Source organism: Saprospiraceae bacterium (assembly GCA_016716185.1).
GTDB lineage: Bacteria > Bacteroidota > Bacteroidia > Chitinophagales > Saprospiraceae > Vicinibacter.
In genome coordinates, this window is the sequence record JADJWV010000002.1 from 2,772,501 (window position 1) to 2,830,171 (window position 57,671).

General features: G+C 38.7%; 35 protein-coding genes (1 of these 35 only partly in view). 16 read left to right on the forward strand and 19 right to left on the reverse strand.

The features are described from left to right. Positions 1-2,338, reverse strand: partial view of a gliding motility-associated C-terminal domain-containing protein gene (locus IPM34_12590; protein ID MBK8956372.1) — the 5' portion only. 8 nt of this gene lie to the left of the window's left edge; the window shows 2,338 of its 2,346 coding nt (coding positions 1-2,338); its start codon is at positions 2,336-2,338; its stop codon lies off the left edge, out of view. A gap of 674 nt (positions 2,339-3,012) precedes the next feature. After that, positions 3,013-4,404, reverse strand: coding sequence for a hypothetical protein (locus IPM34_12595; GenBank protein ID MBK8956373.1), 1,392 nt, complete (start codon positions 4,402-4,404; stop codon positions 3,013-3,015). 426 nt (positions 4,405-4,830) lie between these two features. Here IPM34_12595 and IPM34_12600 point away from each other — a divergent pair, with 426 nt between their 5' ends. From IPM34_12600 to IPM34_12610, 3 genes are all read left to right on the forward strand, one after another. After that, positions 4,831-5,007 (forward strand): hypothetical protein, encoded by a 177-nt coding sequence (locus tag IPM34_12600; protein ID MBK8956374.1) that lies wholly within the window; start codon positions 4,831-4,833, stop codon positions 5,005-5,007. Then, a complete protein-coding gene (gene tnpB, locus IPM34_12605; protein MBK8956375.1) occupies positions 5,004-5,312 on the forward strand; it encodes an IS66 family insertion sequence element accessory protein TnpB in 309 nt (102 codons plus the stop codon). Before IPM34_12600 ends, tnpB begins: the two co-directional genes overlap by 4 nt. 259 nt (positions 5,313-5,571) lie before the next feature. Beyond that, positions 5,572-8,841: a tetratricopeptide repeat protein gene (locus IPM34_12610; GenBank protein MBK8956376.1), complete on the forward strand. Its 3,270-nt coding sequence runs from the start codon at positions 5,572-5,574 to the stop codon at positions 8,839-8,841. A 260-nt stretch (positions 8,842-9,101) separates the two neighbouring features. On the opposite strand, the gene IPM34_12615 is transcribed toward IPM34_12610, so the two are convergent. After that, a complete protein-coding gene (locus IPM34_12615) occupies positions 9,102-11,657 on the reverse strand; it encodes a tail fiber domain-containing protein (GenBank protein ID MBK8956377.1) in 2,556 nt (851 codons plus the stop codon). 4 nt (positions 11,658-11,661) lie between these two features. Next, positions 11,662-12,120 carry a T9SS type A sorting domain-containing protein gene (locus IPM34_12620; GenBank protein MBK8956378.1) on the reverse strand — a complete coding sequence of 153 codons (459 nt, stop codon included), beginning with the start codon at positions 12,118-12,120 and terminating at the stop codon, positions 11,662-11,664. Between the two features lie 271 nt (positions 12,121-12,391). Here IPM34_12620 and IPM34_12625 point away from each other — a divergent pair, with 271 nt between their 5' ends. Both IPM34_12625 and IPM34_12630 read left to right on the forward strand, forming a co-directional pair. Then, the gene (locus tag IPM34_12625; GenBank protein MBK8956379.1) at positions 12,392-15,442 is read left to right on the forward strand and encodes a histidine kinase; all 3,051 of its coding nucleotides are present in this window, start codon (positions 12,392-12,394) and stop codon (positions 15,440-15,442) included. After that, the gene (locus IPM34_12630; GenBank protein ID MBK8956380.1) at positions 15,436-16,194 is read left to right on the forward strand and encodes a response regulator transcription factor; all 759 of its coding nucleotides are present in this window, start codon (positions 15,436-15,438) and stop codon (positions 16,192-16,194) included. Before IPM34_12625 ends, IPM34_12630 begins: the two co-directional genes overlap by 7 nt. A 766-nt stretch (positions 16,195-16,960) precedes the next feature. Here the strand turns inward: IPM34_12630 and IPM34_12635 are convergent. Both IPM34_12635 and IPM34_12640 read right to left on the reverse strand, forming a co-directional pair. Continuing rightward, entirely contained in the window at positions 16,961-17,308 is a 348-nt protein-coding gene (locus tag IPM34_12635) for a type II toxin-antitoxin system PemK/MazF family toxin (protein ID MBK8956381.1), read from the reverse strand. Then, entirely contained in the window at positions 17,289-17,528 is a 240-nt protein-coding gene (locus IPM34_12640) for a hypothetical protein (GenBank protein MBK8956382.1), read from the reverse strand. Before IPM34_12640 ends, IPM34_12635 begins: the two co-directional genes overlap by 20 nt. 410 nt (positions 17,529-17,938) lie before the next feature. Here IPM34_12640 and IPM34_12645 point away from each other — a divergent pair, with 410 nt between their 5' ends. After that, positions 17,939-19,369 carry a T9SS type A sorting domain-containing protein gene (locus IPM34_12645; protein ID MBK8956383.1) on the forward strand — a complete coding sequence of 477 codons (1,431 nt, stop codon included), beginning with the start codon at positions 17,939-17,941 and terminating at the stop codon, positions 19,367-19,369. A 153-nt stretch (positions 19,370-19,522) separates the two neighbouring features. Here IPM34_12645 and IPM34_12650 read toward each other — a convergent pair whose 3' ends face one another. Continuing rightward, on the reverse strand, positions 19,523-24,001 hold the full coding sequence (locus IPM34_12650) for a T9SS type A sorting domain-containing protein (GenBank protein MBK8956384.1): 4,479 nt from the start codon (positions 23,999-24,001) through the stop codon (positions 19,523-19,525). An 835-nt stretch (positions 24,002-24,836) separates the two neighbouring features. Here IPM34_12650 and IPM34_12655 point away from each other — a divergent pair. From IPM34_12655 to IPM34_12690, 8 genes are all read left to right on the forward strand, one after another. Beyond that, on the forward strand, positions 24,837-28,640 hold the full coding sequence (locus IPM34_12655) for a T9SS type A sorting domain-containing protein (GenBank protein MBK8956385.1): 3,804 nt from the start codon (positions 24,837-24,839) through the stop codon (positions 28,638-28,640). 531 nt (positions 28,641-29,171) lie between these two features. Further along, positions 29,172-30,950: a right-handed parallel beta-helix repeat-containing protein gene (locus IPM34_12660; protein ID MBK8956386.1), complete on the forward strand. Its 1,779-nt coding sequence runs from the start codon at positions 29,172-29,174 to the stop codon at positions 30,948-30,950. Positions 30,951-31,148: 198 nt separating this feature from the next. Beyond that, on the forward strand, positions 31,149-31,766 hold the full coding sequence (locus IPM34_12665; protein MBK8956387.1) for a hypothetical protein: 618 nt from the start codon (positions 31,149-31,151) through the stop codon (positions 31,764-31,766). Beyond that, complete coding sequence (locus IPM34_12670; protein MBK8956388.1) at positions 31,727-33,028, forward strand: T9SS type A sorting domain-containing protein; 1,302 nt, start codon at positions 31,727-31,729, stop codon at positions 33,026-33,028. The genes IPM34_12665 and IPM34_12670 overlap by 40 nt, the downstream gene beginning before the upstream one ends. Before the next feature lie 52 nt (positions 33,029-33,080). Next, positions 33,081-33,248 carry a hypothetical protein gene (locus tag IPM34_12675; protein ID MBK8956389.1) on the forward strand — a complete coding sequence of 56 codons (168 nt, stop codon included), beginning with the start codon at positions 33,081-33,083 and terminating at the stop codon, positions 33,246-33,248. A gap of 79 nt (positions 33,249-33,327) precedes the next feature. Next, positions 33,328-34,086, forward strand: a complete 759-nt coding sequence (locus tag IPM34_12680) for a DUF3667 domain-containing protein (protein ID MBK8956390.1) — start codon at positions 33,328-33,330, stop codon at positions 34,084-34,086. Positions 34,087-34,406: 320 nt separating this feature from the next. Further along, entirely contained in the window at positions 34,407-34,769 is a 363-nt protein-coding gene (locus IPM34_12685) for a hypothetical protein (protein ID MBK8956391.1), read from the forward strand. Between the two features lie 8 nt (positions 34,770-34,777). Continuing rightward, the gene (locus tag IPM34_12690) at positions 34,778-35,416 is read left to right on the forward strand and encodes a hypothetical protein (protein ID MBK8956392.1); all 639 of its coding nucleotides are present in this window, start codon (positions 34,778-34,780) and stop codon (positions 35,414-35,416) included. Positions 35,417-35,444: 28 nt separating this feature from the next. Here the strand turns inward: IPM34_12690 and IPM34_12695 are convergent, their stop codons facing one another. From IPM34_12695 to IPM34_12710, 4 genes are all read right to left on the reverse strand, one after another. Then, entirely contained in the window at positions 35,445-36,008 is a 564-nt protein-coding gene (locus IPM34_12695) for a TonB-dependent receptor (protein ID MBK8956393.1), read from the reverse strand. Between the two features lie 14 nt (positions 36,009-36,022). Beyond that, complete coding sequence (locus IPM34_12700; GenBank protein ID MBK8956394.1) at positions 36,023-37,408, reverse strand: TonB-dependent receptor; 1,386 nt, start codon at positions 37,406-37,408, stop codon at positions 36,023-36,025. 608 nt (positions 37,409-38,016) lie between these two features. Next, complete coding sequence (locus IPM34_12705) at positions 38,017-39,411, reverse strand: vanadium-dependent haloperoxidase (protein MBK8956395.1); 1,395 nt, start codon at positions 39,409-39,411, stop codon at positions 38,017-38,019. 362 nt (positions 39,412-39,773) lie between these two features. Beyond that, positions 39,774-40,151 (reverse strand): hypothetical protein, encoded by a 378-nt coding sequence (locus tag IPM34_12710; GenBank protein MBK8956396.1) that lies wholly within the window; start codon positions 40,149-40,151, stop codon positions 39,774-39,776. Positions 40,152-40,560: 409 nt separating this feature from the next. On the opposite strand from IPM34_12710, the gene IPM34_12715 reads away from it, so the two are divergent. After that, complete coding sequence (locus IPM34_12715) at positions 40,561-41,367, forward strand: hypothetical protein (protein MBK8956397.1); 807 nt, start codon at positions 40,561-40,563, stop codon at positions 41,365-41,367. Positions 41,368-41,661: 294 nt separating this feature from the next. Here IPM34_12715 and IPM34_12720 read toward each other — a convergent pair whose 3' ends face one another. Continuing rightward, positions 41,662-43,248, reverse strand: a complete 1,587-nt coding sequence (locus IPM34_12720) for a peptide chain release factor 3 (protein MBK8956398.1) — start codon at positions 43,246-43,248, stop codon at positions 41,662-41,664. A 39-nt stretch (positions 43,249-43,287) separates the two neighbouring features. Continuing rightward, positions 43,288-43,818: a putative metal-dependent hydrolase gene (locus IPM34_12725; GenBank protein MBK8956399.1), complete on the reverse strand. Its 531-nt coding sequence runs from the start codon at positions 43,816-43,818 to the stop codon at positions 43,288-43,290. 186 nt (positions 43,819-44,004) lie between these two features. Between IPM34_12725 and IPM34_12730 the strand changes: the two genes are divergently transcribed. Next, positions 44,005-44,700: an OmpA family protein gene (locus IPM34_12730; GenBank protein MBK8956400.1), complete on the forward strand. Its 696-nt coding sequence runs from the start codon at positions 44,005-44,007 to the stop codon at positions 44,698-44,700. A 204-nt stretch (positions 44,701-44,904) separates the two neighbouring features. On the opposite strand, the gene rny is transcribed toward IPM34_12730, so the two are convergent. The 6 genes from rny to IPM34_12760 form a co-directional block, all read right to left on the reverse strand. After that, a complete protein-coding gene (rny, locus tag IPM34_12735) occupies positions 44,905-46,548 on the reverse strand; it encodes a ribonuclease Y (GenBank protein ID MBK8956401.1) in 1,644 nt (547 codons plus the stop codon). Positions 46,549-47,382: 834 nt separating this feature from the next. Next, complete coding sequence (locus IPM34_12740; GenBank protein ID MBK8956402.1) at positions 47,383-49,824, reverse strand: phenylalanine--tRNA ligase subunit beta; 2,442 nt, start codon at positions 49,822-49,824, stop codon at positions 47,383-47,385. Positions 49,825-50,527: 703 nt separating this feature from the next. Beyond that, positions 50,528-52,654 (reverse strand): Omp28-related outer membrane protein, encoded by a 2,127-nt coding sequence (locus IPM34_12745; protein ID MBK8956403.1) that lies wholly within the window; start codon positions 52,652-52,654, stop codon positions 50,528-50,530. Positions 52,655-52,825: 171 nt separating this feature from the next. After that, positions 52,826-54,007: an ATP-binding protein gene (locus tag IPM34_12750; GenBank protein ID MBK8956404.1), complete on the reverse strand. Its 1,182-nt coding sequence runs from the start codon at positions 54,005-54,007 to the stop codon at positions 52,826-52,828. A 350-nt stretch (positions 54,008-54,357) separates the two neighbouring features. Beyond that, a complete protein-coding gene (gene fdhF, locus IPM34_12755; protein MBK8956405.1) occupies positions 54,358-57,099 on the reverse strand; it encodes a formate dehydrogenase subunit alpha in 2,742 nt (913 codons plus the stop codon). Between the two features lie 124 nt (positions 57,100-57,223). Then, positions 57,224-57,580 carry a four helix bundle protein gene (locus IPM34_12760; GenBank protein ID MBK8956406.1) on the reverse strand — a complete coding sequence of 119 codons (357 nt, stop codon included), beginning with the start codon at positions 57,578-57,580 and terminating at the stop codon, positions 57,224-57,226. Positions 57,581-57,671 lie beyond the last annotated feature (91 nt).

Here is a 57,671-nt window from a genome sequence, read left to right on the forward strand (position 1 = left end):
TCAAACTGAATTCACCCTTCTTTATAATTGTTTCTCCTCCAATTGAAGTGTACTGTATCAAATAAATATACACTCCCGGTTGTGCTTGCAATGATCCATACATACCGTTCCAGCCTTGGGTAGCCTGATTGCTTGTGATGTTTTTTTGTTCCAAAACTTGATTGCCCCAGCGATCATATACTGCAAACAAATCGATGTGTTGGATTTCCTCACTTTGAGGATAGATCCAGTCGTTGATTTGGTCGCCATTGGGGCTGAATGCATTCGCTACAAAGACTTTTTCGGTCTCTTTTACAATCACTTTTAATGTAGTATAGTGCTCACAACCATTTTCATCAATTGCGATAATCTCATATACTACATCCTCAATTCCAGTCAGTATAATTGTGCTGTCACTCAATATCCTTATACCACTCTGAGGAATAATTTTATATTGGACGATATGATGCGGATCCACTGACTTCATCTTTAAGATCCTTGTTTTTCCTTTAATTATTTCGATCTCGATCGGAAGCCCCAATTCCAATTCTTGTGGCTCTTTCAATACGATCCACTCTTCGTATTCACATCCATTTGCATCGATCAGTTTTACACCATATTGACCTGATGAAAGTCCGCTTGCGGACATCATGCTTTGTCGTTGTCCATCGATAGACCAATAATTCAATCCGGGTTTTGTTCCAATCGTCTTGACTTCTATTTGACCAGATGATTCTCCTATACATAGTGGATCTTGGCTCAATAATTTATATTCCATAATAATGCCTGGTATGATGTTGATGTATGCTTCATTTCGGCAACCCTTTACATCGGTGAGTTGAACTTGATATTGCCCTGCTGTATTTATTTCGATCTCCTGATTTTGTTCTCCTGTCGACCATAATATTGATCCACTCCCAAGAACTTTTAATTTTAAGCTTGAGCCAAAACACAAAATACTATCGCCTGCTATTTGGATTTGAGGTTTTGCCAATTCTTTGACAAGGATGACTTCTGTAGTATCACAAGAACCTCCCAAACCCAGTATCAATCGCGTACTGCTATCACCACTATGATAGGTCATACCCTTATACTGCAGGCTATCTCCTCTGCATACTTCCAACAGTGTTTGTTTTTCATGCAATGGAATTCCTATGATCTCTATTTCAAATAAAGTGTCACAGCCAATGGTTGCACTTATTGTATCTATGATCTTTTGACCAGGATAATAGATTTTTGCTTTATAAGTATAAGATTTATTCTCACAAATTTCCTGAATTTGTTTTATGCTCTCAAACTGATTTGATTTCTTGATTTCGATGCTATCTCTATTCTTGCATCCATCTTTAGAAATCAATTCCACCCAATAACTTCCAATTTGATAAATTGTTTTTATACTGTTGGTGTCCCCATCACTCCAGAGTATTTTTTGCATTGACAGAATAGGTACTGTTAATTTTATACTGTCTCCACCACAAATCTCCTGATCCACACCAAGATCTATGGATGGTTTTTGTCCACGGGTGATGTGAATATTTGCTGTATCGACTCCGCAATATTCATCCGATACGATGTATTGATATTCTGTAAACACATCGTTTTGAGAATCAAATGCATTTGTTCCCGACTGCAATGAAGGTATCCATGTCCCTCCCAATTCAGATCCTTGGAGCAATGAACTAAACTGATCCCACTGATAGGCTGCACACAAAACTATACTGGTATCAAGTCCTGCATTTGGACGAGAACTCACAGTAAAATAACTATACACATCTACTCCGTTCTTGACTGCATTGTATCCTTTGATCCGGATTGCTCTTTGACCGGATGTCGGTTTAAGACCATTGTGAGCATACCTTACAGTCCGCAAGGCATGTACAAAAGAGGTATCAGATCTATTTAATCCTGGCAATAATACATAGGAACTGTTTCCACGCTGGATCAATTGATATCCTCCACTCAATCCACTGCCATCCAAAATCTCATAACCCACATCCTGTATCCCTTCTAGTTCAAACTCTATGCTGTCTAAGCTAAATGAAGTGTGGATATAGGTATCTTCATCGCAGATCTCAAAATTCCATTGAGCACACCGAACATCTTGATATTGATAATTGTATGGATACAGTCCACTGCTATTGTTCCGGTCCAGGTCGATCAATAAATCACATTCCGGATCGCTAGATAAAAACTCCAAAGGAGAACTGAGATTGGATACTCCGGTGACGAGTTTTTGTGTACATAAAGTATCTAATGTTATGTTATTTTTCAAATCATAATAGAAAAACAAAAAAGTATCTTTGACAACACTGCCGATTTCATTGAGCTGAATATTATACCCGGAGCATAGGGTAAGCATTGAATCACAATTTATGGGAATCGTTGAAAAATTATGAATAACATTGTTTGCAGGATATTGATCTAATATATTAAAATTTGTGTCGCATCTATTTATATGATTTGAACTTCCATAACCCATAAAATATACTTCATTTTTATTAAATGTCAAATCTGTAATCTTAGAGGTGTTATTTCTTGGAAATTCTATCAGTATTTCTCTATTTGATAAATTGTCTCCAGAAAGTCGATATAAAAAATTTTTACCTTTAGAAGGATTGTATCCTGATATATAATATCTTCCTAGATAATCAATATAATAAAAATGTAGAAACCTATCACCAGGTTCTTGATAAAAACCTACACGATGTCCGAGAGAGCATGAACTAAAATTAAATTCATAAAAACTGATTGAATCTCTTCCATTCCCTGGATAGATATAGGCCCCAATAAATCTACCATCAGGGTGAAAGGCAAACAAGTCAGGATAATTTTTAGGCCGGCAATCAATCAATTGCACACTGCAAGAAGTATCTATCTTAAAAAATTCCGTTCTCCACTTAAAGGATTGAATAAATTCCTGAGATGACACCAATTGCAGGAAGGAAAAAAAATATATAACGGTGGAAATTGCTCTCATTTCTTTAGCATTGAAACAGGGCCGGCTTTTACCGGCCCTGATCATAGAATTAATAATTAAAATGTCTTAATGACTTTGCTGGTTTTTCCATTAGATACCTTGATAAAGCTTAATAAGCCTGTATGATTGTCCTTCAGTTTTATTTCACTAATCCCTTTATCAATATATACTCTGTCTTTAAAAATCAACTGCCCGGCCAAAGTGAATCGTTCAATATCAATGGTTTGGCTACCTTCACTAAACAATTGCAATACCCCGGTAGTATTTTTATAGATAGCCTGAAACTGAACCGGAAAATAATTCAGCAAAGTAGCCCGGATTTCAGCATGGGTGAGAATACCTTCCGGCTCGATAAGTTCTATATTTTGAGTCACCTGTTGCGATAAATAATCCCTCAGATTATCAATGTCCTTTAAAGCTCTTAATCTAATCTTAAATATGGCATTTTCATGATCTGTCTTTTTTATTTTACCATCTAAAGTATACCATAAGGCCATGAAGAAATTTAATTTTTCAGCATGATTCCAGAATATTGAAAAATCAGGGTTGTTTTGAAAAGATATTACTTCAATGTTTTTATCGAGATAAAAAGGTATTTGAAAGCCTAAAAGACTTTCAGATGAAAGTATACTGAATGAAAGCTCTAATTCATCCCCGGCATCAATTCGTCTGGATGGTATTAATTCAAATAATTCAAAGAGAGACTGCCGTGTGTCCATTTTTGGATTCTTCAATGAATAGCTACCACATACCCAGCTATTTGTAGAAGCAGGAGTACCATGACTTCGAATATCGCCAACTTTTGTGGTTCTATAATCAAACCAATCCGGATGATTATTTTCATCTTCCAGATCAGATTTTGATAGTCCTCCAAAGATTATCCCACCTGGCCAGTTTTCATTGATGGTGTAATTCCAAGGATTTGCTTCCCATGTAGCACCCAGATCTTCCAATTCTTCGCGATTCCACCATTCCCAGCTTGTGCGTCCCGGATTGCTTCCATCCATAAATCCGGTGGTATTGCCGAGGATGACATCGCGGATGGAAATGATATCATAGGTATCAATTTGTTTATCACCGGTAGCATCAGCAGATACCATCATGTAGGGATCGGTGATTAAAATAGAATCTCTGATATGGTAACCGATATCAATTAGATCTGCTGTCCCAACTCCATTCACATAGTCTTCATGATCACAAACGGACCATGGATATACCCGCAAAGCATATGTGTAGTTACCGATATCATCCCAACTTCCTTCGTATATTTCGTTAGAACAACTCCCGGTAATGTATGGACTGTCATAACATACCCATTCGGAAGACTGGTTAGTGATCAACAGGCAGACATCAAACTTATGGTTGGTGACCCCAAATCCATTGGCTCTGAACAGGCTTTCCCCGACAAAGTCAATATCTGTCTGGGAATTAACCGAGGATCCGGCCATAAAAATTATAAATGTGATTAGATAGGTAGCAAATTTTATTTGCCCCCCCCTACAAAATTCGAAATTAAATTTCGTGTTCATATAAAAATGTTTAAAGGGTTAAAAAATCAGCCTGCGCTAATCAGTTTTTTGGTCTATACGAACAATTCTAATACAAATTTAATCCCAAATTTGGAAAAATCACATAATCAATAAAATATTTTTTAAAAGCTTTGCTAATTGTTTAGTTATATATTTCCTTGTAATGTATCCGTCCAACGAAGTACATCTTGCCTGGCGTGATTGTACAGACTAGCTTTGCGAAAAATTATTACCATGACAAAGCAGGAATTTAAAGCGGTGCAATCATCATTGGATCTTAGTGGACAATCGGAGAAAGAATTTATGGCAAGCAATGGCCTTGCTCTCCATCAATATTATTAATGGATGAAGAAGTATTCCGATGAGTATATTGAGAAGCAGAGCTCCGGTGTTATACAGTTGAGTGCATCTCATTCCAATGATTCTGGCATCCGTTTGGAATATCCAAATGGAGTTGTGCTGAATTTAAGAACCTATCCCGGCAACAAAGCTTTATTGGAATTGATCAATCTTGCGCAGTGATTCCATTCACAGAAAGCCGACGTTACTTTTTTTACAATGGGATAACGGACATGCGTAAGAGTTATGATGGATTGTATGGATTGATACAGCAAATCATGAGTAGCAATCCTTTGTCGGGTGATGTGTATTTATTTTACAATCGACGACGCAATCAAATCAGGATGATGGTGTATGATCGGGGAAGTCTTGTGCTGCTTAGCAAGCGATTGAGTAAAGGGACATTTGAAAAATTAAATACGGAGATAGTTGATCAAAAATATTTGGTAAGTTATACACATTTAATGTGCATAATGGATGGAATTTAGTTGAAAAGTCTGCGATACAGGATGCGTTTTTCAATTTGAAATGTGGAAAAATAAATTCGAGAAAATGTTTTGAATGCTCCGCAATAAATCAGATCTTGTATGTGTGAATGGAATATATAAATTCGACTGGACGAACACAATCGCTAAAAATCTTCCTTCACTCGATTGGGAATTCCTTGGAATTCTTCTTTTGTATTAGATATTTTGATGCTATCTTGTCAATATATGTTTACCCTGTTTTGCCAAAAAATGATCATCCATGATAAAGTTGAACCTATGTTGGATAATTTATTTTCCGTTGTTTATCAATGCACAAAGTTTCGACACCACAAAAGTTTCCTCTGAACTGGATAGTCTAATCAATGTGTCACGAAGTTTAACAGGGCAGAGTAAATTTGACAGCGCACTGGAAGTTATATTGAATGCAGAGAAGATTTGTCTTGCAACTTTTGGTGCGGAATCTGCAGAGTACGGAAGTGTGTGCTTCAATCATGGTCGTGTATTTGATTTTAAAGGAAATTTTCAGGATGCAGAGAAATGGTATCTGGAGTCCAAAGCAATCAGGGAAAGAATATTGGGGAAGGAACATCCTGACTATGCAACGAGTTTAAATAATCTTGCATATATCTATCAGGAACTTGGGGATTACTCAAAGGCAATAGATTTAAACTTAGAGGCAAAAGACATTCGTGAACGAACGATAGGTAAAAATCATCAGCACTATGCCTCCAGCTTAAACAACCTGGCTATACTTTATTTAAAAATGGGTAAACCTGCCGATGCAGAATCATATTATCTGGAAGCAAAAGACATTATCCAAAAAACCCATGGCAAGGAACATCCGGAATATGCCAATTATCTCAATAACCTTGGTGATTTGTATTCCAAAATGGGAAGGCATGAAAAAGCGGAGGCCTATTTTTTTGAATCTTTGAAAATAAAACAAAATTTATACGGGAAAAATCATCCGGCTTATGCATTTACATTAAAAAACCTATCCAATTTGTATAAACAGATGGGAGATTTCGAGAAGGCCAAACTTTATGCGATTGAATCTGTGGAAATTAACAAGGAAGTTGTCGGTGTTAATCATCCTGAATATGCCAGGAGTGTACAAACTTTAGGTGGAATCTATTTATTGATGGGCAAAATGGAAGAGGCCGAAATATATCTCCAACAGTCTCTGGATTTACATGAAAAATTATATGGCAGTATGCATGCAAAAACAGCTGGAGTGCTGACTGATTTGGCGGTATGTTACAAAGATCTTGGAAATTTCGAAAAAGCGGAGGCCTATTACCTGCAAGCCATTACCATCCTAGAAAAAGCCTTAGGTAAAGAAAACATAAGCTATGTAAATACCTTAAATAATCTGGGAGTATTGTACTGGACGATACTAAACTACAAAAAGGCGGAGCTCTTATTTCTTGAAGTAAAAGCCATTCGCAAAAAATTGTTGGGATCTGAACATCAAGATTATGCCGGTATCGTGAATAATTTGGGCGGATTGTATGCAGACATGGGGCAATTCGATGTGGCTGAACCCTTACTAATCGAATCCATGGAGATTAAAGCCAGAATTTTGGGTGAGGAACACCCATCATATACCGGGAGTATTAACAACCTGGGTGCGTTTTATTTTATGATCAGAGAAGTTGAAAAAGCCGAATCGTTTGCGATTAAAGCCGTAAATATGCGGGAGAAATTATTCGGAAAGCAAAGTCCGGAATATCTTGAGTCTCTGAATCTCCTTGCAAAATTGTATGAATACCAGAAAAAATATTCAGAATCTTCCAAACTTCTGGAAGCGTATTTTGCACTAAAGCAAACCTCTCTATCTCAATCTACTTCATTTTTATCGGAACAGGAACTCGGTTATTATTCCATGATCTATCAAGAGAAATTGGATGAATTATCCGCATACCTCTATCATAGATGGAGTAAGATGCAACAAACAGAAAATTTATCTGCCCTTGTTTACGACCAAATGCTATTTCATAAAGGATTTATCATGACTTCTGCATTGCGCTTGAATACCTTGGCAAATCATCTAGGGAAGTCTTCTCAGAACTACCAACAATACAAAATGTTTCGGCTCCAGCTTGCAAGGGAATACACCAAACCGATAGCAGAACGAAGTCGCATAAACGAACTGGAAGAAAAGGCAAACACTGCAGAAAAACAACTTGCGAAAGAAATAGATGGATATACCAAAATGAAGCAAGCTATACATTGGAATCAGATTCAGGGGATCTTACAAAAAAATGAAGCTGCCATTGAGTTTATTAATTTTCCATATGACGATCAAGATACTAAGGATCATACCCAATATGCTGCAATACTTGTAAAACCTGAATTGAAAACACCCGTTTTTATTCCGCTATTTGAAGAGAAATCATTGGATAGCATACTGAGGAGTAAAAATGTAAGGAGACTGGAATATGTAAATGAACTCTATTCCTTGACACAAAGGGGTGTAAACCCAATCGGTCTTAAACAAAGTAGTCTTACCGAATTGATTTATAAACCTTTGGAAAGTCATTTAGAAAATGTTCAAAAAGTGTATTATTCCTTATCGGGATTATTACATCAAATTAATTTGGATGCCATTCCAATCAGCTCAACGGAATCTTGGGCAGATAGAATGAAATTGGTAAATCTTCTGAGCACTCGTCAGCTGGTGATTAACGATTATCAGGATTTTACCACCAGGACTGCCACTGTGTATGGGGGGATATACTATGATTCGGACACTACAATGCAGGCGGTTAAGGAAATAAAGGGAAGTGAGTTGAAACAAACCCTTTCATTCCACCAGTCTGATGTAAAATCAAGAGGGCTACATTGGAATTATTTACCGGGAACGGAGCAGGAGATTAATTCAATCCAATCCATTTTGTCAAAGGCTGGTTATAAAATGGATGTATATAAAGCCCATCAAGCAACCGAAGAATCTTTTAAGAATATCGGTGTAAAGGAAAAATCTCCCCAAATTATTCATTTAGCCACTCATGGTTATTTTTTTGAAGACCAAAAAGAAAACTTTTCAGAACGATTTTCGAAAGAAGACCTACTGAGACAGGCTAAGCAACCCATGCTACGTTCAGGATTAATACTCTCCGGTGGAAATACCGGCTGGATGGGTAAAGAATTGCCCGATAGCAAAGAGGATGGAATCCTTACTGCCTACGAAATCAGCCAGATGAATTTATCAAATACTGAATTAGTAGTCCTCTCTGCATGTGAAACAGGCCTCGGCAACATACAAGGAAATGAAGGGGTGTATGGATTACAACGTGCATTTAAAATTGCAGGTGCAAAATACCTGATCATGAGTTTATGGCAGGTGCCCGATAAACAAACTTCGATGCTGATGATTACATTCTATAAAAAATGGCTCGAAGCCGAAAGTTCGCCAACCGGCGAAAAGAAGATGAGCATTCCGGATGCTTTTCATGCAGCCCAAAAGGAATTGCGGGATTTAGGATTCGATCCATATCAGTGGGCAGGATTTGTATTAATTGAATAATCACACACTCACACACACACTCACACACACACACTCACACACACACACACACTCACACACACACTCATGCTGGATTCGGGCAGGATTTGTTTTGATAGAATAGACTTCACGTTAGCCAAAAAATCAAACTCGGCGGAGCTCGCTTGCCCCATCAGTACTGATGGGGTCGGTTCGCTGACGATTTACATGAAGATTAATTTAAGACCAATTTTGAGGCTCCTTATTAAATCCGCAGTTGTTAAAAAAGGAATCAAATTCCATTATTTACTTTTCTCAATCATTTTCAACAATTGATCCACTTTTTGTTCAAGTGTCTGAATTCTGTTTTCCTGTTCCTGAATAGCTTTAATCGCAAGAACGCTTAAAGCACTATAATCCAACATATAAATATCTTCACCTGTTTTGTCATTCATTGATTTACTAACAGCCTGCGGAAAAATTTTATACACCTGCTGTGCCAAAAGTCCTATGTTTTCCTTCTCTCTGGATTCATCGTGTATATAATTATAGGATACAGGTTCCAGGTTCATTATTGATGGAAGTACTGTATTCAGAGACTTTACATTCTCTTTTTCGCGCATATCGCTTAATTGAGTATAAGCCCCAGAAGTGTGATCAAATTTGCCAAGATTACTTCCGTTGTAGTACAGATTTAAATCGCCATTTTGGCTGTGGTAAATTTCCCAACTCTCCGTTTGACCTGCACGGTTGATCCCAATGCCAAATGATCCTGGTTGTGATATATAAAGTGGAAATGAATTTGCCTGCGGAGCATTAACATCACCTGCCAATATTTTGTCGCTGTACAATACACCCCATCCTGCATTATTCACTAACATTCCTGCCTGTGCATTGCCGGAATGGTCAAATACAGTTACTGCCCCGGTATTTTCGTTTCCAGTCTCCCAATTAGGGCCAATTTTCACATTAACGTTTTCATTTTGTCCGTAGGTTTCGATAATACCCGTTTTATCATTAAATAAGTCCCTTCCGATGAAACTTATCGGATTGCCATTCAAAGGATTCACAATAAAGTAACCAAACTGGCTTGAATAGCTTACCAGTTCTCCTGTACTCCACCGTACCTGATATTCACCGTCAACAAACATTTCGCCATATCCCAATTCATTTACTTCCATTCCGGCACATGGTAAACTTAAATCATCCAATACTCCAATACCCCCATAATCAACATTGCTATGATGAACCGGGGTGCCTATATATGTATTGAGTGAGTTTTCTCCATAAGTGTTGATAATTCCATAGTCCTTAAATCCGCCACAAAAGATTCTGTGTTCGTCTCCATAATTCAATTCAAAATATCCCGACCTCAGTTCATCCTGGTGAAAATTTACATAAGGAAATCCCTGGTCAAATAGCTGCAAGGTGCCGGATTTAGCAGGTAAATCACTCTGACCGAGATAGACGGTTTGAAAATTTACCTGATTGTGCATTTGCAATGCATTTCCATTGATTGCCAACCTTTCAATAGCCTGAGGTAAACCAACGTCTTCTTTCTGATACAATCCCTGAGGGCCAAATTCCATTTTTCTGTATCCATCGGTACTCTCCATACCAAACGCATTATTCTTAGAACTGTTTGGACCAAATTCTATTTCGAGTTGGTAATCCTTCAAAGTAGCTTTGCTGTCAAATAACAAACCCACGCCTTTTGAAAATAGTTGAAGGCTGTCAATGGATAATAAACTTGATTTATTCAGATTTTGCTCTTCTCCATCAGCGAAATACAGGATGCCGTTATGCAATGAAGTACTCAAATTTGAAGGGTCATTTAAATGCAATCGCTCCGGAGAAATGAGTATGTTTTTTTGATTTTCCGTCATGTAACTTCCGTTGGAAAACATGTGGTGTTCTGCAGTCTGACTTTTTAATACATGGCTAAAATCACTGATCGTTGTAAAGTAACCGGAATTGGGCTTAGCGATGTGAAGACTATCCAGGCTCAGTTGAGAAAGCACATTTGAACCTGAAGCATTGAATTTTAACCGATTTGAAAACAGCTCAGAAAATGTACCGTTTCCATTGACATTATCAGCAAGAATTCCGGATGGAGTAATATTTACTCTGGATGGCTGATTATGTCCAACATGCAAGGATGTGCCGACGGTTTGTGATTCTGTAAACACCGTTCCTGCCAAATAGCTTAATCCATTATTGACTTCCTTCGTCCATGGCGAAGCCAAAGGTTTCAAATCGACCATATTGCCATCTTCAATACTTAAAATGGAACCGTTGAGTTGCAAAAGTTGGTCATCGCTTCCCAAAGTGCCGTTTCCTTTTAAAACACTCAGATCGACTGAATTCATACCTGAAATACTCAATACTTTGCTGGTCGTATCAAATACCAAAAACTGCATTTCATTGGCAGGATCCGCATCTGCATCATCATTGTTCTCAACGGTTGTTGCATGCAGTGCAAAAGGTACTGAAACCAAAGGACTACTGCCAACCTGAACATATTGACTACCTCCAAGAACATCCATTCCAACCAACAACGAATATTTTTGTTTGCTCCAATCGAGTGTTGTGAGGCTTCCCAAAGATTGGTTGCCTTCTCCGATACGCAAATTAAAAACTCCTGTTGAAGAAGTTTGAACTTGGTGCGTTTCCCTGAACACAACATTGCCGGGATTCCCCCCACTGAATAGTTCAAATTGCAAACCGATCGTCTTGTTGGCAATAATGTTGTTGTTGAGATCTCTTGCCACCCCCTGGTAATTAAATGAGTATGGCGCTTGCGCACTGCTTGTTGAAACAGTGATTAATAGAAATAAAATAAAATTAATGTACCGCATTTTATTAAATTTTAGTGAGTTTACTTGAATATATTAATTTCTGATTGGAATTAATCGCAATGATGTACACCCCTGGTGTAAATTCTGAAACATCAATCTGTCTATTTCCAGAGGTAATGCTTCCGGATAAAACCCGATTTCCCAGCATATCTGTAAAACTGATTTGCATCGCCTCGTTACAATCTTTACATTCCAAAATAATGGAGTTCATAGCTGGATTAGGATATATTTGAATATTAAACTTCCCTTCCGAGTATACCGAAGTGATGATTATATACTGATTATGAAATCCTTGTTGAACGACAGGCGTGGCACCTATCTGTTCAACTGCCAGTTCACCAAGCGTAAAAGCATGTAAATTATTATCGGCCGCATTTCCCAATACATAGGATGAAATACTTTGGGAGGAAAGACATTGTTTATTCGTAAAAAAGATGATCAAGCTCAAATAGATTATTTTCATTTATTAAAATTTTCACAAAGATTGCGGTTATGAAGATTCCATAAAATTCGAATTAGAATTTGGCAGAAATGAATGAGGAATTGATCAAACCGCTTCTAAAAAGGCAGTCATCCAAAATCTGCATAAGTCATAAAGAACTCATTCATATATACTACTTCAAGGAGTTCATACAACTTCTGAAATAAGCTCGTTTTGGCCAAATTCTCACTGAATATGATCCGGCGCTCATTACAGCGCATTTTGATGGCCGCGTATATTTATATTTGTCAGCTTGAAAGCACACTGGTTAATATTATTATACTCCCTGTTTTCCCAGCTTGGGTCGGGGCAAATGCTACCCTATAAGGTTTATACAAAAGAGGATGGGCTGATCAACAACTTTGTTTCTTCAGTTTTAGAGGATCACGATGGCTTCCTTTGGTTGGGCACCGAAGATGGTATAGCCAGATTTGACGGAAACAGATTTGTAAATTATAAAGCAAACGATGGTGTATTTGGTCTGACTAATAAAATATTTCGTGTATTAATGGCAGAAGCTAACGGAAACTTATGGGTCAGCAATTATTACAACAGTCTTTTCCTGATCAACACCCGCAACAAAAAGCTGATCAAACATTACGTTATAGAAACTAGTTTCGGAAATGAAGTTTCCCTGATGTTCCAGGACAAGAACAAAAATTACTGGTTAGGTATTCAGGGGGTAGGTTTGTGTTCTTTTCAACCCGATTCTTCAAAATTTAACTTTATCCCTACATTCACGGATGAAAGTGAATTGGCCGCTGAAAACAGATTCCAATTATACTTTAGCAACAGTTTTTTCCCGGACTCCGACAGTTCAAATATATATTGGATTCCAACTCTTTGTGGCTTACTAAGGCTGGATGCCTCCCGTAAATTTTGCAGTTACACATTTAATAAAAAAGATCAATTGGCATTTTCGGGAAGACATTCAATTTCTTTAAATAACAATATTTATTCGGGTTCCTGGAGTGATGGAGTAATTATGGTCAACTCTTCGCGCGACACGCTATTTAAATTTAAACCGGCCAATGAAAAAATCTTTGCAGTGTCTACTTTAGCTGATCTGGGTGACTCAAAAAATATTATCATGCAAACCCAGAATGGGTTAGCCCTCTTTAATTCATTAGACAAGAAATTTAATTACATTGAAAATCTACAACATTTTAAATATGGACAAAGATTATTCAAATCCTCAAATGGATTAATCTGGATGGCAAGTTGGGGCGAAGGCTTAATAAAAATCCAACCGAAAGCTTTCTTGAAGGGTCAGACCAAAGTAAACAAAGAAATTCGCTTTTTAGAAGTTATTGGGAATCAAATTCACGCAATTACTTCCAGGCAAAATTACCTGGTGCTGGATCATGAATTAAATGCAGTCACCACTTTAAAAATACCTTTGTCCCGCAAGGACGATAAAATAATTAAAATTATAAAAGATCAACAGGGAAGGACTATCCTGTTAAGTTATTACGATATATTCAGGTTAGATCCGTATCATAAAACAATAAAGTCACTCAAAACTAACAACTGGAAACAAGTTATTATTGAATCCAACTATTTTTGGGACATTGAGACAAAGGAGTCTGATGATGAAATTTATTACATAGCTACACAAAACGGTGGGATCCTTGTAATGGATTCGCGCAGCCAACAAACCAGGTGGTTCAGAAATGAACCACAGAATCCTCACTCCATTAAAGTACATTATTCCATAGGCTTTCTATCAAAAGACCAAAAGGGAAATCTGTGGGGAAGCGGTTGGGGAATATTTTGCATGGACAAAAACGAACGCTTTATAAATCTCGATCCGATTTTAAAACAGAACTCAGATCTGGTAAGATTCAGTGCACAACCGCTTTGTGCCTTTGGTGAAGACCAAATGATTACTATTTCTGATGTTGGGGCCTGGTATTCATTAAAGAAAGAAAATGACAACATAATAGTCTCTTCTCTTAATGACAATAATAAAGTTACATCACATACATATCGAAAACTCCGTTACGATCATTTCGCAGAATCTGTTTTTGCATTCGGTGAATCTGGCCTCATGAGGTTAAAGCTGAAAGATTCCAGCATACTTAAATATGACCTTCATAGCGGTTTTATTAAAGTATATGATATGCAACGTATGGACAGTTCAAAATTATTATTGGCAACTGATGCAGGACTGATTCTGTGGGATGAATCTGATCTTGAAAATGAGGCGCCGGAAAGTGGAAAAATATACATTGAAAATTTTCGTGTATTTGACCAACCCATCGAACAAAATATAAATGAAGTTAACAAGATTCTACTTTCATATTCACAAAATTTCTTTTCGGTGGAGTTTGGGATTCAAAATTATTTTAGTGAAGATGCACATGAGTTTGAATATAAACTTGCAGGAGTTGACGATGATTGGGTAGCTGCAGGGCTTCGCAATTATGCTGGTTATACAAATATCGGAGGAGGTAATTTTATTTTTTCCCTCCGGAGTAAAAATGCACCGGGTATCATTAATTTTAATGAAATTGTGGTCTCCACCCCATTTTGGAAACAGCTTTGGTTTTTGTGCTTGATCGTCTTAGTCATTGGCTTTGCTATATATACATGGAATAGAAGCCGGATTCTAAGAATAAAAAAAGAAGCAGCTAAGGACGCTGATTTTCATAAAAAAATTGCGGAAGTTGAGATGAAAGCGCTTCGTTCGCAAATGAATCCACATTTCCTGTTTAATTCACTCAATGCAATTAAATATTATGTTGTAAAAAAGGATCCGGATAAAGCAGCAGATTATCTAACAAGTTTTTCCAAATTGATACGAATGATCCTAAACAATTCAAATCAGAAATTAATTTCCCTCAAAGATGAAATGTCAGCTGTCCAATTATATATCCATATTGAAAATCTGCGATTCGATCATGGATTTGATTATAACATCAGTATAGATCAAAATATTGACACCGAAAAAACTATGGTACCACCCCTGCTTTTCCAGCCTTACATAGAAAATGCGATCTGGCATGGGCTCATGCATAAGACCGATGGACTACCAAGACTTGAAATTGCCCTGGTATCAATACCGAATGGAATTGAATGCACCATTACAGATAATGGGATCGGAAGGCAAAGGGCTGCTGAAGTTAAGAGTAAAACTGCTGATAAAAATAAATCATGGGGTATGACCATAACCAAAAGCCGGATGACCTACAGCGAAATAACATCAGATCTTGCTTATGAAGAAAAAGTCATTGATCTTTACGATAGTAAAAACGTTCCCAATGGGACCAAAGTGATCATTTCAATCCATAAAAAATGGTAACTGGAATAAATGCCATCATCATCGACGACGAAAAATTTTGTTGTGAAATGTTGCAATATGAATTGGACCTAAACTGCCCGGAAGTAAGAATTATAGATATTTGCAACAGCGGGAAAGAAGGCATTCTGTCTATTAGAAAAAATCAACCAGATCTGGTATTTTTAGATATTGAAATGCCATACATGAATGGTTTTGAAATGCTTAAACATCTCGATACTGATTCTTTCCAAACCATTTTCACTACAGCTTATGATCAATTCGCCCTGGATGCTATAAAAGTAAATGCATTGGATTATCTGCTCAAACCGGTAAGTGGAGATGATTTAAGCACTGCCATTGCTAAAATTAAATCAAGAATGATGGCCAATACTACCATGCACGGCTTGAAAAAAATGTTGAATGAAATGGTCGGTAACGTGACTGTGGAAAAGAAAATTGCCTTGCCAACTTCCGAAGGAGTTGAAATGGTGAAACATAATCAAATTCTTTACATTGCTGCAGACAACAACTATACCATCTTCAACTTGGCCGACGGAAGGAAAATAATGCTTTCAAAGCATATGAAATACATCGAGGATTTGTTATCCCCATATATGCAATTCTTCCGTATTCACCAATCATATCTCATCAATATCAATTATATTGAAAAATATCATAAAGGAAGTGGTGGTACCGTAATTATGGCTGATCAATCGGAATTACCCGTGAGTAAAAATAAAAAAGATGATTTATTATTGATGTTAGGGATTTGAATGTTCTTACTCCTTTGCATCCTGCTTTAATCATCGACTAAATACCAATCACATCCACCCCACTCCAGACGTTGTCAGATGAACAAGAGTTTTCAAATAAAACGAACTGTACTGATTTGCTTATTATTTATTGGACGTAGCCTGACTACTTATTTAAAAAGCCAGGAAAACCACAGTTCAAATCCGAAACGCTCAGGTTTACCTCAAAATCAGATGCCACTTTCTACAACATCAGATCCGGGCATTGAAGGGCCACATGACGGGATTTATTTTTATACCAATCATTTATTCGTTAGACTCCAGAACCATAACTTGGCAACACAAAATGCACAATAAAATACAAATCAAACAAATTCAATGCATTATTGAGCTCATGTCAAATTTATATATTATTATAATGAAAAATATAACTACTTAGGTTCCTAACTAAAACGATTGCACAGGCCTTAGCTTCTATTTCTCTTCTTGTACAATTTTCAGAAAAACGTATTAAAAACAAATCCCTGCCATTTGTATGGCATATTGTATTGCTCTATACAATAAAATACACACAGGCAATACCCAAAATATTGATCTGCTACATTTCGGAAATAAGAGATAATTTGGGTGTTCTGATCTCCCCATCAGTGCTGATCGGGCTGATCCTCTATTCCTATAAAAAATCCATGGGTAGAGAAATTCACTTCTATTTATCCTTTTTGAATTTGATTTCAATCATGGTTATTTTTATGGTGTCCAATTTTCCCTGAATTCAACCAGCAATTGTCTAACTGATATCGAAAATAATTTGAATGTTGGCTTTAACTTGATCAGCAAGGTTCGTTGGCAATTCACCCACTTTTCTCAATAATCTTCTGTTATCTATCGCCCTAATCTGATCGATCATAATATCGCAATCTTCCTGAACATTGGCCATTCCTCTTTTTAAATGAACTCTTAATATCAGCGCTCGCTTTTCAACCTGTGCTGTGATCGGACAAATCAGCGTTGAAGGATGTAAAGTCTTGTTGAGTAAATTGGTTTGAACAATCAGGACGGGTCGAATTTTACCAGGCTCCGTTCCGATTTGAGGGCTAAGATCCGCGATCCAAATTTCACATTGCTGAACGCTCATCTTCAATTTGTTCAAAATCATTTAATACGTTCATGGATTCTTTTCTGACGAGCTTTGAATCTATTAATAGCTGTTCTTCTAAAATAGATTTACGTTGGATGCTATTGTAATACGCTAAAGCTAAATTGATGTACCTGTTTCTGGGAATTTTGATTTTATCCAGAATTTTATCGGTCTCCACAAAAACGGTATCATCAATTTTTAAAGAAATCGTTTTCATTCGCTCGTTTTTTAATTAAATAGTATATACTAATATTATACAAATATAGTATACTCTTTGGATATTTTAAAATTTCATTATGATCACCGTAAAATACCCTTTATAAAAAGAAATATTTAGGATTAAATTGTAAAAAAGAAAAATAAAATCGTTGCATTAATATATTTATCATTATATTATATATTTAATTTATTATAATATTTAAGAATTTGAACAAAAATTATGGACATCGACTCCTATATCACTACACAGTGTTTGCTCCTTATAAATTTTGCTAAAAATGAGTCTCTTCATCGTAATATTGCCCCTTCAGGTTTGTTGTCCATATCACCCAGGCCATAGTGAAAAAATAGAGCTATTCATCACAAACACCTTCTCCTATTCGTTGCCTGATAATAGACACAAATCCAATGAAACGAAATGACCTGTTTGTTGTTTTGGCAATCGGACTCATCCTGCCAAGTTTTTTAAGTAGTCAGGAAATTCATCCCATAAATCAGAAGAATGCAAATTTGGCTACAGATCAGATGCTCCGACCGATGACACTGGACCTGGGGATTGATGGCCCAAATGCAGGAATTTATTTTCATGCAGGGACAATTCCAGGCAGTTTTTTAAGACACCCGGAATATTCAACATTTACTCCCGGATTGAAGGTCCGGAATTTTGGGACTGTGTCCGATAGTAATGCAATGGTGGAGTTTACCATCGAACTATCTGGTTCGGGCGGATCTTTGAACAAAATTGAATTCCAATCACATCCATTGGGTTTATTATTACCCGGTGACAGTTTATTATTTATAGGAAACCAGTGTGATTCCTTAGATAAATATTCGATACCAATTGAGGGAAACTTATCATTCCAACATAAAATTATAACGCTGGGCAATGATATTAATCCTATTAATAATAATTCCTCAAACAATGTCAGCTTAACATCCGCTCATCTCTCTAAATCCAGATGGGATTTCAACAATAATCGGCCTGTGGTAAATCTTCACCGCACTTTGCATACTCCTATAGAAAAACAAATTTCAACTGCATTCACGATCCCCGCAAATTCATTTGATAAATTAATCAATCTGACTGGATACGTTGGCATGGCAACAGGCACCCTTGACGACCTCCTTATGGACATAGCTGTTTTTCTCTGGACTGATTGGAATGGCAATGGAAGGACAGACAAAGACGATAAGTATGAGCTTTTATCTTTTGAAAATAAACATTGGAATAACTCCAATCAAACTGAAGAATTCTTTAAGATCCCTTTAACTGACTTCAATAATGGCTCAGGAGGCGTTGAATTGCCTAAAAACAAAGAATTAAACATCATTGCATCTATAAAATTCCTAACGATTCAACCATTGATAATTGGTTTCGATACAGCTGCAGATTATTCCACGAAAATCGAACAACTGGTTTCAACAAACCCTATTAGAATTGTCGATGAACCTTATGTACTGGGCGATTTCTCCATTTCAGATAACAAAGGACATAAAAAATTCGAAAATTTCAATGCCGGACTCTCTTTGGGATTGGAGTTTTGTTGTCTTGGTTCTGTGGATGAAGAAATAAAACAGTTCACCGGATTAGAAATAAAGTCTCAACTATTTGAAAACTCACTTCAACTGCAATACGTACCAGGCAATTACAAGTCACCCGCATACATCCAGATCTTTTCCATAGATGGAAGAAAACTGAATTCAATGTATTTAGATAAACAAGAGCACAGGAATTGGAACTTGCCTCTGAATACAATTCCCGCGGGTATATATTATATTTCTGTAAAAACCAATAGAGAATCAGTTTCCAAACCCATATACATCATGAATCCATACTAAACCTAAGGTTACTAACCTGCTATTTTAATATGCCTTCTACGGGAATGTCTGCAATACCAATGGAAATAATTTCCCATCTAACTTTTTCCGAATATTTCTGATAATGACTTCAATCAATGCCACACCTTTTGGTATTCAATAATATTTCCACAATCATTTTACTACAATAAATTTGGTGACATAGTTCCGCTGATTATATGTAAATCGCAATAAATATACTCCGGCTTCGAGCTCCAGTGGAAATTCATAATTGTAAATCCCAGCAGGTAAATCCTCTTCAATTATATTCTTTACGCAAATTCCGGTCAGGTTCTCCAGATCGATTCGCGTTTTTGAACTGCTTTGTAACTCAAATATTACTTTGAGTAGTTTGTTGGCCGGATTTGGAAAAATGGAAAGTCGATTTTCGTTTCCAAATGATTCGGTATGGGTCAGAATCCTGACTTCAGCATCCGGAACAAAGGGTATAGCCTCCCGGTTGCCAACTCTATCCACTGCGATTGCATAAAATTTGTAATCAGAACCGGCTTGTCCAATAAATGAGGTGGTATCAGAATAGGTTTTGTGTGAGAATGCGAAGGAACTGTCATTTTGGGAGTACCAGATTTCAACATAGCGCACTCCACTTTCGTCGTCGTAATATTGAAGCTCGAACGGAATGATGGTATCCGTCGTGGTGGCGACCGTGCTGCGCATAAAACTAACCGGTGCTTTTAAATCAAAAGTATTCATATGTTCATTGGTAACGATGGGTGTATTTACATCAAATAATATACTCGCTTTATTCGTAATGAAATCTTCATTTTTAATTTGATTAGAAACACCCACACTAAAATTGACAAATCCTTCCCCTTCGGGTGAAGTCATATTTGGCGGCAAGAAACCAGCTAAAGGGTCGAACACGGTGTCAAGAGTCAGAGGATCCAATGTCACTAAATTCCAGCTTACGATTCCGGAAGCTTCATCTAATTTGGCAGATACTCTAACCAAAATATTCTTCTCCGGCCTTAGATCAACATCTTTGCTAAACTCACGACTGTTAGGCAATGGATAAAAAATAAGGTTTCCCCAACCAAATGGACCGAACGAAAAGTGATCTAAATCAAAATGAACCGAACTTAAAGTATCTATGATATTCACTTCGCTGGCCGGTGCTGTGGCATTGCTCTTGTTTTCAAATCTGATTTGATAACTCAAACTGGATTGTCTACTGATAAAACCCTCTTCTCCAACTCCCGGATTTCCATTTTTTTCATTGGGGTCCAAAGACCATAAAGGATTATACAAAATATCCAATAATCCGATTTGCTTAAATCCACTAAAACAGTCGTCACTTTCCTGCTTTGCTTCTACAGCTGAAGTGATAATATTCAAAATTCCGGTAAACACATTAAAACCCGCTAACGATCCTGCACATTCCAATATATTGGTACCTAAAACCCAACCCCAGTTTCTGGTATCCAGATTTTCAAATGAAGATGGCGTAGGTGTCTGATCATTGCTAATATCTGAAATGACTGAAAATGCTCCTGTCAAACATGGCAAACCGGGAATAAATCCTGCTCCTCCTTTCAACATGGCTTTAGCAATGGAAAGTGCAACACAACCCTGCACTTCTTTTGACAAAGGTGAACTATAAAATGGTGGACTTAGCCAAACATTTAAAGGTACTGTGGAGGGGGATTCTCCCAATTTCACCCTTACTGCAATGTCCATGCTTGATTTTGAAGGCAATACGGGAAAGTAGAAAACGTAGACTCTCGATTTCAATCCTTGGTTGAATAGCTCATCAACAAGTGCATATTCTCCAAGACTTTTTACCTGATCCACCCAGCCTTTATCAATTGCTAACTGGGGTGGAAGTATGTTTAAATTAATAAATTCAATATCATTGCCATGTTCTTCCGGTATTGCAACCCACAGCAATACACCATTGGCATCTACATTCGCTCGATTGCCAATGGTAATGGTCTGGGGTGTCCATCGATTGATTAAGACATTTCCGCCACCGCTATAACTCACAAATGGATCTGCTTTCTGACCCTGAACAACACTGAATGCTGCCGGAGCAATGATTTCATTCGCTCCTTCTACAACCACCACATCCCACAAACCCAATGGTTGACCGGTCAAATCGATCATTGCAGTCAGTGTTTTTTTAGCATCGTAAATCGTTTTCAACGCTACAATGTCCGGACTTCCTTGCTTTCTCAAAATGACTTGTTGATTTGCATTGAAACCACCACCATAGATATAAAGGGTCACCCAAGCTGTATTGCCACCTTCCCGCGGATATACCCGGTCTATTCCTTCCACCTCAACTTCCTCACAATAGCTATCGTACATTCCACTACCAAAAACATCCAGGCAAACCTTATATACTCCAGGTTTATCGTAATTGATTTGAGGACGAACTTGTGTTGATTTTCTTCCGTCGCCAAAATCCCAAAAATATTTTTCTCCCCCAATGCTGCTTGGCTGAAATGCAAAATGTGAGACCGTTTGAAAGTAATCAAATCGAACCTGGAGATCCTTAATGCCTGGAGCAATCATTTCTTCCTGATAAGTCAGGTGACCATTATTTCCATGGGCAGTGAGATCAGCAACTTCTCCGAAAGTTGAAATTGCATCAAAATTATAATATGCAAGCAAGCCCTCTTCAGAACCATTCAATGGTAAGAAACGGTTATTTTCAATTTCCATGGGTGTTCTAGCCTCATTCCAGATCCTCAACTCGTCCACTTCGCCATTCATAGCATCCGCAACATAGGTTGAGGCAATACCACCTAACATCCACATCGCATTGGATTTTACCAGTTCGCCTTTTGCAGTGACTGCACCAATCAGCTGACCATTCAGCAACATTTTAAAATTATTTGCTTGTCCGTTGTCATCATAGACGATGGCCAGATGGTTCCAATAACCTGGGATTAAATTCTTATTTCCTGCAACAGTGTATGATCCGGTTTGGGTAAGAATTCCGCAAACCGGTTGATCTTTATCGGTAGCACCTAATTGAAATGACATAGGATCCCATAAACTCCAAACATTGCGATGCAGTTGAGTTAGTATTCGTTTTGTATCCTGCACCGAATCCAAACGCAACCAAAGTTCAATGGTAAAAGACTTCTCAATCCCTGAATTCAATTGCGGACCCAGGATCATCTGATCGAACCGGTGATAACCACTCCCGTCCCCCGCATTTCCAAAAACCTGAAGCTTCAAAGCATGATTGGTATTGCCTTTTTCTCGATAATTCGGGTCAAGTCTGCGATACCAAACATCCATATCAGAAAAAGATCCGGTTTGCAACCATTCCTGTCCGGCTTCGCTTACTACATGCAACATTCCGGTTTCACTAAGTGCCATTTTTGGACGTCGTGTTCCGGAACTCATGGTTCCAATCAACTTTGGTCTGATGACTGAATCACCCGGCAACATTTTCGCGAGTTTCACACCGGTGGATATCAGAAAAGCACCATCATCTTTAGGATCCATCAGTAATTGCAATTCTATTCCACCTTCAACAAATCTGACCATTGCATCAGTCAACTCCTTCAATTTATTAAATGTAAATCCACCATCGGATGAATAATTTGTAAAAATCCTATCCTCCGTGCTATTGAATGCTACATACACATGATTGCCTTTCGCAGCGATAGTCTCAAGCCCGGCATGAATGTTGTTTATCTCATCAGAGATTTTCACCACAGGTCCAAATTGTTGTCCTCCGTCACTAGAATTTCGAACAAAAACGCTGCCTTTATCTTCATCATCCCATCCGGACCAAACTACCCAAACATTAGGTCCATCGGAAGCTATTTTTGAGTGGTATCCATTGTTGCCATCCTGAATTTGAAAAGCATGGTGTTGTCCGCTTTTCGCAGGCATTGAAATAATCTGATCTTTAAAAGTTGAACCCCCATCGTTTGAACATACAAAATGCAAAGCCCAATCGTAATTCCACCAATTCCCGATTGTTTCTTCGTAAAGGAAATATATGTTATTGCCGTTGGTATGCAAGGAAGTAAAATTTTGAAAAGTATTGAAAGTATCAGCAAGCACCAACTTGTCACTAAAAATTCCACCGTTATCTGTTGATCTCAACAAGTACAGCCACTTCTTCTCAGCACAATAATGGCAGTCATTAGAAAGCATAATATAAACATTCGATGCAACGACCTGAATGTTCAAATTATACAAGTAACCATACTGTGTAGTAAATATTTGCTTTGTACTTTCAAAGGTAGTTCCCCCATCGACAGATCTGAAATACCAAAGCTCCTGCCCCCGGTTTGCAACAATATGGACATATTTTCCAGACACCGCCATGCGAACATACCGGCGATCCACATCAAAATCCGAATCTGCCAAAATGATCTTATCGCTCCAGGTAATTCCACCGTCTTTAGAATTCCGGTAATTTAATTGTTTTGTCTGACTTTTATGCGTCAGCCAAAATGTGTGAATTGTGTTGCCCGACACAGCAACTTCCGGACTGAAATCCTCCTCATTAATGACCGGAGCCCCTTGTCCTTCGGAAATATTAAATATCCATTTGCTATTATTTTGAGCAAATAATACTGAACTCTGGAATATCCATACAAGTAAAATAAGGTTCAAATGTTTCATTCTCATGTTTTAAATTATTGCTTTGGTTAAAGGTATACCGGGTTCAGCAATAATGAAATGACTCCGATCAGTGGCCGTCTTGATAAATGTCAAATTGGAGTTCCGGACAGACCTGAATTTTCAGGTATTTTTTAAAAGAATTAAAAATGTTACGACAGAGGGTAACAAATTATACTGAATGTTAGAATATCCGGAAAGTAAACTTCATAACCTCTAGCAAAATTTTATTTTATAAAGATAGATGAAATCAGGATTAAAATAATCCCCATGATCTCAAAAGAGAAGGCATTTGTCCACCTTTAAAGAATTATTCAATAGATAGTTCAGGTCATTTTGCAATAGGATTTTAATTTCCAGGAAATCAGCACACATAATTTTTATTGAAATTTCAAAAACAGAAGTATTAAAGTGATAAAATCAATCATTTTACACCTGATCCTGTACTCGATCATAAAAATCCGGACATTGGTATGTCTTTGATGGGATTTATAATTGTAAGGGTAATTCCTTAAATATAACATCCTTTTAAACATATCTAAATTGGGTTCAATACCCACAATCACCTACTACCGGTATTAAAATATTTATATTATTTCAACATTTCGCAAAATTTCTTCTTACATTTGTTTACGCACCTCGTCAGATACTGTGTTGATTGGCTTACCTCCGGCTGCTAAAACGGTTAGGAAGAGGCCCGGGAACCCATTCATTTTGTCACAATTTTCGGCACACTTATATATACAAGATTTTTTATATATATCAAGGTATCCAGTAAGAAAATAATCTCTGTATGTTGATATCCGATTAAATTGATTTTATTTTAAAACAGATATTTATGAAATACACCTACGCTCACCTATTTCTGCTTACGCTGCTGAAGTTATCGTTCATTACAAACTGCTTTAGCCAATCTCCGCAAATCGTTGCACCGGCAGATGTGGTCATTTCCAGTGCCTATTCATTTGACATAACAGCCCTTACAAACCGCCATGATCCCACTTTCGGAAAAATGTTAACGGATCCACTCGACAGCTCTGAAATCATTACTTATGACATTGTTTGCGAAAACTTTTGCATCGAAAATAAACGAACAGGATATCCCGGATATACAAATCCCAACAACAATCCAGAATTGGCCTCCACCCTCGCCTGCAATTATTACAGTCAGCTGTTTGATACCAGTTCGCCTGCCAAAATATTTCCATTGTTTTGGGGAAAAGATGGATATACCATCCTTACAGATTCCAATTCCATACAAATTGAAGTTCTGGATTTACGGGCAGGAAATGAAGGAAGCATTCTGCGCATATTTAGCGCAGAGGATGTAAACCAGATTGTGTTGAAGGATACCCAATATATTTGGATCGTCGATTGCGATTGTAAATATTTTCCAACCATCACCTGTAAAAATGAAATCCAAACTTTTCTAAATGATGATTGCTATTATACGGTACTCCCTGAATCACTTGTAAATACTCAAGCTTACAATTTATGCAATACCTATTATTCAGTGGATGTACGGGACTGGATCACCGATCGGGTCATCGACAGAGATAGCCTGCAAAATGGAATACAATTAGGCAAAATGGATATCGGTAGGATCCTAAAAGCAACCATTACGAACGACATCAATGGAAACAGTTGCTGGGGACGCATTAGGGTTGAAGATTCAACAGCTCCCAAAATTATCTGTCCCCCCAATATTACAATATCTTGCGATCAGCCTATTACACCTCGATTCACTGGCCAGGCAGGAGTCTTTGAAAATTGTGGTGAATATAACTTAAGCTATAAAGATCAAATCCAACGAGGTGATTGCGCTTTGTCCTTTGATCGCATCATCACGCGCTCATGGCATGCTGAGGATGAATCTAACAATAATGCCCAGTGCATTCATTTTATTACCGTTAATTATATCGGCATAAGTGATATAAAATTTCCGCCGGATTATAATGATATCCACGAGGCTTCCCTGTTATGTCATGAAAAAATAAACGCTTTTGATGTGACGCCTTACTTTTCAAATCACCCGGAATGTGTTGACGGCTTTCTTTTGGATTCTGCATTTTGGCTCGCACATCCCAATGAGCCGGATATTTATCCAAACAGGAGGCAGCTTAGAATATTGGGATGGAATTGTATAAATGACCCGGGTGGAGATAAAAACGGTCACCCCAATCCCGATCCTGTATATTATCCACAACACATGCAATGGTCTTCTCAGAATCCATGGTGCTGGGAATCCAATCAACACATCTTGTGGAAAGGTACCGGCCGACCCAATGGATTCGCTTGCACCAACATTTCTATGTCTTTCAAAGATGAAAAATTTATAACTGCCTTAGATAGTTGTGACTCCGGAGCTACACCCTGTTCAAGAATTACCAGAAGCTGGACCGTCATAGATTGGTGTACGGGTGAAATTGTAAAACACGATCAACTCATAAACATAGCAGACAAACAGGCACCCACAGTTTTGTACCCCGATACAATACAGCTGTCAACACTAGATTTTAATTGCCTGGGCAGATGGGAAGTTCAGATACCCTGGATGCTTGATAATTGTTCCAATGAAATTCGATATTACATTGTTTCCGCTGCAGGAAAAATAACAGGCAATCAAATTACAGGATATACAGTGACAGACATTCCTCTTGGCACACATGAAGTCTATGTCGTTGCAACAGATTGTTGTGGAAACAGTACACGGAAAAGAGTTGTGTTGCTCATTGAAGACCATGTTCTTCCAATAGCTGTTTGTAAAAGGAAGATCGTAACAACCATTTCCGGCAATCAACTTCCCGGATTGAATGTGGCCAAAGTTCTGGCCACTGCCTTTGATGACGGTAGTTTTGATAATTGTGCATCACACGTATTTTTTAAAGCATTGCGAATAGATCATCTCCGGGGCAGCATGAATGGAAGCCATACGCACCAGGACGATTCAAGTATGTATTGCAGCCAATTCAACGGGGATGACAATAGCGCACTAAGCGGAAATCAAATTTACTTCGATGATTTCGTAAATTTTTGCTGCGCCGATTTATACAAAACCATAAATGTGGTGCTTAGAGTTTATGATGTGGATCCGGGCAGCGGACCCATTTCTCCAGATGAAATGATTCAGGGAGCGAGATTGCACAATCGTTTCAGAGATTGCCTTGTCGAAGTGGAAGTTCAGGATAAGTCTGTTCCAACTTTAGTCGGGCCACCCAACATGGTTGTCAGCTGTTCTTTTCCCATTCACATGAACGCCTTAAACAATCCCGATGATTCAACATTTGGGAGAGTCGTTCAGGAACTGGCAATGCGCAAGAAAGTATGTACATGGGATGTCGTTTGTCCACAATATTGCTTAAAAAATGACAAAACGGGTTATCCCGGAAAAACGCCCAATGTACCATCAGCACCAACAGCTCCAAATAAAGCTTGCGATTATTCCGAAAACTTATTTGATCCGTCCAAACCCAACCAAATCTACGAAATGGCATGGGGATTTGATGGTTATGTATTATCTGCTTGCTTAGACATTCTCGTTGTGGAAGTGAACGATCTCAGAACCTGCAACAGTCAGGGTAAAATCGAACGTAAATTTTATATTGAGACGGCTAATGGAATTAAAGTAAGTACCACTCAGACCATCTGGGTGGTTGATTGCGATCCATTTTACATCAATCGCAACAACCCTTGCGACACATTGGATGACATCATCTGGCCACACTGTAGTTTATCAACCCGCAGTGTTGTTGAGTGCGGCCCTTTACTGGATCCGGACAATCCCGAATTGGGCAAACCAACAATTGTTCAGGGAAGAAATGACCATTGCACCCAGTTAAGAATTGAATATTTTGACGAATATATTTCTTCAGATACGGGTGCCTGCTTAAAAATTCTACGAAAATGGGTCGTTCTTGATGAATGCCAGTATGCTCCGGGTTTTGATCCGGACAATGGAAGGTGGGAATTTGTTCAAACAATTTCAACTACAGATACTTTAAAACCAGAAATCAGAATTGTTAAAGGAAATCAATCCGCATCCGATTCGAGTGGTTTCGCTTTTATCCCATTGTACGTTGAACTTAAAGACAACTGCCTTCCTACAGAAGATATTAAAGTAAGCTATTGCATCGATGAGTTCAATGATGGAAACGGTAAATATCCGGGAGGATATGACTATGCGAAAAGTTTCCAAAGCCTGCGGGATCATACGAAAGGAAATTTACCAGCTATAAATGACAATCCAAGAGTGCCTGACTCAACGAATACAACGATTGCAAGTGGCCACTATCCTATGGGTGTTCATAAAATAAAATGGATTGCTGAAGATGTTTGTGGAAACAGAGATTCTATTGTTCAACTCTTTGAAATCAAAAATATTGTTGGTACTCATACTTCATTAAGTGAACCTATTGATTTTGAGATTTTACCCAACCCCAACTTCGGAAAATTCAGAATACTAACAAAGGGTCGTTTTGATCTCATTAAAATTATTTCTGTAAATGGAAAAGATAATCTGACTTTACTGTTTTCAGAAAACCAAACTTTGGATTTAGAATCACTTCCTTCCGGCGTTTACCATCTTCAGGCTTATCACAAAGGGAGACCTGTAGCATCCAAAAGATTTGTCATTTTAAATTAAGGGCACTTCTAAAAATCCCTGATACTTCGTTGTGCAAATTTTTTAAACTCCTCTCCCGCGAAGCGGGAGAGAGCAGTAAACTCTGAGCTTAAAAAATTCACACGCCTCATCTGAGAGGTTTTTTAGAAGTCCCTTTAAAAACAAGATGATTCTGCGTTCCAATTTTTTAATCCTGGCTTAAATTATCTGTCTTTAAGTCCTTGGGTTGTCAGGTCGGTAATCTTTCAAGCCGATGTTCAAAAAAGCCAGGATGCTTTCCTCTTTGAATTGGAGCCAAGCACCAATTTTTGAACTTATTCCGATTTCATTGCATTTTAATGCACTTTCTTTGAAGAAGAAGAAGAAAATGAAAAGCAATCTTTTTTCACATGATTATGTTTGGGATCATAATTATCCGGACATCGATAAGTCTTCAATGGTATCTAAATTTGTATGGGCAATTCTTAAAAAATCACTAACTACAAGAAATTTAATTTAATTCAAAATGAGTTTTTGGTTTGCATTCATCTACCTTTGAATAATTACTTTTTTATGAAATTTTATCTGCTTCTTTTATCTTCTATATTGGCAACTTCTGAAACTTTAGCCACTTCCTTTTATTTCTCGAATTCCACAGGTAATGACTCCTGGAGTGGCCGGCTCGCTCAGCCCAATGCCAATCAGACAGACGGACCTAAAAGGACTCTAAATGCCTTTAATTCACTGGTCAATTCAGTTGCTCAACCAGGTGATAGTTTATTCTTCAAACGGGGGGACAACTGGGCAGGAACAGCAGGTATTGTTGTGAACACAGCTCAGGGAACAGAACAAGAAAACATTTTTATTGGAGCATATGGCTCTGGGATTGCTCCCGTAATCCAAAAATCCGGAACAGGGGAAATATTATTATGCAGAGGCTCGAATTCGGCTGCAGCTTCCTATCTTCATTTTCAAAACCTACGACTCATCAGTAATTCACCCGTAGGAAGCCGTCCTGTTGGGGTTTATGTTAATGAAGGATTTTACAGTTTGAAACCTCACCATATTCTGTTTGATAGTTTATATATATCCGGTTGTCAAAACGGAATGATTCTGTATCAGCACCACATCGTTGTACAAAACTGCATTCTCGAAAAAAATGGAAATCAAGCCCAGGGACAGGGCATTTTTTCTTCTGCCAATGATGTTGTATTCAAAAACAATGTATTGGACAGCAATGGCTGTGGAAGTGTTTTCGTCCATAGTTTTTACATCAGTCAGTGTGAAAATATCGTATTGGAAGGTAATGAAATCCGGAATGCAGATGATGGACTCAAATTAAGAGCTTCCAACAACCTCGTGATTCGCAACAATTATATACACGATACTTATATTCATTCTATACATGCAGGAGGAGATGAAGGCCGAGGAACCCAAAATGTAATTATTGAGGGTAATATTCTTCAAAATGTACCCAACGGATTACGGATCAGTTCTGAATCCGGAACACAAACTTCCTTCAGCGAAAATATTATTGTTAGGAATAATATCTTTCCTGCAATGGTTCATCTATCGAATAATGGACCATTGAGAGATGTCTACATCTACAACAATTTATTTTATTCCTCCACGAATCAAAATGCATTACTAATCAGCCAGGCTCCAGACCCTGTTAACCTGAACATAAAGAACAATATTTTTTACAAAACATCTGCATCCACCAGTCATTCCCTCGTGCAATTTGTCTCAGCAACAGGACTTTCCGGAATCTCATTGGACCACAATCTCTACTACTATCCGGTTGGTAGTCAAAACATCATAACGGTAGCAAATACACCATTTAGTAATATCAGTGCTTTCAACACAAGTTACCCCAATCAGGAACGCAATGGACAGCAAGGCAACCCGAATTTTGTAAACGCACCATCTGATTTTCGACTAAGTTCATCAAGTTTACTGTCTATTGATAAAGGAGTTCAACTCCCCGGATTAGTTGACCAGGACCTTGAGGGCATGCCCAGGCCAGTCGACGGCGACTCAGATGGTATTTCAAAATGGGATATCGGACCCTATGAGTATTGCTGCCTCGTCCAAAATAAAAACGCATCATCCGCTGCATTTGAAATCGATATCTTTCCTAATCCTGCATCGGATGTTTTATCCATAAGATCAAACATATTTAAGCTTTACAAGATCCGTATAATCGATATTTATGGAAATATTTTGTTCGATTCCTTCAGCGATTTCTATCATACCACAATTGATATATCAAACTTTTCCAAAGGAATTTACATGATAAATTTCTCCATGGAAGACAATTCAACCGGTTCAACTGTTTTTATGAAAATTTAAATAAATCGAAGCCTTCATCCCAAAACTGAATGTCATAAATCTCGTTTAGGCTCGGTCGTAAATCTTTTCAGAAACCACATTAAGGATTAATATTTTTTTTCTTTTCAACAAAAATTGGATAGTTTTACCAAATAAATGTCTGGTTACCGGTGAATCGATATTTTTATTGAAAATTAAAATTGTAAAGCGTTCTACACCATGTATAAAATCAGGTTTTTTGTCGGTTTTCTATGGCTTTCCTCTGTTACCCTGTGTGCTCAGGAAAAAGACAGTAAAAAATCATATCCGGAGTACATCCTGAGTCAATTCTCATCTTTACCTTCCCCTGAATTGCGGATAAAAGCTCTCACAAAAACAATCACTCCGGCTCAGGCCGATATGAAATTTGATCCCTTTTTACGACATCCGGTCAGTGAAAACCGGGCCGAGCATTATTCAGAAATCGGCACATTAAAAGCATCAAAAGATTATCTTAAGCAAGAACCCTATAAATCTTTAAGAAATTCAAAATATGCTGAAATGCCTGTCGACAATGATGATTTTCAAGTCGGCTATGAATTTTACGGAGATATTGATGGTTCTTGTCCAAATGATAATACCATTGCCATTTCCAAAGCCGGAAGGGTCATCAGCATGATGAATGATTATGTCGGCATATATTCCTCACAGGGCAGTAAAATCAATACTTATACTCTGGGCACTTTTTTCAAAGGATTACTCGACAATTCTCTGTGTGATCCAAAAGTAGAATACGATCGGAAGCCGACAGGTTTTTTATGTATATACAGGAATGCAACAGTGACCCTCAGTACATAGCCTTTGGATTTAGCCAAACCAACAATCCCAATGGCAATTGGCATATCTATGTATTTGATTCTGATGCTCTGGGTGATGGTTCCTGGACCGACTACCCCAAAGTTGCAATCAATGAATCAGAAGTCTATGTTTCAGTCAATTTATTTGGCAGAGGTGCTTCCGGTACTTACAAACAGTCTGTCATGTACCAGTTGAATAAAACCCAGGGTTATTCCGGTCAGACCATGAATTACAAAATCTGGACTGGATTTCAACCAGGTACCATTTTACCCATAAGATCCGGAGCCAACGGACTTTATGGACCAGGAATATATGCCGTCCAAGGCAGGGCTGGTGGCACAGATCACTTTTATTTCTACGATATTACGGGTGCATTAAACGATCCGAACAGTCGTTTGCTTACCACTAAAGTTACAACGGATCCTTACGAACCTTCCGGAAATGCATACCAGCTTGGCACAACGGTAAGGTTAGATATCGGAGATTGCAGATTTCAGGATGGGTACTATCAAAACGGGATGATCCATTTTGTTTTTGCTGCCGACGATCAGGGATATAGTGGAATCAGATATCATCGCCTTGATCCAACCAAACTCAATGGAAACAATTACGATCTGGTTTCCTCTTCTGACTTGAGAGATTATGTATATCCTGCCATCTCCCCCTTCGGAAAAGTAAATGACCAAACATCGATCGTTCACTTCAGCTCTTCCGGAGAAAATCACTACCCGGATATGCGCGCTAAGCTTTATTTTAATGATTTCACTTCAGATCCTTCCAGACGAATAAAAGTCGGAACCGGATCTCAATACTCCTGTTATAGTTCGAGTAAGAATTCTGCCAGATGGGGCGATTACAATGGAATTGCCAGGCACTACGGAAAAACCAACCCAACGGTGTGGGTAGCTGGAAGTGTTGGAAACGATATCAATGGAAAGTGGCGGACCTACATAGCAGAAATTTTTTCGGTAACTACGCAAACAAACGAGAGCGAAAAGAATTACAAATTAGAGGTATTTCCAAATCCAACTTCAGACCGGTATTCCGTAATCTTAAATTCCGATATCAAAGAATTCGTAAAATTTAAATTACACGACATCCGTGGAAAATTGATCGCCGAACTTTATGAAGGCTTGCTGATTCCGGGAGAAAACAAATTTTCGTTCAGCACATCACAATTAAACAATGGGGTTTATTTTTTAATCATCGAATCGAACCAACATGAACAAAAGAAATCCATTCAAATTTCTATATATCGTTAGCAGCATATTATTAATGTTTCAGTGCACTGCGAACAAAAATACGGCAAAACCCATGCACCCTTCAAAAGATCCCGTTATAAAAACCACTTCACCGGATAGGACCGGAACCGACACAAGCCGCAAAGTATCAGAAAACAAAGAATTCGAACAAGATAAAATCGATTCTCTTAAAAATTCAAAAGAAAAACCCCGTTCAAAAAGAAATGGAAAAAACGATTGATGTCAAAATAAACTTTGCTTGTTAGTTACTTTGAAATGCGTATGGAATAAAATATAGCACTGAAACCATTCTATCCGGAATGAAAAATTGCCTCAATTGCGGAACCCAAGTATTGGGAAATTATTGTCCTGAATGCGGACAATCGGCTGCTACAGGTAAATTAAAATGGAAAAATATTCTTGACGACCTCATCCATACGTTTACACATGCCGATAAAAGCTTACTGGGGACTACCAGGCACATGATTTTAAGGCCTGGTGTTGTCCTACAGGAATATATTGACGGAAAAAGAAAAAAGTACCAATCTCCAATCAGCTATTTTATTATTTGGGTCACGCTGTCCATTCTTTGTCACCGCATGATCATTCATAAAATCGGATTTCATCCGGTCTATCTGGAAGGTCTCACTTTCTCCAGCCAGGAAAGCACAAAGATCTTCATCAATCACGGGCAGTGGCTCAATATCCTGAGTTTTCCCCTCATGGGACTTTTGCTGTATTTGATCCTGAGTAAAGGCCTTTACAGTTATATCGAATCGCTGGCGATTACCAGCTATACTATGTCGACGACTTACATGTTTTTTGCGGTATTTTACCTTGTCTGGGGCGGACTCTTATCATTCAATGTTTTGCATTGGAAATTTTATTTGTTTCAAATCATCTTCACCAACTTCTTTATCTTTTGGGTTTTGATTAAGCTTTTTTACAAAAAACAAATTCCCCATTTTTATAGCAGGATCGCAATTTTTCTCTTCGTAAACTGCATCCTGATCCTGCAGTTTCTTGAATTATTATGCGAGCTTTGGATTAAAATTGAACATACTTTTAATAATTCATAAATGCTGATATGTACATCGTATATTTGCTTGATTTGTAAGTTTCAATAGTTGCATTTGATGCACTTTCCATTTGACGAAAAGTCCAAATAGATGTCCTATAAAAGCTCTGCGTTACATCCATGAATTACAAGGTTTCATCCTTAGATTGGAGGACTTTAAATAAAAAAATGCTCAGTCACAGAATTATGGGATAAATTTCTGACTAAACACGGTGTAAATTTGTCATTAAAATGAACCGATTTCTGTTTCGAATAGATTCACTTAAACATGAAGGAATTTCTCACTTCGTATCCGGATTAAAATATCTCTAAAACACTTTTATGAAAACTTCATTTTCTTTAGTATGTATGCTTTTTATTTCGATCCTTACCCTGAATGCCCAGGAAATTTGGAACGTCAAAGCCATTTTGCCCAATGGAGATCTTATCGATGTAAAGGCTTTTGACGAGGCCGGTAACAAATACGATGTCAAAGCTCTCGTGGAGACCGAAAACACACAGTTTCTGGATGTCAAAGCCATTAAAAACGGCAAATATCTTCCCATTAAAATTCTGAAAGGTGGAAAACCGCCCTACCCCGTTAAAGCCATTGACCAGGATGGTAAAATTCTGGATATCAAAGCCGTTTCAACAAACAATCTAAAATATGATATCAAGGGCGTTGAAAAAAAGGAAACATCATAAGTATTAAAATGCTGCAAGGCGACAAAACACAGTATGGTGTTAAAGCCGTTTCACCTTCGGGTTTGCTACACGATATCAAAGGTGTCAAGTTCGCTGAATCTGATGAAGAGGGTATTGTCCATTCACAAAGTTTTTTTGCGCATATCAAAGCCATGCCCCAAATTCTCAGTTCGACAGATGAAAAACCCTGGATTCTTCGGGCCATTGATCCAACTGGCAAATGCTTTCAGGTAACTGCGATTACATCTTCGGGCGAAAAGTTTCAAGTAAAAGCATTCTCCACTGGTGGTGATTTTCATTTATTGGATGTAAAAGCCTATCAGGGAAAAGCTCATTTGCCCGTAAAAATTTTGGAATCCAGCGATAAATATGCTCCCGTAAAAGCAATTTCCTCTACCGGAGAAATCATTGATATCAAGGCCATAGATGATGAAGGAAATGTACTGGATATTAAAGGTTTGAAAAAAGATGGAAATATTTATCACATCAAAGCGATTACCAAGGATGGCAAATACCTCGGAATAAAAGCCGTTTCGGCTGCAGGCAATTTTTATGATGTCAAAGGGATTGTAGCGCAGGATGGCTCAAAAATAAACGGAGTACCCTACAAAGCCCATATAAAAGCACTTCCACAGCAATCCAGATAAATCAGCCTTTAAACTTTGCTTTAAAATATTATAATTGAACACTTATGGTCGCTGACAACGTCCTTCCATCTGATGGCCAGATACCGGGACCGGGATAAAACTGTGGCCTCTTTGTAAAATAGCTCTTATCAAATAAATTACTGGCGTTAGCAGTCAATTTTAATGATTTGCTGAGCTCTATTGAGATACTAAGATCGAACAAATGATATTCAGGTACCCATCCCACAGATCCTGTAGAATTTGCATTCACTGTATTTAAAGGATCAGCAAAAGTTGAAGAAGTATAACTATGAAGAATAGATAAAGCGCAAGTTCTCCATTTAAAATTTACCTGGCTTCTGATAATCCAATCAGGTACACTTTCAACTTTATTTCCATTGATGGATACGTTCTCATTTCCGGATCTGACTGAAGCATTTGTATAGATACCGTGCATATAGGACACCGCAGAACTGGCCGTCAGATTGAATAAATCTGTCACATCCTCACTCCATTCTAAGTAGGATTCTACACCACTGGTTTTTGAATCACCAATATTGGTCCTGTAAATAATAAGATTACCGCGATCATCGGTCTGTGCCAATGTTCCCAATCGATTGTTGTATTTTAAATAAAATAATTCAAGTCATACCGGAATGGACCCCAATGACCTTTCAACCCAACTTCAAAATTGTATCCATCGGCATCTTTCAAATCTTTATTTACTTCTTCATAAATGGATCCCGGGATAATATCTTTGAGAATCACAGGACGGTATGCTTGTGACCAACCCGCATAAAATTTAAGTCTTTTGCTCATCTCGTATTCGGAACTGACAGCGATCAACGGAAATTGATGCCGAATGGTATTTGGCAAGATACTGTCTGCATAATACCTGATCAATCCAGTAAAATCAGATGCTCCATTTTCATAACGCAAACCCGCTTTCATAGAAAAAGAAGGTGTAAAACGCAATAAGTTTTCTGCGAATAGGGCAATATTCTTTGTTTTGTAATGTAAACTCCGGACCCAGGAATCAGGCTCAATGGTCAGATCAAAATCCGAAGCTGTTGTTCCTTTTCCCTGTTGCCGCCTGAATAAATCATTGTTCATGTATTGTGCTCCGAATACGAATGCATTGTACATTTTTTTCAATTTATACTCGTGAATCAATCTGCTCTCAACCGTGTAACTGTTGAATTGATCAATATCAACCTGGCGGTTGGCATATTGCAGACTTTCATGCGATAGGGTATCCGGAATATTTACAGGTCTGTCGAACATTACACTATTTCTATATCCTAAAACTGAAGATGCAATCAAAGACAACTTGGTCTGAGATCCCAATTTATAATTGACAGATACAGAAGGTACATGTATATTGGGATTGTAATAATTCCTGGATCGAGTGGATTGCTGTGGATTTGCAGCAAACATACTATCGTTCAATGGACCGGCCAGATGAATAATATAATTGGAATGCGTCCATTCAAATTTCAAATCGAGACGGGGTTGCGGCGAATATGATATACTGATCCCCTCCGCATTGTATTCGGAATCACTGTTTTCCCGGTAACCTCCATTCCATTTTTTATTTACCCATACGTTGTATTTCCATTTCGATAAGGTACCAGAAAAGCGATGAAAACTGCTGATCAAATCGTAGCTACCCAAAGTATGAATGCCTTCATATGCAAATGCCCGGGTGGAATCCGGTTGCTTACTTACATAATTCAGCATACCTCCAAATTGAGCACCATACTGAACTGCTGCTGTGCCTCGCAGTAATTCGATTCTCTCCACAGCCTCAATAGGTATGTTGTAATGGCTGGCTGGATAACCATACATGTCTGAATTCGTAATTACAAAATCTTTGCGAATGTTAAATTCCCAACCACGATGAGGATCGAGTCCACGTGTCGATATATTCATCTGATTACCCGTGCCATCCATATCATAAACAAAAACACCGGGAACTTTAGAAAATATTTGCCTTGCATATTTCTCAGACAAAGCCAGGTTTTTCTGACTTAAACAGATTACTTCATTTTTCGTACCTGGAACATAAATAAGTTGAATGAATAGGCTGCAAATAATTGAGTTCTTTTTCTTTATTTAATCCTTGAATTGTAATTTCAAGTAACGAATAATGTTCTAAGGTATCAGATTTATTCTGAGATTGTGCATTTAAGGAAAAAGACAACGATCCGATTAAAGAAAGCAGTAATAATTTATTCATAAAAAAAGATTCAAAGTGGAACATCATAAAGTCTCAATTAAAAAATAAAATTTACCAGTATTACAGAAAAATAATCCAAAAGTTGCTTTCACAACTTGCAACCTGGCTGCTGATTATTTTTACCCGATAGGGAGTGTGTCTTTAAATACAAAATTATATATTTGTAATATTCAGTAATTGTAAATGCCAAATAAATTGACAAAAGTGCTTAAATAATATTTAAACAGAATAAATCTTAGTAAATTCTAAGAAATCCATATTCAGAATTTGCGCTCAAAAACATTTTATAAGGCAGTTTGCTAAGATTCAAAAAAAAAGTGGACTACACGGGGCCGCGCAATCCACTAATTGAACGATTTGCAATTAATTACCTATTATAATACTATTTCTTCCATGGAAGCTGAAGTACTTTTCTTGCTGCTAAAATTCCACAGAAATTTCCACTGTCGTAGTCCATTCGGAAGTGAACACCCAATGGCAAACGACTGTAAGCATTTTCATTAGCCAGATCTCTCAGGCAATTAAAACTTCTCGGCTTTCCATTAAAGTCGGTTCTGTTTGCATGGCAATAATCTGTGAAAGGATAGGAACTTCCTACATATGATTCCAATATACCAACGCCAGCAAAACCAAAGGTAGCATGTCCTGATGGATAGGCAGGAAATGGCGGAGTAAAGCCAAGCCAGGGAATGGAGAATTTTGGATCAATGACTCTTTGGATATAAGTAATCGGTCTTTCAATATTGTATTTGTACTTATTGTACCAGGCAATGACGGCTGCATCGTTTAAAGCCATACCCAACTGCGCATAGAGCACACAAGTTTTTGCCAGATCAAAGTTTTCTTTCTCTGCGATCTGATCAGCAATTGCTGCATATCTTGCCGGTGGGCTAAAAGTCCAACCCACTCTGTCATCGCTCCAAAACTCAGCCATGTGTTCGTTTTCTCCTCTGGGATCAAACCTGGCCAGATTGGTAAGTGTATAACATTCATAAGCCTGCAGATACATGCTTGAGGTAGGCTCCGGATCACAATTAAAAGGAGCAATTAATGCATCCAGGTCATTCCTGTCCAAACCAAACCGACGTACCTGGCCCCATTGTGCGTAAAGACCTCTGTCAGCAATGGTCAATGGATCTGTTGGCACCCATTCGCAACCCGTAGCGTTGACAGGAACTGGAAATGGGTTCAAATGCGCATTGTGACCAACGGGATCGCTGATGGAAAATCTCCAGATAGCAGTAGCGACTTCACGTCCATGAGCTTCAGAATTTAATAGGGTTTGCTCGGTTGCATCATTCCTGTATTGAGCCCTTAGTTCTATTTCTTTCCTGGATATGGTATTAAGGATCTCTTGTTTATTCAGGATATTTCCATCCTTATCTCTAAATGTGACCGTTTCAAAAAACTTGTTCATCAAATAGGCATTGGATGCATTGATCACTGCGGGCCAATAAAGATTATTTTTGACCGGAGGCATATCTGTTATCCCCAGCTTGTATTGCAAGGATTGATACTCAGGCAACCCAGCGATACATGCCTCGTAATTGCTGAGGTTCATGTATGCAAGAGCTCTGGGTGCGGGTCCCGGTCTGAAAAACGATGCATAACGATCCAATTCCAGAAATACCTGGATCCATTCGTGATAAACGTCATTTTCATAAGATTTCAATTCGGTTCCGGTCGTTGCTTCTTCTTCTGATTTTTGGCAGGAACTGATGACCACGACCGAAATAGCCAACACAAACAGCCATTTTGTAACAAGTAGTTTTTTCATAGGAATTATTGTTTTAAGACTAAATTAACTTAATTGTGCAAATGTATAATTTCACATTTAATCTTAGTTAGTCTTAAATTTAATTTTTTAAAAATTAAATCTCCGATTCCGTATATGGCCAATCCACCTGGAATTTAAACTACCGTTAATATCAATTATTTAATTGATTATATTTAATTTATATATTACATTTATTTTATATGTAAATTTATTTTCGAGCATTCAATGGAGCTCAGGATGCATTTAAGAAGTTTACATCCGGGGATAAAATTGGCCATGAATAAGCCTGACCTTTAATTGAGAGAGTAATAGGTATTGAATATTTGCAGTTCTTCCTTCGGTCTTCTTGCACTTTTAGGAACTCAAACCTTCGCCGTTTTGAGTCCGATAACTCCCAGCAAAATCAATCCAAGGCATAAAATCTGAAGCACATTCAGACTTTGTTTAAAAAAATATGCGTCGATACAGGCCGAGCCAAACAATGCCAGACCCATCCAGACTGCAAAAGCAATTGACATGGGTATGGTTTTCATCGCGTACGATATAAAAACAACATTCAACAATCCAAATCCAAGGTATCCCAACAATGGCCACAGGGTCTTGATACCAGCGGTATGAGTAAAAAATTCGGACCAGGCAATAGCTTTGATTTCTTTTATTTTCATGTATCTCAACGATATCATCCACAGAACTTCCATCAATGCAGCAGCTAAAAGATAAAACCAGGCTATGTTTTTCAATCTACATCCAATTTACTAGCGACTCACAATTTAAGTTCACGTCAAATAGCATGAAGTGATCCCGTGTAAAAATAATGAATTTGTAGTTGCGGGAGTTCCAATCATACGTAAAGTATATGTGAATTAACCATGGAATGACAAATCTTTATAGCAGCTATATTCTGAACATGTAATTTTATTCGATGGAAATTTAACATGCTTTCATAAAGAACCGACCGTCCGTTTGTTCTCCTGTCAAATTTACCGCAAAGTTTAAGAAGCTGGCATCCGGCCAGCCATGTAATGAAACAAATGAAATCCAGCAGACTAAAATTTGTTACCTGAGATATGCTACAGTGACCACCACGGAAAATTTCACAAATTGAAATTATTCTTGTAGTAACTTTGATAAGAGTAAAAATCAATAATCATGATCCAACAATCAATCATAAGGTCAAACACGCACATCAATGCCTACAGAATCGTTATTGCTTTTGGCTTATTATTTCTATTTCTTTTGTCGGCACTTTGGCTTATCAGTAAATTTCCAGAAAATGCATTCACAACAGTTTTCAAAGTAATTCTTGGTTTTGTATTTGTCTTTATTGCAGCATCCCCTTATGAATGGCTTGTCCACAGATATGTTTATCATCGTGTAGTCATCCCAATTCTAAAACCTATTTACAGAGTCCACCACTTAAGCCATCACTATGTTTATTTCCCAACCTGGAGATATGTTACAGGAGGCAAAGCACGCAGAATTTCCTTGTTTTCAAAAAACAATACAGAAACTTACGAAAATATTTTTGGAAATGCCCTTGTTTTCTCCATGCATTATCTGTTTTACTTTGTTTTGGCAATTGCTTTGATCATGATACCATCGTGGTTGTTGATCCACGATCATATTTTTTTATATGGGCAGGTCGCCGGCTCCCTGGTTGTATCCAATCTCTTCATTACAGTACACGACTCCATCCACAGGCCAGGCTCACATCCATATATGGAGTCCACATTTTGGTTTAAGTTTCTGGACAGACATCATTACATTCATCATGTAGATACAGAAGCCAATGTAAACTTTTTATTACCCCTGTCAGACTGGCTTTTCGGCACGCTCAGACTTTCATTAACGCCCGAAGAAATCCATCAACATGGAACCCTGGAACAAGCAAAATCCAAAATAATAGGGAAAGGAGAGCCCGCTCAAACGGCACTTAAGAAAATGGCTAACTCGTGAATAGGATTGGTTTTAGGCTTGTAGGCTTGTAGGCTTTTAGGCTTGTAGGCTTGTAGGCTTGTAGGCTTGTAGGCTTTTAGGCTTGTAGGCTTGTAGGCTTGTAGGCTTGTAGGCCCGATAAAATATAGAGAATTATTTCTTTACTAAATTATTATGCAATTTTATCGGGATGACTGTTTGACTGCTTGTTAATTTGATAAAAACTAACGAATGTTTGTTATCCGCATCATCTAACAACTAACTTCTAACTTCTAACAACCAACAACTGCCGACTGCCAACTTCTCCCTGCCAACTCATTCCTCAAACTCACTGCTCGTATGAAACATCACATCTGGAAAATTTTCCTGAACGAGTTTCAATGTCCAGGCACTTTCTGCCAGAAAAACGAGTTTGTCATCTTTGTCTCTGGCCAAATCTTTTTTTCGCCTGGCAATAAACTCGCTAAGTTTGACTTTGTCTGCGGATGATACCCAACATGCCTTGCTCATTTGAATTGGTTCGTAAGTGCAGGATGCGCCATATTCGTGTTCCATTCTGTATTGAATTACGTCAAACTGAAGTGCTCCTACTACACCGATAATTTTTCGTTGATTGTCTTCTTTTATAAACATTTGCGCAACCCCCTCGTCCATAAGTTGATCCAGTCCTTTGGCAAATTGCTTGAATTTGGATGGATCTGCATTATTGACATATCTGAAAATTTCAGGTGAAAACCTGGGAATCCCCTTAAAATGTAAAGCTTCTCCTTCAGTCAGGGCATCACCGATCTTAAAATTTCCGGTATCAAATAATCCGACCACATCCCCCGGATAGGCTTCTTCCACAACTTCTTTTCGGGCGGCCATAAATGCCGTCGGATTTGCAAATCTGAATTGTCGATTCAAACGCACATGGTAATAATTCGTATTTCTTTTAAAAACACCAGAGCAAATTCTAAAAAAAGCGATCCGGTCCCGGTGACGCGGATCCATATTGGCGTGGATTTTAAATACAAATCCCGTTAATTTTTCCTCTTCGGGTTGCACCCATCTTTCTTCCGTTTCTCTGGATAAAGGGTTGGGTGCAATCTCCACAAAGCAATCCAGCAATTCGCGTACCCCAAAATTATTGACTGCACTTCCATAGAAAACCGGGCTGACTCTACCTTCCAGGTAGTCTTCTCTGTTAAAATCCGGATAAACGGTTGTGAGTGTTTCAAGATCATGGGTCAGACTTGCATGGCTGCGCTCGCCAATGAGCTCAGAAAACTTCGGATCGTTTACATCGTTCAGTGCTATCACTTCTTCGTCCTCCTGCTTTCCATGGGGTTTAAAGTGGATGAACTTTTTCTCGTACAGACTGTAAACTCCTTTAAAAGTCTGCCCCATACCGATGGGCCACGAAAGCGGAGTTACTTTCAAGGATAACTTCATTTCGATCTCATCCAATAAATCAAACGCATCTTTTCCTTCGCGATCCAGTTTATTAATAAACACAATGATCGGCGTTTTGCGCATTCTGCAAACTTCGACCAGTTTTTCTGTTTGCTCCTCAACACCTTTGGCTACATCAATGACCACTATGACACTATCTACCGCAGTCAGGGTGCGGTACGTATCTTCAGCAAAATCTTTGTGGCCCGGGGTATCGAGGATGTTGATCTGCAAATCCCGATATGGAAAAGACATCACCGATGTCGCTACAGAAATACCTCTTTGACGTTCAATATCCATAAAATCGGAAGTTGCATGTTTCTTGATTTTATTGGATTTTACAGCCCCTGCTGTTTGAATGGCGCCTCCAAACAAAAGTAATTTTTCAGTCAGGGTCGTTTTCCCGGCATCGGGATGGGAAACTATTCCAAAGGTTCGCCGTTTCGATAATTCTTCCATTTGCTCCATAGGGCCGCAAAGGTAAGAAACAGCAGAGAACGAAAAGGACTATGAGGGCTGGCTTAACGCGATTTTGATATGTGCCAGATGGTGCCTGCTGTGCCAGGCATACATACTGACCGATTCTTTGAGGCTGATCAGTCTATTGTGTTCAGGATGCAGAAATTGGAAATCCCATTGCTCATTTTGGATACTTTCCAAAAAAACTGTCCATCTCGTATGCAAGGCTCCAAGAAGAACCACTGATATTTTAGGGTTAATCATTTCAACATCTTCAAGCTTTGCCCATTCTTGTTCGAGGTATGCACAAATTCTGGGTTGATTTTCGGTAAAAGCGAGTTTATGACGAACATAGGCATTCATATGACTGTCTGCAACATGATGGATCAACTGTCTTAAAGTCCATCCTCCGGGGCGGTAGCGGTATGTATATATTTCATCCCCCCGCCCATCCAAAGCGGACTCAATCTGCCCCGGTAGTGCTTTAAGTTCATTGATCCAGCCTTGAATTTGAACCAAAGGGTATTCTTGTGGCTTTTGCCATCTGCCAACCGGATATTTTAAATGTTCCAGATCCATTTTGAATTTTTTTATCCAGCAAAATACTGATCTCTGATCGAAAATTATCCGGAATAACAAATGATTTAATAAAATACCGTCATAGCCTTCTAATTTTGCAAGTAAGTCAGTTTAAATTTACAGGAATACCTGTAACTGCTTGAGGATTAAAATTTACTGGTTTGAATTTGTAATGCGATAAACTCTATGAACGAAAACAGAAATTGGTGGTTTTGGCTGATCGGTACAGTTGTGTTGATCGGTTTTTTGTGGACCCAGGTTCAATCATGCAGGGACCGGGAATGGACTGACCGCACAAAAAATGCGATGCGCGGATTTACTGCCGCCGTCGATTCGTCAGCCATTAAAGCAGAAATGGCCATTAAAGCAGCATATGCCAAATTTGACTCTGCTGGTCTTTATTTCAAAGCCCGCTGGGATCGCTTGGGGAAGATGATCAATATCCGTTTGGATACTTTTAATTTGAGTTTACCGGAGCAAGGAGTTGAACTTAAATTACTGGAATGGCTTCAAAGCAAATCAAGCATTATCGATAAAAATACCTGGTTCAATTTTGATCGTATCTTATTCCAATCGGGCAGCGCCACACTCAATAACATCTCAGACGAACAAATTGAAAACATCGCCCGCATCATGAAAGCCATGCCAAAAGTTGAATTCAAAATTGGCGGTTATACGGATAATGTTGGAGATCCACAGGGCAATTTAGAACTATCAAAAGCAAGGGCAGATGCTGTTATGCAGGCTTTGATCGCGAGAGGCATTGATGCGGCCCGTCTCAGTTCAGAAGGATATGGTCAGGAACATCCGGTTGCAGATAACAGTAGCGAAGCGGGAAGAGAACTCAACAGGAGGGTTGCGATTCGGGTGGAGAGGAAGTGAGGATAGCTTAAAGCTTGAAGCTAAAAAGCTCAAAGCTTTTGAAGAAAATCCATATTATCACTTTGTGGCAATCATTGCAATTCAAGTATTCAATGGACATTAACCGGACATCAACTTCTGAAAAAACAATTAACTTTTATCCTACTGTAATGATGTTCTTGGCTTAAAGCTTTTGGCTTTACAGCTTTCAGCATTTAATCCTACCTACCTCGCAAACGCAGTCGCCCTTTTCTCCCGGATGACCGTAACCTTGACCTGCCCCGGATATTGCATTTCATCCTGGATTTTTTGGGAAATCATAAATGCTAAATCATCTGCATATTGATCTGTAACTTTTTCGCTTTCGACGATAACCCGCAATTCACGCCCGGCCTGAAGAGCATACGCTTTGGATACCCCTTCGTAGTTCATGGCCAGTTCTTCCAGTTCGTTGATGCGTTTTAAATAACTTTCGAGAATTTCTCGTCTTGCACCCGGCCTTGCTCCTGAAATGGCATCACAAGCCTGGACGATCGGGGAAATGATGTTGTTCATTTCGATTTCGTCGTGGTGAGCACCGACCGCATTGATGATTACCGGATTTTCATTGTACTTTTCACAAAGTTTCATTCCGAACAAAGCATGGGATAGTTCGGATTCTTCTTCGGCGACTTTTCCGATATCGTGGAGCAAGCCCGCTCTTTTTGCCAACTTGATTTGTTTTGGATTCAATCCCAATTCAGCCGACATCACGGCACATAAATTGGCCGTTTCCATGGAGTGCTTCAGCAGATTTTGCCCGTAAGAAGAACGGAAACGCATCCGGCCAACCATTTTTACAAGATAGGGGTCGAGTCCGTGGATATCCAGATCGACGATGGTCCTTTCGCCAATTTCGACTATTTGCTCGTCGAGTTGCTTTTTGACTTTTGCAACAACTTCCTCAATTCGTGCCGGATGGATCCTTCCATCTGCTACCAACCTTTTCAAAGCTAATCGCGCGACTTCCCGCCGGATCGGATCGAAGCTCGAGATCACAATCGCTTCAGGCGTATCATCGACAACGATCTCCGCTCCTGTAGCAGCTTCCAAAGCCCTGATATTTCTTCCTTCCCGGCCAATGATCTGACCTTTTATATCGTCGCTGTCCAGGTTGAATACCGATACAGAGTTTTCAATGGTATACTCAGCACACATCCGTTGGATGGTTTGGATCACTATTTTCTTAGCTTCTTTGTTGGCATTGGTTTTGGCCAGTTCTACAACCTCGCGTTCGATGGCCAAAGCCTCTGTATTTACCTTGGCCCTGACTGCTTTCAACAAATGGTCTTTGGCTTCCGATTCACTCATTCTTGCAATTTGTTGAAGCTCTTTGATACGGGTTTCATTAGCCTGGTCGAGCTCTTCCTTTTTCTTGCTCACGATCTTCATTTGAAGATCGAGATTGTCTCGCAACAATTTGACCTCAGATTCGCGACTCTCTATATCGCTGGTTTTAACTTGCAAGTCCTTTTCGAGCCCCAGGACTTTCATTTCCCGCTCTTTCAATTCAACCGATTGAGTTGTTTTGAAGCTTTCGAAATCCGATTTTAATTTGGCAAAATTTTCACGGGCTTCCTGGATTTTTTGTTGCTTAATCGTCTCATTTTTTTGTTCCGCTTTTGATACGATTTTATCGGCTTTCATTTCTGCTTCTGCCAGCAATCGCTGGGAAGTAACTCTGGATTTTTCAATCTCCAGATCGCTGATCCGGTTGATTTCTTCGAGTTTTCGCTGGTTGGAACGCTTGAGAATGGCAAATACTACAAAGTAGCCAATACCCATTCCGGCCATCAAGCCACCTATAATTGCAACTAGTAATTCCTGCATAATCACATCTTTAAGCAGGTCTTCCGCTTTGGAAATGAGGTTAAATGATTGATTACATGTTTATTAAAGAAATGTCAGCTTAACATTTCAGCTGGTCAATGCTTCAACCAATTCGCTAATTCTAAACATGTAAAAGCTATATGATGTAAAATTTAAAAATACATTTTGCTTTATCAAACGCCTCTTTATCCTCTGCCTTAACGTAAATAATTACGTTTCAGACCTTTATATATTAAAAAATAATTTAGGTGTTTAACGATTTTCTTTGTTTCACACCTGATGCAAATATAACGAAAAAATCCTGAATTTCTGATGAATTCCCTAAAGTAGACGCTAAGTTTTGCCACAAAAGCACGAGGATACAAAGCTTCACAAAGCGGTTTTAAAAGTAAACCGTACTGATTTTTTGGCCTTCGATGTTCTTAGAGTTCCTTCAGATCTTAGAGGCTTCGTGGCAGAAATTAGGCAACGAAATGATCATCCATAGACATCAGTGTTCAGAAACCGAAATGTGGATATTCCTAAATTTCGACTTTTCGACTTTCGAAAAACACCTTCTATTAATTTCCCGCGGATGACGCTGATGACGCAGACGAATTTTTATAGATAATTTCTGTAATACGATATCTCTGCGTAAATCTGCGGGAAATAAGTCTTGCTTGGGCTCCCGTAGATGACGCAAATAACGCAGAAAAAATTCTTTGTGCTCCTTCGTGTCCTAGTGGCTTCGTGGCAGAAATTAAACAACGAAATCTCTACTTCAGTCAACCCAGATCTATTCCCCAAAACACCTAAAAGCCTACATGCCCAAATGCCTCTAAACGCAACCCCCTATCACCTCCTGATGAGTGCCCCGAGCCGTTGTTCATATTCTGCAATCAGATTTTGCATTAGTTTGTCAATTTCCTCCCCGGTCATCTGCCTTTCCTGCTGTTCAAAAGTCAGACTGATGGCCATGGATTTTTTACCGGGGCCAAGCTGCTCTTCATTCCTGTAAATATCAAATAACTGGATTTCTTTGAGTAAAACACCGCATGTATCCTTAGCCTTTTTCTCAATGGCTTCAAATTTAATTTTTTGGTCAACCACCAAAGCCAGATCTCTTGTGATCAAAGGAAATTTAGAAAAATCGACATAGCTCCCGGATTTCAGCTCCAAAACTTCGCGGACTGCATTCAAATAAACCTCGCCATACCAAACCTCTTTTTTAAGATCGAATGAATGACTGAGATCGGTATTCAAGCGACCGAATTTGGCCAACGATTGTCCATTGAAAGAATAATGCAATCCAAATCCGAATAAGGAATTGTCTTCTATTTCCGAAATTTGAAATGACCGAACATTTAAGTATCCAAACAGTCCCTGGAAGACAGCTTTAAGACTGAAAAAATCCTGCGTTACAGGTTTTCCGGAATTCCAATGCGGTTCATCTTTCATTCCATACAACCAAACCCCCATGAGATCGTCTTCAAGTATGGTCCCGTCCTTTCGAATGTATTGTTTTCCCATTTCAAAAACGCCCAGGTCGGTTTGTTGCCGGTTGACATTGTATTGTAAAACTTCGAGTCCGCCCAAACAAATAGAAGGTTTCATCACATCCAAATGGATATTCGAAGTATTGTTAATAAACACCAGATCTTCTTCCTTCCATATTCCAGTCTTTATACATTGGGCTGAGCGAACCAGGGATAAACTCATGATTTCATGCAGGCCTGTGTGACTCAACCACTCTGATATTTTTTTCTTCAGGAAGTAATTGTTCTTCAGAATTTTTGGAAATGATATTTTAAGGGTTTCGGGAACCGGAATGGAGTCCAATCCATACACGCGACAAATTTCTTCTACCAGATCTGCTGCACGTTTCACATCGGGTTTGTTGGTAGGTACGAACACTCGTAAGTTTCCATCCTGCGTATCGGTCAATTCCATTTCTAATGCAAAGAGAACTTTTTTCAATGCATCTTTATCCAGATTCAATCCCGACAACTGGATAGCCTGATTGGTATCAAGAAGAATTTCTGCAGGAGGAATAAGCTGAGGATACAGATCTATCAGTGAAGAGTCGACTACAGCACCACAAATTTCCTTTAATAAAAAAGCTGCTCTTTCCAAAGCAAACAAAGTGTCATTGGGATCAGAACCTTTTTCAAAACACCTGGCAGACTGCGTCCTTAAATTATGTGCCATGCTCGCCCTGCGCACCGTGGAGGCATCGAAATGTGCAGATTCAATAAAAATTCTTTCCGTCTTTTCGGAAACACCGGAACCTATTCCTCCAAAGACTCCCGCCATACACAGGGGTTGGTCGTTTCCATCGCAAATCATCAGGTCGGCAGCACGCAACTTTCGTTCGACTTCATCCAGGGTTTTAAAGGCCGTCCCCTCCGGTAAATTTTTTACGACGATCTCATGATGTTGGATCTGATCATAATCAAATGCATGGAGAGGCTGTCCCATTTCGTACATGATGAAATTGGTGAGATCCACGACATTGTTGATCGGCTGCAAGCCCATAGACTTGATGCGTTGTTGCAACCACTCCGGAGAATCCTGTACAGTGATGTTGCTCAAACAAATTCCGCTATACCTCGGGCACAAAGCCGGATCTTCAACAGTCACCTTTATATTCAATGAACCCTTTGCGTTTTTAATTTCCTTGAGCTCCCAAACTTTTAATTTTTTGCCAGCATCTCTGTGTACTCTATACCAAGCCAACAGATCCTTTGCAACTCCCAGATGACTGGTGGCATCTGCCCTGTTGGGTGTCAATCCGATTTCGAAAATGACGTCATGATTCCTTTTTACAACTTGAGCCGCCGGAGTGCCAACGATGCTCATTGGATCCAATATCAGAATACCGTCATGCGACTGCCCCAGGCCCAGTTCGTCTTCAGCACAAATCATCCCTTCTGAAACTTCGCCCCTTATTTTACCTTTTTTAATGGTAAAGCTTTCCCCTTGAGTTGGATGCAATGTTGCTCCCTCCAAAGCCAACAGGACTTTCTGACCTGTTGCCACATTGGGCGCTCCACAAACAACTTGCAGGATTTGCCCATTTCCGGCATCCACTTTCGTTAGTTTCAAGCGATCGGCATTCGGATGTTTCAAACATTCCAAAACTTCCCCCACCACAACACCTTCGAGGTGTTCATCGGGCACACCCAGTTTTTCAAGAGCTTCGACCTCCAGTCCAAGAGAGGTGAGAATCTGTGAAACTTCTTCCGCACTTTCCTGAATATCTATATACTGCTTTAACCAATCGAATGAAATGCGCATACGTCAAATTGAGCCGCGAAGTTAGGGAAAAAGAAGAAAACAGCTTTGCCTCATCCTTAGCCCCCAGCCTGGTCGGCAGACAGGTTCTCCACCTAAGTGGAGAAGGGAGCGAATAGGGTAATATATTGCAATTTCCATAAAGAGAAATATGATTTGCACAACGTTTGTGATGGTGTTTATTTCCTAAAAAACTATAATTATCATATCTGGAAAGTCTTTGCTTAGCTTTTGATAAATAGTAACTTAGCTGTGGCGAAGGGGAAACTCCATTTCCGAAATGAACCAATGAATCACATTACAAAGTTTTCTAAAAGGTATTTTTTATTTCAGGGTTGAAGATTCTAATCAGTCTGCATTTACCAAGTTGTTCGTGGAGCGATGATATATAGGGAACTAACAAAGATCTTTCAATCGAGTTATGTTAATTTTTTTTAACCCCAATACCCTTTATGCACCTCACAAGGCGATGTGTGTCGACTAATAAATTTACAATACGATAAATCGAATAAATTTTTTATCAATGAATCCCTGGTATAAACCCTTGGGCAAGCCCTGGATCCGAATTCCGCCCCAAACGGCGAAGTATGATACCTTACACCTCCGTCGGGATTGTTCGACTATCAATTTAAAAAATCTCCGTTGGCAGGAGGATCATCAAAATTGTGTCTCAATAATAAAAATGAAATGGTATTCCATATCGGAATCACATTTTCATTAGGCCCCCACTGGCGTAGATTTGATTTTCTTTATCAATAATTGTGTAATAATATATTCCTGTTGGCAAATTACTTGTAGAAATTCTATTTAAATTATCCACTTTTATTTGGTGTAGGATCAACTTTAAATCCGCTGTCCAGATTTTTATTTCAAATTTATCGTTAGACTTGAATTCAAAATGAAGAACATCCTTAAACGGATTGGGATAAAACCTACAAACTTGATTTTCTATTACATGTTGTTTCGCATTTGAAATGATTTTATCGCAACCGTTAAACCAAATATGTGCTTTGGTGATTAATTCTTTTACGAAGTTTTTGTTGCCAAACATTTCCATTCCTACCCCTGAGTAAATTACTTTATGAGGTAACCGTTCGAAATAATATCCTCCTATTTTATTTTCGGTATAAGAAAATAGTGTTTTTGCATTCGCCGAGGTTGAATTGATCACATCGGGATATAAATTTAAACTGATCGAATCTCTGTATATAGGAAGAATATCCGAAGTTCCAATATGGCCGAATTCAGGGTCATTAGAATTTGCAAATGCGTAATTGATTGTGCTATCTCCATTGTTGAGAAATCTAGCAGACAAGTAACTACTGTGAAAATATTTAGAAGCTTGATTGCTGCTTGATCCTGGCAAGTTACTTGCCATTTGGTATCCAATATCCTGTCCCGCTATGAAAACACCAGTCCCAAGATCCATAAATCTTCTCATTATAGTGTAATTTGCGGGTCGTACAGGGGGATTCCCCCAACCCAATTGATAGTAAATGACTCGTGGTACTTTTTCATATTCATTCAAATACAATTTCTCAAATTCAATATCGCTCAATACAACATAGTCTTTACAAAGAAAACAATCCAGTGCGTCCGTAATGGGTTTCCATAAATTGACTTTACATTCTTGCCCGTTTGTTTGTTTTGCAGTATTATAGACTACCAGCGTATTGCATTCTACGGGTTGGCATATAATTTTTTTACGGATTGGATCGGTGCCACATACATTACTGGGAACCATTTGTACAGACTCAAATGACAACTCTCCAAATCCTGCAAACCCATTTGTTTGAATAATTATCCGAATTGATTTTTCCTCAGAGGACTCCAAACTCACAGCGATGCTATCCGATTTACTTTCGCCATCTATCAAGAACTCAGCATTCCAGAATTCGGGAATTTCCTTTTTAAAAGAAAATAAAAAATCACTCCGCTTTCCAGAAGAGTTAATAGCTGTAAAATCAATTTTCTGGATATCTCCTGGTTTCAACAACCAAGTAGAATCTTGATCATTACTTAAAGTCAAGCCAAGCTTTGTCTGGCTATCAATAATCTTTTGGGTTTCTGAAGTAAAATAAGTTCCATCAGAACCTTTTAAGATGGCTATGCATTCAATATTCAACGGATTTAACTCACTTGCTAAATCATAAGTATATTGAAGTCTTCTACTCGTTTTTACTTTTAAGGATCTTACCCATTCTCCCTGGCAGGGTGTGATTGCGTCTATAAAAACATTATTATGAATGTATTGATAATTATCAGATCCATCTAACATTTTCTGAAAACCTTTGATTCCATTGCTGATTAAATGAAGGTCCAAAATTGCAGAAGAATCAGAAAATCCAGGCATCGGATATAATTCAACTTCTATTTGAATTTTGCGACTTACAGAATCAAACAATGTCTTTATACCTAAATTCACAGGAGTATAATATTCTACAATGTTAAAATAACTCGATTCAAATTGATTGGCATTAATAATTCTACCTGAATTTCCATTCAAAATGGCACCCGGATATGAGTTGATACTATATTGAGATCGTATGAATTCGCCACAAGTAGTTCTCAAATCTCTTTGATTCAAATTAGCGGGCACTGCGAATGGTCCTGCATGGTAATTGATAATATTAGGAATACATGGCTTGTGTTCTTTCGTAATATTTGATAAAGCCTTGTCTCCGATCTCACAAATATTGCATTGAATTCCAGAAAAAACTTGTAATACCGGTTTAGCAAAAGTCTTATTCCGAGGTGCAATAAATGATGCTTGCGAAATTGAGTCCAAAAAAAATCCAAGCACCCAAAGGGCACACATGAATAATTTTAGCATAATTGCGATTTATTCTGAAGACACGAGAATCTCTAATATCGCTGCTTTAGGTATTCAAAAATCTAAGTTTTTTGAAAATTAATTTAAAACATCGCAGATCACGTGATTGATGTGACAAGACTTTCTCAATAGTCAGTTTAATAATCAAATTGCAGGAGAAATCATTCTTGATCAGGTTAATTTCCTGATGTTATTCAATAGCTCAATCAAAGGAATAAGCTCAATTCCATTATTCGTTTGAAAATGTTCACTTCCTGAATGCACGATGTACTTTTTTGATGGATGAATTGTTTCGCAAGCTTCATAATAACCACGATTTGCAGATAATTGTGATTTGCGTTTTATTTCAATGGCCCATTTTTCATTCTTATGTAATTCCAAAACAAGATCAATCTCGGCTCCACCGGGGGTACGATAATAATAACTAAAAGCATTGGGTGGCAAAAATTGAATTATATTTTCAATTACAAATCCCTCCCAACTTTTTCCTATGACTGGATCACCAAGCAAATCATTGAAATTTCGGATATTCAACAATGCATGACAAATTCCACTATCTCGAATATAAACTCGTGATGCTTTCACCAATCTTTTTTTTACATTACTGGTATATGGTTGGATTTTTCTGATCAAAAGCAGGTCAGTAAATAAATCTATGTATCGCGACACAGTTACATTCGAAACATCCAAATTGACCGCCAATTTGGATACATTCAACGACTGACCTTGGTGGTGCGCTAGCATTGTCCACAATCGTTCTAATGTTGTTGCAGGAATTCTAGGACCTAATTGAGGGATATCTCTTTCGAGGTAAGTTTTAATAAACTGTTGCCGCCACAACAAACTTGCTGTATCGTCTTCAGCAAGTAAACTATCCGGAAAACCACCCCTGGTCCAGAGTTGATTGATTTTATGATCCTCATTCAAGTAGTTTGTGAATTCGGTAAGGTCAATTGGACATAATTCGATAAACGCCAATCGCCCCGCTAAGGTCTCACTCGATTGTTTTAACAGGGTTAAGGATGCAGAACCAAGAAATAAAAATTGACCGGTTTTCTTTCCGCTTCTTTTTAATCGATCAATCACACTCCTGATAGGTATAAAAATTTCAGGCATTCTGTGTATTTCATCCAGAATAATCAATGTTTCGGGATTGTTGAAAACCAGGTCTTCTAAATGGTGAGCTTTTAACAAGTCTACAGGATTTTCCAGATCCAGGTAAATGGAAGGTTGATGCTTGGAAATTTCTAATGCCAGGGTAGTTTTGCCAACCTGCCTGGGCCCCAATAAAGCTACTGCCGGAAAATGTTTAAGCAGGGTATGAATCTTGTTGGATAATCTTCTAGGAATCATCTATGCAAATTTAACACTGAATATTAGATTTGCATAGATAAATTATTTTTTTCAACAAATTAATTATAGTTAATTGATTAATAGATATTTATGAATACAATTAATATATAATATCTTCATTACAGTAACGCTTCTTTAGGTTTTGATTGGATTCAACAATATGATCAGAAAAGGATTTAATTCCGCTCTTGGCCATTTCTTCTGTTCCAAATGTTTACAGATATCACGAACCCATAAACATGATGTGGGAAATTTTTTTCGCCTGCACCAGGATGTAAAAACCTACACACCAATGACTCGAATCTATATATCCAAACAGGAATCTGAGTTGTGATAACGGACTTCTACAATTACGCCTTCCCAATCTTCACACACACCACCTTATACTCCGGACACTTGGCAATGGAGTCGCTGATGTCGGAGGTGACGATGTTAACAAAAAGTTCAGGGAAGTGAAAGGTTGTGCTGATGACCCCTTGTTTGACTTCATCCGTTAAATGCGCATGGATGGTGATTTTTCCTCGTGCAGATTCGATTGAAACGGGATCGCCGTTTTGGATACCGTAATTCTGCGCATCGTTAGGATGGATGAGCACCACATCCTCTTTGATGATCTCAACATTTCCCGTACGGCGCGTCATGGTGCCTGCGTTGTAATGTTCCAAAACGCGGTTGGTGGTGAGAATGAATGGATATTCTTTAAAATTTTCCATGATTTCAGGAGATTCGACATATTCCCTAAATTCAAATTTTCCTTTTCCTCTTTTAAAGGTATCTGTATGTAAGATTTTCGTGTCGCTGCCATCGGCTAATACCGGCCATTGTTTTCCGTTTTCCCCAAGCTCATCCCACTTAACGCCTGCGAAAAAAGGAACGATTTGCGAAATTTCTTCCAGCATTGATTTAGCTTCATAATCCGCCTGTTTGTATCCCATCCGGTTCATGAGGTCTGCGATGATCTGGCCATCGGCTTTGGAATCGCCAATTGGCTTAACCACCTGCTGCACTTTCTGGATTCTTCGTTCTCCATTGGTAAAGGTTCCTTCTTTTTCCAGAAAAGATGCTCCGGGTAAAACCACATGTGCAAATTTTGCAGTTTCCGTCATGAAAATTTCCTGAACAATGAGCAAATCAAGTGACTCCAATGCTTTGGTCACTTTGTTTGTGTTTGGATCTGATTGAGCCAGGTCATCGCCCATGATCCACATCGCTTTAAACTTTCCTGCAAGGGCTGCATCGTACATTTCTGGGATTTTGAGTCCAATTTCTGAAGGCACATCGACCCCATAAAACGCACTGTATTTTGCTTTTACATCGGGCTGTGTAAGATCTAAATAACCAGCACCCTGATAGGGTTGAACGCCCATGTCGGCCATACCCTGCACATTGTTTTGCCCTCTTAGCGGATTGACACCACATCCTCTTTTACCAACATTTCCGGTGATCATGGCCAGATCTGCAATCAACATGACCGTGTATGTACCCTGATAATGTTCAGTAACTCCCAAACCATGGAAAGACATTGCCAAAGGTGCACTCGCATAGGCAATGGCTGCTTGCCTGGCCTTCTCGCGGGGTACACCGGAAACCGCTTCGAGCGCATCGATATTCAGATTCAGGATATTATTTTGAAAATCTTCAAATCCTTCTGTTCGCGAATCGATAAATTCCTTGTTGACCAATCCTTCTTTGACAATGTAATACAACATCATGTTGAGCACGGCAACATTGGTACCGGGTCTCAACTGCAAATGGATCGTCGCATATTTTGCAATTTCTGTGCGACGCGGGTCAATCACGATCGTGGTTTTCCCTTTCATCGCATGCTGTTTGAGTTTTGCACCTGTAACCGGATGACCTTCTGTAGGGTTAGCGCCGATGACCAAAATTGCAGAGGTATATTTCAGATCTTCTATCGAATTGGTTGCAGCCCCTGTACCGAATGTCCTTTGCATCCCCAATGCTGTGGGTGAATGGCAAACCCTCGCACAGCCGTCGATGTTATTGGTTCCAATAACAGCTCTGAAAAATTTTTGCATCAGGTAATTCTCTTCGTTGGTACAACGTGCAGAAGATACCCCGCCAATCGCATCCGGACCATATTTACTTTTTATCTCGTTGAATTTATCAACGATGAAATCGTAGGCTTCATCCCAGCTTACTTGTTCGAGTATCCCGTTTTTGCGGATCATCGGATGATGGATCCGTTCCGGATGGTTATAAAATCTAAAAGCGTAGCGCCCTTTTAAACAGGTATGTCCCTGATTGACATCAGCATTATAAGGTGCCTGAATGCTCAGAATTTTTCCACTCTTTACACTCACTTCGAGATTACATCCCACGCCGCAATAAGTGCAAACCGTTCTGACTTTATCCTGACCAACCAGTGCCTTCGACTGAAAGACATCGGAAATCGCAGACGTCGGGCAAGCCTGTGCACATGCACCACAGCTTACGCAATCAGATTCCATAAAAGTCTGATTCATACCTTTGATGATCTGGCTGTCGAATCCACGGCCCATTACAGACAAAACATGCTGTCCCTGGACTTCATCGCAAGCTCTCACACAGCGGTAACACATAATGCATTTTGACAAATCGGAAGTCATGTATGGATGACTCTTATCTTTCGTCCGGTCGAGGTGATTTTTTCCTTCCGGATATCTCACTTTACGAATTCCGACCCTGGCGGCAACATCCTGCAATTCACAATTTCCATTAACCTCACAGGTCAGGCAATCCAAAGGATGATCCGTCAGCACCAGCTCCATGATATTCTTGCGTAACTTCTGTATTGGTTCGCTTTCCGTTTCGATAATCATCCCTTCATCGACGGGAGTATGACAGGAGGCCACTGTTCTTTTTCCCGGCACTCCGGCACGCGATACTTCCACGCTGCACACTCTACAGGAACCAAAAGGCTCCAGATTGGGGGCGTCGCAAAGGGTAGGAATGGCCTGTTGATCGAAATGCCGCCTGACAAAAGACAATATGGTTTCTCCCGGAACGATCTCGTAAGATTTACCATTCACACTGGCGGTCTTTGCTGCAGTTTGGGTAAATAAATCGGGGGTCAGAAATTCCGTTTTCATGAACTGGCGATGTTGTGGATGGTAAAATTACGGTAAAATATTGATTTGATGATTATTAGGTGCCGCTTAAAGCTTGAAGCTTAAAGCTTGAAGCTCATGGTTTTGTACTTCTATAACTAATAAATCATTTATTCTTAATCTTTAGAATAAGGCTTCCTAATACTTTGGAGGTTTCGTGGCACAATAAAACACATTTCTCAACTTCCTCCATCTTAATGAGCTTCAATTTAACCGATAAGCCGTACTGATATTGCAATTCTTTCAAAGAGCTGTAAGCAATTTCCAAAAACCTTACAAATTCTTTATCTGTTTCCCTGCTACTTCCTTCAACTATATTAGAGGGAATAGAGATCGCTGCTCTTCTCATTTGTGCAGTTAATCCATACATTTCCTCTTTTGGAAAATGCTTAGTTATCAAGTAAGTTGCAACCGGTATCTCATCTGCCAATACGAAGGCTCTTAGTTTATTATAATCTCTCATAAAACAAATGTTTATCTGCCAAACAAACGCTAAAGCTAAATTGGAATATTTAATTACGTGAACTATAGAGCCGCAACTTATTTAAAAGGAC

Excerpts from the sequence above, each read along its gene's own strand:
- IPM34_12680 (MBK8956390.1), top strand. The coding sequence starts at position 33,328 with ATGAAAAATTGCCTCAATTGCGGAACCCAAGTATTGGGAAATTATTGT.
- fdhF (MBK8956405.1), bottom strand. The coding sequence starts at position 57,099 with ATGAAAACGGAATTTCTGACCCCCGATTTATTTACCCAAACTGCAGCA.
- IPM34_12610 (MBK8956376.1), top strand. The coding sequence starts at position 5,572 with ATGATAAAGTTGAACCTATGTTGGATAATTTATTTTCCGTTGTTTATC.
- IPM34_12720 (MBK8956398.1), bottom strand. The coding sequence starts at position 43,248 with ATGGAGCAAATGGAAGAATTATCGAAACGGCGAACCTTTGGAATAGTT.
- rny (MBK8956401.1), bottom strand. The coding sequence starts at position 46,548 with ATGCAGGAATTACTAGTTGCAATTATAGGTGGCTTGATGGCCGGAATG.
- IPM34_12750 (MBK8956404.1), bottom strand. The coding sequence starts at position 54,007 with ATGATTCCTAGAAGATTATCCAACAAGATTCATACCCTGCTTAAACAT.
- IPM34_12725 (MBK8956399.1), bottom strand. The coding sequence starts at position 43,818 with ATGGATCTGGAACATTTAAAATATCCGGTTGGCAGATGGCAAAAGCCA.
- IPM34_12740 (MBK8956402.1), bottom strand. The coding sequence starts at position 49,824 with ATGCGCATTTCATTCGATTGGTTAAAGCAGTATATAGATATTCAGGAA.
- IPM34_12670 (MBK8956388.1), top strand. The coding sequence starts at position 31,727 with ATGTATATACAGGAATGCAACAGTGACCCTCAGTACATAGCCTTTGGA.
- IPM34_12705 (MBK8956395.1), bottom strand. The coding sequence starts at position 39,411 with ATGAAAAAACTACTTGTTACAAAATGGCTGTTTGTGTTGGCTATTTCG.
- IPM34_12760 (MBK8956406.1), bottom strand. The coding sequence starts at position 57,580 with ATGAGAGATTATAATAAACTAAGAGCCTTCGTATTGGCAGATGAGATA.
- IPM34_12730 (MBK8956400.1), top strand. The coding sequence starts at position 44,005 with ATGAACGAAAACAGAAATTGGTGGTTTTGGCTGATCGGTACAGTTGTG.
- IPM34_12655 (MBK8956385.1), top strand. The coding sequence starts at position 24,837 with ATGAAATACACCTACGCTCACCTATTTCTGCTTACGCTGCTGAAGTTA.
- IPM34_12745 (MBK8956403.1), bottom strand. The coding sequence starts at position 52,654 with ATGCTAAAATTATTCATGTGTGCCCTTTGGGTGCTTGGATTTTTTTTG.
- IPM34_12640 (MBK8956382.1), bottom strand. The coding sequence starts at position 17,528 with ATGAAAACGATTTCTTTAAAAATTGATGATACCGTTTTTGTGGAGACC.
- IPM34_12675 (MBK8956389.1), top strand. The coding sequence starts at position 33,081 with ATGCACCCTTCAAAAGATCCCGTTATAAAAACCACTTCACCGGATAGG.
- IPM34_12665 (MBK8956387.1), top strand. The coding sequence starts at position 31,149 with ATGTATAAAATCAGGTTTTTTGTCGGTTTTCTATGGCTTTCCTCTGTT.
- IPM34_12620 (MBK8956378.1), bottom strand. The coding sequence starts at position 12,120 with ATGAAAATAATCTATTTGAGCTTGATCATCTTTTTTACGAATAAACAA.
- IPM34_12630 (MBK8956380.1), top strand. The coding sequence starts at position 15,436 with ATGGTAACTGGAATAAATGCCATCATCATCGACGACGAAAAATTTTGT.
- IPM34_12715 (MBK8956397.1), top strand. The coding sequence starts at position 40,561 with ATGATCCAACAATCAATCATAAGGTCAAACACGCACATCAATGCCTAC.
- IPM34_12645 (MBK8956383.1), top strand. The coding sequence starts at position 17,939 with ATGAAACGAAATGACCTGTTTGTTGTTTTGGCAATCGGACTCATCCTG.
- IPM34_12660 (MBK8956386.1), top strand. The coding sequence starts at position 29,172 with ATGAAATTTTATCTGCTTCTTTTATCTTCTATATTGGCAACTTCTGAA.
- IPM34_12615 (MBK8956377.1), bottom strand. The coding sequence starts at position 11,657 with ATGCGGTACATTAATTTTATTTTATTTCTATTAATCACTGTTTCAACA.
- IPM34_12635 (MBK8956381.1), bottom strand. The coding sequence starts at position 17,308 with ATGAGCGTTCAGCAATGTGAAATTTGGATCGCGGATCTTAGCCCTCAA.
- IPM34_12690 (MBK8956392.1), top strand. The coding sequence starts at position 34,778 with ATGCTGCAAGGCGACAAAACACAGTATGGTGTTAAAGCCGTTTCACCT.
- IPM34_12595 (MBK8956373.1), bottom strand. The coding sequence starts at position 4,404 with ATGGCCGGATCCTCGGTTAATTCCCAGACAGATATTGACTTTGTCGGG.
- IPM34_12600 (MBK8956374.1), top strand. The coding sequence starts at position 4,831 with ATGAAGAAGTATTCCGATGAGTATATTGAGAAGCAGAGCTCCGGTGTT.
- IPM34_12685 (MBK8956391.1), top strand. The coding sequence starts at position 34,407 with ATGAAAACTTCATTTTCTTTAGTATGTATGCTTTTTATTTCGATCCTT.
- IPM34_12650 (MBK8956384.1), bottom strand. The coding sequence starts at position 24,001 with ATGAAACATTTGAACCTTATTTTACTTGTATGGATATTCCAGAGTTCA.